Origin of the sequence: Pantoea sp. RIT-PI-b (assembly GCF_001187905.1) — a bacterium.
Classification (GTDB): domain Bacteria; phylum Pseudomonadota; class Gammaproteobacteria; order Enterobacterales; family Enterobacteriaceae; genus Pantoea; species Pantoea nemavictus.
In genome coordinates this window covers 1-55,480 of record NZ_LGIS01000035.1, presented here as the reverse complement: position 1 = coordinate 55,480, position 55,480 = coordinate 1, and the positions used below count along the sequence as shown (strand labels likewise).

Genomic DNA, 55,480 nt, shown 5'->3' with positions numbered 1-55,480 from the left:
GCTTCGCGGTGCCGGCGATGGAGCACACTTCGTGTGAAATACCTTCCATCATGCAGCCGTCGCCCATAAACACGTAGGTGTTATGGTCTACGATGTCATGGCCCGGACGGTTGAACTGCGCCGCCAGGGTGCGCTCGGCAATGGCGAAGCCAACGGCGTTAGCGATGCCCTGGCCCAGCGGGCCGGTGGTGGTTTCCACGCCTGCGGTGTAGCCGTATTCCGGGTGGCCTGGCGTTTTCGAGTGCAGCTGACGAAAATTTTTTAATTCACTGAGCGGCAAATCGTAGCCGCTAAGGTGCAGCAGGCTGTAAATCAGCATTGAGCCGTGACCGTTAGACAGCACAAAGCGGTCGCGGTTGGCCCAGTTTGGATTACGCGGATTGTGTTGCAAAAAGTCGAGCCACAGCACTTCGGCGATATCCGCCATGCCCATCGGGGCACCCGGATGTCCCGAATTGGCTTGTTGTACGCTATCCATACTTAACGCACGAATGGCGTTGGCTCTTTCCCGGCGTGTAGACATAAGGTTCTCCAGAGGGGCGAGGTCGGCGCTTATTTAGCGTGGGACACTTGCTCGTAATAACCGATTTTCTCAACTTTGGCGGTTGATCCGCCGCCTTCGAATTCCGATGCCAGCCAGGCATTCACAATGTTCTTCGCCAGTTCAGGCCCGATAACGCGCGCGCCCATGGTCATGATCTGCGCGTTGTTGCTCTTGCGGGCACGCTCGGCGGAGAAGGTATCGTGGCACTGCGCGGCACGCACGCCTTCCACCTTGTTAGCGACAATCGCCACACCGATGCCGGTACCGCACAGCAGGATGCCGCGCTCAAACTCATTTTTCTGTATGGCCGTGGCCAGCGCAAATGCCACGTCCGGGTACATTGGACGGTCATTTTGCGCGTCATTGGTGTAGTCCGTCACCGCATACTCTTTCTCTTCCAGCAGCTTTTTAATCACATTTTTCAATTCGATAGCCGCATCATCGGCGCCAATTGCGATTGTTTTCATCATGGTACTCCAGCAGGGTATGCATTGACGCCTGCTCATTTGTTCCGCAGGCGAGAAGATGTTCAGCTACAGCCTGCCATAAATACAATCATATGTTCAATGGCTGTTCATATGAATAACCGTGATTGCCGCCGATAAATCCCGCGTAAAACCCCGCCCGCGCGCTGCTGCCCGCGCTTATCAGGGTAAAACTCCGATAATTTAGTCAAAATCAAATCTCATGAGCGCGCTCACACTTTCACGTGTTGCAGTTGAGGTGTGCACATTTATCCGTGTACTGTTCATATGTTCGCATGACTATACCAATGTACAAGAAGACCCATCGAGGACTCGAACATGTGTCATTTACACCGTACCTCTCAGTACTCCTGCAGCCAGCGCCCCTTTGGCGTTTGGTCAACACCACCAAAAGAAATGATCACTCACGCACGTCGTGGAGGTGCGTTATGAAACAACCAACAATGACGGCGGTGGAGCAATCCACCATCAGAAAAATCTCCTGGCGTTTAGTGCCGTTCGTGGCGCTGATGTTCTTTATTAACTTCCTCGATCGCACCGCGATTTCGTTTGCCGGCCCCAACGGCATGACGCAAGACCTCGGCCTCACCGCACTGCAGTTCGGCCTGGCGTCGGGCATCTTCTTTATTGGTTATATCCTGCTGGAAGTGCCGAGCAACCTGGCGCTGCATAAGTTCGGCGCGCGCCGCTGGCTGGCGCGTATCATGATCAGCTGGGGCATTGTCTCGCTGCTGTTCACATGGGTGAGCAGTGTGGAAGGTCTGTATACGCTGCGTTTGCTGTTGGGTATCGCCGAAGCCGGCTTCTTCCCTGGCGCGATTCTCTATCTCAGCATGTGGGTGCCGGGGCGTCATCGCAGCAAAATCCTGTCGCTGTTCTATCTTGCCCAACCGCTGACGGTGGTGTTCGGTGCGCCATTAGCCGCCTCACTGATTCAGCAGCATGGTCTGTTTGGCATGGAAGGCTGGCGCGTGATGTTTATGGGCGTCTCAATTCCAGCGATTCTGATTGGTATCGCCGCGCTGTTCTGGCTGGTGGATTCACCGCGTCAGGCCAAGTGGCTAACCGCTGAAGAGAAAACCTGGCTCACCGCTGAGCTTGAAGCCGAGCATCAGCAGAAGCAGGGCCATCAGAAACACAGCTTACGCTCAGTGATGGGTAATGGCCGCGTCTGGATGCTGTGCCTGATTTACTTCGGCTTTATCTATGGCCTGTATGCACTGGCGTTCTTCTTGCCGACCATCATCGCCGGCTTCCAACAGCAGTTCGGCACCACCTTCAACGTGATGCAAAAAGGGCTGATTACCGGCGTGCCATACCTGATCGCCGCCGTGGTGATGTTCTTCTGGTCGAAAGATGCCACCCGTCGCGGCTGCAAAACCTGGCACATCGCGATTCCGGCACTGGCAGGCGGCATCAGCGTACCGCTGGCGCTGTATATGGATTCGCCGTTCACCACCATCATGGTGATTGCGATCACCGCCAGTTCGATCTTCGCCGCACTGCCGAACTTCTGGACCTTACCGACGCAATTCCTGACCGGCGCCTCTGCTGCCGCAGCCATTGCCTTAATCAATACCTTAGGAAACGTAGCGGGCTTCTCCGCGGGCTACATTACCGGCGCGCTGCATGACGCCACCAACAGCTACGCCTTGCCGATGTTCGTGGTGGGTGGATTCATGCTGCTGTCAGCCTTCCTCATGCTGTTACTTAACCGCCGTCGCTCGCCGTCTCAGCCGACCTCTTTAGCTCAGGAGCATTAATATGACTTACCTGTTTAACCAACCTTCAGCCTTTGCCGCTGAGCTCATCGAAGGTTTTGTCGCCGCCAACGCTGACAAAGTCCGTCAGGTTGCTGGCGGCGTGGTGCGCAGCACGCGCAGCGAGCCGAATACCGTCGCGGTGATTGTGGGCGGCGGCTCCGGCCACTATCCGGCCTTCGCCGGGTTGGTTGGACAAGGTCTGGCACACGGCGCGGCGATGGGCAATTTATTCGCTTCACCGTCGGCGCAGCAGATTTACAACGTGGCACGAGCGGCGCATAACGGCGCGGGCGTGCTGCTGATGTTCGGCAACTACGCCGGTGATGTGCTGCACTTCGGCCAGGCGTGCGAACGCCTGCGCGCGGAAGGTATCCCTTGTGAAGTGCTGGCGGTGACCGACGATATCTCCAGCGCAGGCAAAGATGAGCTGGAGAAACGTCGCGGTGTGGCGGGCGATCTGTGCGTATTTAAAGCCGCCTGCGCCGCCGCCGAAGCGGGCCACGATTTATCACAGGTTCTGCAACTGGCGCAGCACGCCAATCAACGCACCCGCACCTTTGGCGTGGCATTTTCCGGCTGCAGCCTGCCGGGCGCGTCGCATCCGTTGTTCGAAGTGGAAAAAGGGCGCATGGCGCTCGGTCTCGGCATTCACGGCGAGCCGGGGATTAAAGAGACAGACATGCCAAGCGCCGATGAGCTGGCAGAGATCTTTATTGAGCGTCTGCTGAATGAACTGCCGGACGACATCCAGCAGGCCGAAGGTCAGCGCGTGGCGGTGATCCTCAACGGTTTGGGCTCGGTAAAATATGAAGAGCTGTTTGTCGTCTATCGCCGCGTGGCGCAGCTGCTCGACGCAGCCAAACTGCAGGTGGTTGAGCCGGATGTCGGCGAGTTCGTCACCAGCTTTAATATGGCTGGAGCTTCGCTGACGCTGATGTGGCTGGACGATCAGCTGGAAACCCTGTGGCGCGCGCCAACCAATACGCCAGCCTATCGCAAAGGGAGCGTATTGGTTGCTGAGCCGCTGAGCGCCGCCGAGCTGGAAGAGAGCAGTGAAGAGGCGTTGCCAACCGCAACGGTTGAGTCCCAGGAGAGCGCAAAGCGCGTGCTGCAGTTACTCGAATCCGTGGCGGAAATGTTACAGCGTAACGCTGAGCGTCTCGGCGATATCGATGCGGTGGCCGGTGACGGCGATCACGGTATTGGCATGGAGCGCGGCGTATTGGGTGCGGTTGAGAAAGCGCGTGACGTCGCCGCGCGCGGTGCCGGTGCCGGTAGTTTGCTATGCCGTGCGGCAGATGCGTGGGCCGATAAAGCCGGCGGCACCTCCGGCGCTTTATGGGGCGTGGCGCTCACCGCGCTCGGTACCGCGCTCGGCGATCGTCAGACGCCAGACGCACAGCGTGTGGCAACCGGCGTGCGCGAAGCCAAAGAGGGCATTATGCATTTTGGCAAGGCGCGGGTTGGCGATAAAACCATGGTCGATGTGTTGGTGCCGTTCAGCGACAGCCTGAATGAAGCGGTCGCCGCAGGTGCTTCGTTAACCGACGCCTGGCTAGCCGCGGCAAAGGTGGCAGATAAGGCAGCGCAGGATACCGCGCAGCTGGTGCCGAAGATGGGACGCGCGCGTCCGCTGGCAGAGAAAAGCGTGGGTACGCCAGATGCCGGAGCGATTTCGCTGGCGTTAATCGTCAATACCGTTGGCGATCTGCTAAAAGAACACAGTGCCTCGGAACAAGGAGCTTGAAGCATGTCTCAGCCAAAAATCTGGCTCGGCGTCAGTTTAAAAATGTATTTCGGCTATCAGCAAACGTTGCAGTGGTGCCGTGATGTGGCTGCCGTAGCGGAACATCCGGCAGTGAAAAGCGGCGAAGTGGGTCTGTTTGTGTTGCCGGCTTATCCCGCCATTCCCGCCGTAGCGGAGATCTTTGCCAACACGCCGATTCGCTTTGGCGGCCAGGATGTGTGTCAGGCAGAGAACGGCGCCTGGACCGGTGAAGTCAGCGCCAGCATGCTGCAAGAGTTAGGTTGTTCGCTGGCCGAGATTGGTCACGCCGAGCGTCGTCGTCATTTTCATGAAGACAAAGTGCAGATCGCCGCCAAAGTGGCGATGTCGCTGCGCCACGGCATAACGCCGGTGCTGTGCATTGGTGAAGAGCAGCAGGCGGAACCGCAGCAGGCGATCGCGCTGTGTGAACAGCAGCTGGCTGAAGCGCTGACCGAGGCCGCACAGCAAGGATTAAAAGGTGAGGTGTTCTTTGCCTACGAACCGCAATGGGCGATTGGCGCGCCACAACCGGCGCCAGACAGCTACATCCGCGCGGTGTGCGCCGGATTGCAGCAGTTGGCCACGCCGGCGGGCATCACCCTGAAAGTCATTTACGGCGGCAGCGCCGGGCCGGGACTGATTCAGCGCCTTGGTAGCGACGTCAACGGCTTGTTCCTTGGCCGTTTCGCCCACGATCCTAACGCGTTGGCACACATCATTGAGGAAGCCAGCGAACTGGCTCAGGAGCGCCGTTAATGAGCCGGATCGGACTCAGCACTTACGCCTTTTTCTGGCGCATGTCATCGAAAGTGCCCAATCCGCTGACGCTGGAGCAGATGCTGCAGCAGACCGCCGATCTCGATGTGTTGGTGTTTCAAATCTGCGACTATCCGGCGATTGAGAGCTGGTCAGACGCACAGCTGCTGGCATTGCGGCAGCAGGCCGATGCGCTGGGCATCACGCTGGAACTGGGGACGCGCGGCCTCGGCACTGCGCATCTGCAGCGTTATCTGCATATAGCGCACATCCTTGATGCACAGGTCGTGCGCTCGATGTTTTATACCGCCGACCATCGCCCGTCGCTGGATGAAGCCGCTGAACTGATTGCCGCCGTGTTGCCGGATTTCGCCCGCCAGCAGGTGCGTCTCTGTCTGGAGACCTATGAGCAGGTAAACAGCGGCGCGATGATGTCGGTGATCAACCGGTTCCTGTCGCCGTGGCTGGCGGTGTGTCTCGATCCCGCCAACTGTGTCGCCGGACTGGAGTTACCTGAGCAGGTAATCGCCAACACCGCCGCGCGCGTCGGCAATCTGCACATCAAAGACTTTGCCTTTACGCGCCGTGATGGCTGGGTCGGCTTTACGTTTGCCGGCTGCCCGATGGGCGAAGGCTTGCTGGATTATGACCGGATGATCGCCAGCGTGCGCCCGGCGGATAAAGGCATTAACCAAATCGTCGAACACTGGTTGCCATGGCAGGACGATGCCGCGGTAACCTGCGAGCGAGAAGCCGAATGGACTCGCCGCACCGTTGAATTCTTACGTAGTAAACAAGATCAGGAGTAATAACATGAGCGTGCAACTGAAAACCATCACCGTGATTGGCGCGGGCGGCAAAATGGGTATGCGTATTTCTGCCAACTTCCAGAAAAGCGATTACCAGGTATTTTACTGTGAGAACTCGCCGAAGGCACAAGAGCAGGTGAGCGCCCAGGGCCGCGAACTCTCTGATGCCGCCTCCGTGGTGCCGTTGAGTGATGTGGTGATTCTGGCGGTGCCTGATATCGTGCTGGGCAAAGTCTCTGAAGGCGTGGTTCCACAGATGAAACCGGGCGCGATTCTGCTGACGCTGGACCCGGCAGCGGCGTACGCCAATCTGATCGCCCATCGTGATGGCATCGAATACGCGGTAGCGCATCCTTGCCATCCGTCAGTGTTCCTTGAGCGTTACACCAAAGAGGAGCATGCCGATGCGTTCGGCGGCATTGCAGCCGTTCAGCATGTCGCGGCTTCTTATGAAAGCGGTTCTGATGAGCAGAAAGCCGAGCTGAGTAAGGTGATCAGCGTGATGTACGGCCCGGTTGAGCAAGTACATTGGGTAACCGTAACGCAACTGGCGTATCTGGAGCCGACGCTGGTGGAGACCGTCGCCTGCATGGTCGGCGCATTTATGAAAGAAGCGCTGGATGAAACCGTAAAACACAGCGGCGTACCGGAAGAGGCGGCCAAAGCGATGCTGTACGGCCATATTCAGATCGCGCTGGCGGTGGCGTTCCGCGCCACCAACCCGTTCTCAGATGCCTGCATGATCGCCATGGAGTACGGTCGCGAGAAGATTGTGAAACCAGACTGGAAGCAAATCTTCGATCAGAAAGAGCTGGATATCGTGATTGCCCGTATGCTGAAAATCGATGCGATCAAGCGCTAAGCGTGACGCGTCCTACGACTCGCGGCGCTGCTGTCTGGCGAAGCGAGTCGTATCAATGATATAACTCCCTGCCAAAGTTTACTTGCAGCACGCACATTCTGTAGCGGCGCGATTTATCGCGCAATAAATTGCGCCGCTACAGAATGTGCGGTTGCACAATCGAAAATCTGAGCATTCAGATATCACAAAACAAGACAGGTTACGGATGGAAAAAAACACGCTTTCTCAGGACTCCGAGCTGCTGACGGAAATTGCCGTCGCCTATTATCAGGACGAAATCACCCAGGAGGAGATTGCGCGTAAGTTTGGGATTTCTCGTATCAAAGTCGGCCGATTACTGAAGCGCGCCCGTGAAGAGGGCATCGTCGAAATTAACGTGCGTTATCATCCGGTATTCAGTACGCGTCTTGAACAACAGCTACAAAATCGCTTTCCGCAGCTGCAGCGTGCGCTGATTGCGCTCGATCAGCCGGATCAGGATGAGCAGCGACGTCAGGTCGCCGCGCTGGTGTCGTCACATCTGGCGCAGTCGTTAAAAGACGACGCGATTGTCGCCGTGGGGCAAGGACGTAATGTCGCCGCTGTCGCCGATTATCCCGGCCAGGTCCCGACGCGCAACTGCCTGTTCATCAGCGGTATTGGCGGCACCCATCGTCCGGGCGATGCCATCAACGCAGATCACATCAGCCGCCGCATGGCGAAGAAGTTTGGCGGCATCAGCGAAACGCTGTATGCGCCCGCCTATGTTGAAAATCGGGCGCTGCGTGATGCCTTTATGCAAAACGGCACCATCAAAGAGACGCTGGACCGCGCACGCAAAGCGGATGTGGCGCTGGTGGGGATCGGCGACATGAACGAAAACAGCTACATGGTTAAACTCGGCTGGTTTACGCCGCACGAAATCATCGATGCCAGCGTCAATCAGGGCGTCACCGGCGATGTCGCTGGCTATGACTTCTTCAATTCGCAGGGGCAGCACGTCGATACGGTGATGAACGACCGTGTTATTGGCCTCAGCATTGAAGAGTTACGCAAAATTCCCTGCGTGATTGCGATTGCCGCCGAAAATACTAAAGCGATGGCGATCCTCGGCGCGCTGCGTACCGGCGCGATTGATATTATTGCGACAACCGCGCAGAACATCCGCACGATTTTGAGTTTGTCGCAGTAGCGGCAAATTTCTGTTCATTTGGGTTTAGGTGAGGCGCCATCGCGCTTTGCCTGCCAGCAAACAGGCTTATTCCGCAACGCACAGTGTCATAACCTAACGGTCTTGTTCACCTTATGTGCAGGATATATCCTGTATTTTTCCCTGTTGAGAATCCCTGCCTGATGAATAACGCCCGCTTACTGTCGGTTGAACATCTCTCGCTGCACACTCACGATCAGCGCCTGCTGGTGGACAACGTCTCTTTCCATCTCGATCGGCAGGAGATCCTGGCATTGGTCGGTGAGTCGGGTTCCGGTAAAACCTTAACCTCGCTGGCCCTGATGAACTTACTGCCTGCCGGCGTGGAGCAGAGTGCCGGTCGCGTGGTGTTCAATGGCGAGCCGCTCGACGCACGTAAAACCCAGGCACTGCGCGGTTGCCGCATCGCTACGGTGTTCCAGGAGCCGATGACCAGCATGAATCCTACGCTGCGCATCGGTGAGCAGATCGCCGAAGTGCTGGTGCGCCATCGCCAGTTCAGCTGGAAACAGGCGCAGCAGGAAGCGATTGCGCTGCTGGATCGCGTTGGTATCGTCAATCCGGCGCAGCGTGCGCGCCAGTATATTCATCAGCTGTCGGGCGGGATGCGGCAACGCGTGATGATTGCCAGCGCCATCAGCGGTCAGCCGCAATTGTTGATTGCTGATGAGCCGACCACCGCGCTGGATGTCACGATTCAGGCGCAGATTCTGGCGCTGCTGCAGGAGCTACAGCAGGAGATGGGCATGGGGATCCTGTTGATCACCCACGATCTCTCGGTGGTGGCGCGCTACGCCGATCGCGTATGCGTGATGCAGCAAGGGCAGCTGGTTGAGCAGGGCGCGGTACTCAGCACGCTGGGCGCACCGACCCATGCTTACACACGCAAATTGATTGCTGCCTCGGCGGTGCAAATTCCGGACGCCATCAAACCGCAGGAACAGCCGCCGCTGCTGGTATTACGCGATATCTGCAAAAGTTATCCGCTACCGCGCCGTCTGCCGTTGTGGCCGGCCAAACGCCAAACCGTGTTGCATCCGGCCAATCTGTCGATTGCGCAGGGAGAAATTGTCGGGCTGATTGGTGAATCCGGCTCTGGCAAAACCACGCTGGGCAGCGCGGCGATAGGCCTGATTGCGGCAGACGGCGGCGAGGTGCATTTCGAAGGTCGCCATCTGCAAGGCCGTCAGCTGCACACCTTACGGCGTCACACGCAGATCATATTTCAGGATCCCTACGCCAGCCTCAATCCTAAGATCACGGTCGGTGAGCAGATTGCCGAACCGCTGCGCGTCTGGCAGCTGCGCAAAGGCGCGGCGGTGGATGAGCGGGTAAAAGAGCTGCTGACGTTAGTGGGATTGAAAGCGGAACATGCCGGACGTTTACCGGGCGCATTCTCCGGCGGTCAGCGTCAGCGTATTGCGATTGCGCGCGCGCTGGCAATGGAGCCAAAGCTGCTGGTGGCCGATGAAGCAGTGGCCGCGCTGGATTTGTCGGTGCGTGGGCAGATTCTGGCGCTGTTTAATACGTTGCGCCACAAGCTGGGATTATCGGTGCTGTTTATCAGCCACGATCTCAGCGCGGTGCGACAGCTGTGCGATCGCGTGGTGGTGATGTATCACGGCAAGATTGTCGAGTCAGGCGCCACGGCCAGCGTGATTAACCATCCGCAGGACAACTATACCCGCCAACTGCTTGCCGCCGCGCCTGACATTCAGCAGGCGTTAGCGCAACGTTCAGCTGCCGTGTAACAACGGCAGTTCGTGGTGTTCGGCCCATTCGTGCCAGGAACCGACGTAGATCGAAACATGCGGATAGCCCGCCAGTTTCAATGCCGTCAACACCGTGGCGGCGCGGGCACCGCGATGGCAATAAACCTGCAGTTTGGCACTTTTACTCAGTCCTGCCGCCGCGGCACGTGCGGCAATGTCCGCTGCGGGTAAGAAATGGCCGTTAGCAATGACATCTTCCCAAAACAACAGGGCAGAGTGAGGAATGCGTCCGGCGCGCTGACAGCAGGCGTGGACAAAACTGCCATCAAATTCGCTGGGGCGACGGGCATCGACGTTGATCACCGTCACGCCATCGGCCGCTAACACCGCTTCCCGGCTACACACCATCTCGGCATTCCACGCCAGCACCTGGGCTGCGGGAGGATGGGCCACCGAACGACTCAAACCCAAGCCTGGACTAAGCTCGAATCCCGCAGCTGTCCACGCATCCACGCCGCCATCCAGAATTAGCGCATCGTCGCGCTGCAGCAGCCACGCAAACCACGCCCCGCGCGGCGATCGCATGCCCACCTGCTGTTCAAAAAATACCGGCGTGGCGCCAGGCCAGGCGGTAAACATCGGTTGCAGCGCGGTGGCGGCTTCGGCTGCCATCACTGCTAACCCTTGCGCGCTGCAATCCTCAATAAAATAGTCGTAGACGTTACAGTGCTGCGCATCGGGCAAGGTGGCGCGTTGCCAGTCGGCAAACTCGCGCACGTCGATCAGCAGAAACGCTTCGCCGCGCGCCTGGCGCTGCTGGAGGGTGTGCACATCAATGATCATGCAGAACTCCCGAGAACAGTGACTGCAGCGATCCCAGCTCATCGTGTTCGGCGGCCTGTAACACGCGGGCGGCGAGGGCGATATCAAATACGTTCAGGCCAAACGAGGAGAAATAGACGCTGTCATCCCTCTCCGGACGCCAGTTATCGAGTAGCAGCGCAGCGAGGTCAGCCGCCACCTCCTGCTCACGGAACTCACCAGCGCGGAACATCTGAAACAGACTTTTAGCGCTGCGCTGGGCGAAGTCGCCCCAGGCATCGACCACCACTTTGCTGCTGGCTCTGATCGCGGCAAAACTGACTTCGTGGTAGCCCACCTGCACAATAATCCTGCCGGGACGTACCGCCGCCGCATCGACAATCGGCTGCGCGGCGCTGGTACAGGTCAGCACCGCATCATAAGGCTGCGCTAAGGCGAGCGGCAGATCGGTTTCGATTTGCACTTCGCGAAATGTGCTGAGTTTATAAGGCGAGCGATTCCACACGCCAATTTGCTCCAGCTGCGGAAACAGCTGTTGCAACATGCGCAGATGGGCCTGCGCATGCAGACCGGCACCGAGCACCAGCACGCTTTTCACCGGACGCGGTGCCGCGAGCTGGAGCGCCAGCGCGCTCACCGCCGCCGTACGCGCGGCGGTTAACGCACCGCTGGCCAGCAGACCCCGCGGAATGCCGCTGTGCGCATCGTTGATTAACGTTAAGGCCAGCGCCGCAGGCAGTGCATCCGGTCGCTGTGGACGATGTGCTGTCCACTTTACGCCCGCAGCGTTGTAGCTGCCGCCGACGCGCGCCGGTAAGGCATAGGCTTTACCCAACGGCGTACCGAGGTCGATGTGATTTTCGGCGGGCATCTGCGCCTCGCCAAGGCGCATCAGGCGAACCACCGCTTTGACATCGTCCAGCGCCAGCGCAACATCGTCGCCACCCAGCTGTGCAACGGTGGCTTCATCCAGCACCCGCAACATGGCGTCCATTACTGCTCCAGCAGACGGTCGGCGAACGGATAGAGCGCCGGAGAACCGCCACAGTGCACAAAGGTGACGCGCGATCCTTGTGGGATGCGCCCAAGTTCCACCAGCGAGAACAGGCCGTGCATGGCTTTACCGGTATACACCGGGTCCAGCAATACGCCTTCCAGCTGAGCAAGTTTGTAGATAGCGTCGATACCGCCGTCCGACGGCACGCCATACGCCTGACCCACGTAGCCATCTTCAATCCAGATGTCGTCCGGCTGCCACCGTTGCGGCCACTGCAGCAGATCGGCACAATCCTGCGCCATGCCGGCAATACGTGGCTGGAACCAGTCGGCTTTGGCGCTGACGCTTACACCAATCACTTGGGTCTCGGGCCAATAGTTGCGCGTACCGACATGCAGTCCCGCCAGCGTGCCGCCGGAACCGGTAGGAGCGACGATGAAGTCGGGCGCAGGCGTCTGGCTCGGTGCCAGCTGCGCCGCCATCTCTTCCACTGCCCGCACATAACCCAACGCGCCAAGTGGCGTGGCGCCACCCAGCGGAATAATCATTGGGGTTTCACCCTGGGCGATCGCCGCATCAGCATGCGCCTGCATCGCACCTTCAATCTGCGTGAAGTAGCCGTCGGGGTCGAGGAACTGCACCTCGGCCCCAAACAGCTTGTCCAATAGCAGATTACCTTGCCAGTTGGCGGGCGGATTGCCCCGCAGCACCAGCACCGGACGCATGCCAAACTTGCGCGCCGCGGCGGCCACCATGCGGGCGTGGTTCGACTGATGCCCGCCGGTGGTGATCACCACATTGACGCCTGTTTTGCAGGCCTCCGCCATCAGGTACTCCAGCTTGCGGACTTTATTGCCGCCGCCGCCGAAGCCACTGTAGTCATCGCGTTTGATCGTCAGCGTAATCCCAAGTGCCTCACTGAGCCGCGGCAGCGGCTCGTGAGGCGTGGGGAAGAAGCCGAGCGGAACGCGTTCAAACTCTTCAACTGATTTCATTTTTATAGCCTTGTATTTTTATGTACTGCGGTGTTTCCCTGGTGTGGCGCGACCCGGCCAATGGCCGAATCATTGAATGCGGTGAGCCATAGGCTCATGGATTGCAGGAAGCGTTCCAGTCCTGCCAGCGTAACAAACTCATTGACGGCATGGGCGTTACCACCGTGGCCTAATCCGCCGATCAGAAAGGCGGGCGCGACGGCGGCGAAGGCATAGGCGGGCGCGCAGCCCGGTGCCCACGGCCAGATTTGCGGAGCGGCACCCAGCGTTTGATAGCTGGCGATCAGTGCATCGACGCCGCTGGCGTGGCGGCTAAAACGCATGCCGGGGTAGCGGTCGAACAGCTGCAGTTCGCTACCGGCTAAATCCGGCTGCGCCAGGCGCTGCTGAACGGTGGCGATCATCGCGTCCTGATCGAAGCCCGGCGGAATGCGAAAAGCTAATTCGGCGCTGGCGCGAAACGGAATCACACCGCGTCCGCCTGGCGGATCGCTGTGCAGTTCGGCCAGCGTTAATACCGCGCTGCCAAGTAGCGTTTGCAGGCAGCTCAGGGTGTCGCCTTCGATCATCAGGCGCTGGCTGCGACGAAAACGCAGTTCGTCATGGATGCTGAACCGCTCGGCTAAGCTCGCCAGCAGCGGATTCGCTTCATCATCGGGCGTGCTGCACGCCAGCACACCGCTGTGTTCGGCCGGTGCGATGGCATGCAATGCCTGCACCAGGCGCCACGCGGGATTGGCGATCCAGCCGGCATTGCTGGCATGAATCGCTGAAGACGGTCCGCCCCAGTCGCCGCCGGTTACGCTCAGACGCCCGGAAGCCAGTCCGGTAAAGCCGAGGTAAACCCGCGGTGCGCCGCCGCCGTATTCGCACAGTGACGGGAACAGCACCGCTTCGGCGGGGGCGATCGGGCAAGGCTGCTGCGCCAGATAACGCCGTAGCGCGCCGCTGCCTATCTCTTCTTCACCCTCAAGCAGGATTTCGATATTGAAATCGAGTTGCTGATTCTGCTGCAGCTCACGCAGCAGGATCAGCAGCGCGGCAACCGGACCTTTATTATTCTCGGCGCCGCGCCCGACAAACACCGCGCCGAGGTCATCCCAGTGACAAACGCCGCCGACAAACGGTGACACATCCCAACCGGCATCATCCGCAGGCATCACGTCGTACATGTTGTACAGCACCACGGTTTTGTCGCTGCCGTTATCGATGCGTACATGCACCAGCGGTGGAGCGTCGTCGTTTTGCGACGCCACCGGATAAACGATCGTGGCGTGCAACTGCTCCACCATCCACTGTTCCAGCCAGGCGGCTAACCCGCGCTGTGCGGCGAGCTGACTGGCCACGCTCGGCCAGCGCGTCAATTCACTCAGCAGATCTAAGGTGGCAGCAAGGCGACTCATAAACGAATCCTCGGGTTTAGCACCAGATAGAGCAGGTCGATCAGCAGGTTAATCGCCACAAACACCACCGCGGCGAGTAACACGATGGCCTGCACCAGCGGGAAGTCGCGGTTTTGAATCGCCTGAATCGCCAGACGACCAATGCCCGGCCACGCAAAAATAATTTCTGTCACCAACGCACCGCCGAGCAGCGAGGCGAAATACATGCCTTGCACGGTGATCACCGGAATCAGCGCGTTGCGTAAACCATGTCGCACCACGATGCGCCAGGCGCTGAGCCCTTTGGCGCGCGCGGTGCGGATATAATCCTGTTGCAATACGTCCAGCAGGCTGGCGCGCGTCAGGCGAGCCACGGCGCTCATGTAAAAGGCGCCAAGGCTCAGCGCGGGCATCACCAGCGCGGCGAAGGTGCCGTAACCGCTGGAGGGCAGCCACTGTAATTTCAGGCTAAACAGCAAAATCAGCAGCAATCCCAGCCAAAACACCGGGATCGCCTGGCCGGAAAAAGCCAGCAGGCGGCAGACCAAATCCCACAGGCTGTGCGGGCGCAAGGCGCTGATAATACCCAGCAGCAAACCCAGCAGTGAACTCCATGCCAGCGCACTCACCGCTAGTAGCGCAGTGGCAGGTAAGCGTTCGGCAATCAAAGCCAGCACCGGCTGGCTGTAACGCAGCGATTCACCAAAGTCGCCGTGCAGCACGCCGCCGAGATAGTGGCTGTACTGCCAAATCAGCGGACGATCAAAGCCCATGCTGTGGCGAAAGGTGTCAATCTCCTGCTGGCTGGAACCGGGCGGCATCATCAGCGCCGCCGGATCGCCCGTCATATGCAGGCTAAAGAAAATCAGCAGCGAAACGCCGAGCAGCACTAGCAACGATTGACCAAGGCGATTGAGCAGAATGTTCAGCATCTTAATCCAGCCTTGTGTGCGTACGGCGTAACAGCGCATCGCCGAGCAGGTTGCAGCCAATCACCAGCGCAGCAATCACCAGGCCGGGATAGAGCACCAGCCACTGCGACAACAGCATATACGAGCGGCCTTCGCCGATCAGATTACCCAGCGTCGGCGTCGGTGGCTGAATACCCATGCCAAGAAAGCCCACCGACGCTTCCAGCACAATCAGGCGCGGGATATCCAGCGTCAGCAACACCACCAGCGGCGTCAGCAGATTGGGCAGGATATGGCGCAGCAGCACGCGCAGCGGCGAGAAGCCCATGGCGCGCACCGCCTGGATGTACTCGAGCTCGCGAATTTCTAAGGTTTTGGCGCGCGCCACGCGGGCATAAATTGCCCAGCTGGTGCAGCCCATAATCACAATGATGTTGGTGAGCGATGCGCCCATCAGCGCAATCACCAACAGAATTAACAGAATAAACGGCACCGCCAGCTGGATGTCGATCAAGCGCATGATCAGCGCATCAACCCAACCGCCGGCATAGCCTGCAATCATCCCCAGCGCCACGCCAATCACCGCGCCAATCGCGGCGGCGACTAATACCACCAGCAGCGACAATCGGGTGCCAGAGAGAATACGCGATAACAGGTCACGGCCAAGCTGGTCGGTACCGAGCCAGTGAGTGGCTTGCGCGCCGGAACTGCCCGGCGGCATGAACATCTCATTCAGGTTATTGCTTAATGCATCGGGCAACGGCAGCCAGGGAGCGATCAGCGCCGCAACAATCACCACCATCAGCAAAAGAGAGCCAATCAGCGCATCGCCGTAAATCAGGCGGCGCGGACGGCGCTGCAGCACGGTGCCCGGCGAGATCATTTCAGCCTCAGGTCAAACAGCGGGATGCGGGCATCGACGCGGCCTTTGAAATTGAGCGAGGTGCTGTGCGCATACAAGGTATCTTCACGATACAGCGGCAGCAGCGGCTGTTGCTCCGCCACGCGTTGCTGAATCTGCTCTAACACTTTTTTGCGTTCAGCGGGATCGACAATCTGACGGCTGCGATCGAGCAACTTGTCGAGTTCGGCATCATGCACGGTGGAATAGGGCTCGCAGCTGCGCAGAATCGGGAACAGCGCGGCATCGGCATCCAGCGTCTGGGTTGAGCCCCACGCCAGCATGTACATCGGTGCCTGTTTCTGCGACGCCACCTGCTGGGTATAAACCGACCACTCCGGCACTTCCAGCTCGGCTTTCACGCCGATGGCACTTAAATCCTGCACGATGGCTTGCGCTACATCAGCGCTGGCAATGTAGCGGCGCGGTGCCTGAAAGCGCAAGGTGAAGCCGTTAGCGTAACCGGCGGCTGCCAGCAGCGATTTGGCTTTAGCCACATCCTGCGCGCTGGCTGGTACTGCCAGGTAACCAAAATCATTGGCGCCGGCCATGGTGCCGGTTGGCGTGCCGAAACCGTGCAGCAGCTGTTGGGTATACGCCTGGCGGTTCAACGCCAGCGACAATGCCTGACGCACGCGCACATCACTCAGCGGTTTCTCATCATCTTTAAGGCCGAGGTAAATGGTTAACCCGCCACCTTTCACCTGCTCCAGCTCAACGTTAGGGCGGTTTTTCAGCGCGGGCACTAAATCGGCCGGTACGCTTTCAATCAGCTGCACTTCGCCGGTCAGCAGCGCGGTGAGACGCGCAGTGGCTTCAGGAATCGGGCGCCAGGTGACGCGATCGATGGCCGGTTTGCCGCGCCAGTAGGTTTCATTGGCAACCATCACCACTTTTTCGTCCGGGATGAAGCTATCGAGCTTATAAGCGCCGCTACCAATCGGTTTGCGCGCGAACTCGCTGGCACCCACTTTTTTCACATACGCAGGCGGCACGATGTAGGCCGGATAGCGGCTCATGCGCGTCGGCAGCAGCGGATCCGGACCGTTGGTGTGGATCTGCAGCTGATAATCGTTGATCACCTCAACCGATTTGATGGTGCGGATATAAGAGATGGTAGGGGCGTGATTGGCAGGGTCTAAAATACGCTCAATGGAGAATTTTACGGCTTCGGCGTTGACCGGCTCGCCATCGGTAAATTTCACGCCCTGGCGCAGGGTAAATTGCCAGGTGGTGTCGTTGATTGCTTTCCACTCAGTGGCTAAGCCCGGCTGTAATGACATGTCATCAGCGCGGCGCACTAAGGTATCGAAAATATTGTCTACCAGCGTGGCAGATTCTTTGAGAAAGCCTGGATCCATCGCCGTGGCGGACGTAGGTTGGCCAATGGTCAGTTCAGCTGCCTGTACGGCTGGCATCAGAGCAAATAGCAACGCGGTGGTGGCAAACTTCACTGCAGGTAGTCTCATAACGTTTCCCAAAATTGCCAACGGCAAGGTAGTGAAAAGAGTGGATACTGCCAGAATCAAGACTGTGCTTATTTGTAATACATGATATATCCTATAATCTGTGATGTTGGCAATAAAACATTAAAAATAACTTACCATTTGCGGATTCCAGTAAAAGGCTCTTAACCTATGATCGAAATGGATAAAGCGCAGCGGATGAGTTTGACCGCGCAGGTGGAATCGTCGCTGCGTAGCGCGCTGATTGTCGGCAAGCTGAAACCTGGCGCACGGCTGGTGACGCGCGATCTGGCGGCCCAACTCGGCACCAGTATCACGCCGGTTCGTGAAGCGTTGTTGCGACTGGTTTCTGCCGGTGCGCTGGATGCCACGCCCGCCGCGGCCTTTCTGGTGCCAGAAATGTCACGCCAGCGTTATGATGAAATTACGCTAATCCGTAAGCAGCTTGAAGGTTTAGCGGTGAAGGCCGCCACGCCATTTGTGGGGAAAAAACAGATTACCGAGCTGAAAAAACTCTGTGCGCGCTTTATGCAGGCCAAGCAGAGCGGTGATGCGGAAGCGGCGTTAGAAGCCAATCGTGCGTTTCGGTTTACCTTGTACAGCTACGCGCAAATGCCGACGCTGGAGGCGCTCATCGAACAGCTGTGGGTGCAAATTGGGCCGTGCTTTAACTACCTCTATCCCCAGCCCACCGAAGTCGTGAACGGGCATCACAACTATGATCGTTTACTGGACGCGCTACAGGCAGGCGACGCTGTTACCAGCGAAAAGATCCTGCTGAAAGCGATTGATGATGGCGCCGAGATACTCAAGCAGCACTATTTTAACCCGTAAAAAATCCCAAGTGCGCGATGACTCGCGCCGCTACCAAGGCGTGCAAATCGTTGTAGCGGCGCAATTGATTGCGCATCTGTTTAACCGCGCAGTCACCGCAATGACATAAATCCTTCATTTCCTTCCGCTAGCTTACCGCCATTCTGATTTTTGGATTGCGCATGCATGAGCCACCTTTCGCTTCATCACATCACCAAAGCCTGGGGCGAGAAAATCGCCCTGGATGATATTAGTTTTGCGGCGGCAGAAGGCAGCTTTGTGGCGCTGCTGGGTCCATCGGGTTGCGGTAAGTCGACGCTGCTACGCACCATTGCTGGACTGGAAACCGCCGATGAGGGCGCGATCCACTTCAACCATACTGACATCACGCATCTGCCGCCGTCGCAGCGCAAGCTCTCCATGGTCTTTCAATCCTACGCGCTGTTTCCGCACCTCAACGTGCGCGAGAACCTGCTGTTTGGCTTGAAAGCGCGGGGGGAAGACAAGCAGACCTATGCTGCGCGTTTGGATGAGGTGAGCAAGCTGATGGAGTTGGATCAACTGCTGGCGCGCTTGCCGTCGCAGCTCTCCGGCGGACAGCAGCAACGCGTGGCGTTGGGCAGAGCGGTCATCGCCAATAACACGCTGTGCTTAATGGATGAGCCGCTATCGAATCTTGATGCCAAGCTGCGGCAAAGCATGCGCCGTGAAATCCGCGCGCTGCAGAAGAAACTCGGTTTAACCTTGCTGTACGTCACGCACGACCAGACCGAAGCGATGAGCATGGCCGATAGCATTATCCTGCTCAACGATGGCCGCATTGAACAGCACGGCACGCCGGACCAACTCTATAACCAACCCGCCACTATTTTCGCCGCGCAGTTTATCGGCGCGCCGCCCATGAATATTCTGCCGCTGCAACGCAACGGATCTCATCACTACCTGATGCATCTCAGCGCACCGGTGGTGGAGTACCGCGAAGCGACGCTGAGCCTTGGATTACGCGCTGAAGATATTCAGCTGATGGCGCCGGAACAGGCGGCACTGACTGCACGGGTGATCAGCGCTGAATATATGGGTGCCGATACCTTGCTGGTGTGCGTGCTGCCGGGCATTGAGCCGCCGTTGACGGTTAAAGTGCCGGGAATGCAGCGCTTCAGCGACGGCAGCGAAGTGGGATTGCAGTGGTCCGCCGCCCGACAATATCTGTTCCACAGCGAGAGCGGTAAGCGCTGCCTCCCCGCTGAACAACAGTTGTTTGCTGCACAGAAAAAATACGCCGTTTAACCATTGTCATTTGCTGAAGGGAAAATCATGTCTGCGATTCATTACTCACGCGTTGCCTCTGCTTTAATGCTCGCGGTTGCTGCTTCGGCCTTCGCCGCCGATCCGGTCAAGCTGCAAATGTATTATCCCATCGCGGTAGGCGGCAAAGTCAGCCACACCGTGGATGCGCTAGTGGCTGATTTCCAAAAACAGCACCCGGAGGTGACTATCCAGCCGGTGTATACCGGTGACTATGCCACCACCGTAACCAAAGCGCTGACCGCATTTCGCGGTGGCAACGCCCCGCAAATGGCGGTGATCGGTGATATCGAAGCCTATTCATTAATAGATGCCGGGGCGATTGTTGCCGCCAGCGATCTGGCGAGCGGCGACGAGGGTAAAAAGTGGATCGATGGTTTCTATCCAGCGTTTCTGCGCCACATTGACGGTAAGGTGTGGGGCGTGCCGTTCCAGCGCTCAACCGTGGTGATGTACTGGAACAAACAGGCGTTTGAGAAAGCCGGTTTGAACGCCGATACGCCGCCGGCTAACTGGCAGCAGGTGGTGGAGTTCAGTAAGAAACTGACGATTAAAGATGCTAACGGCGTCAGTCAATGGGGCATCGAAATTCCGTCTACGCCAAACGGCTACTGGAACTTCCAGGGCTTATCCGCCACGAACGGCGGCCGTCTGGATAACGGCAAAGGCACCGCCGTTAACTTCAACACGCCGGGCAACGTAGAAACTCTGCAGTGGCTGACCGATCTCGGCCAGAAAGAACAGGTATCGCCGAAAGGCGCGATTGCGTGGGGCACCACACCGCAGGACTTTATTAGCGGTAAAACCGCCATGATGGTGACCACCACCGGTAACCTGACCAACGTGCGTGATAATGCCAAATTCCCGTTTGGCGTGGCGATGCTGCCCGAGAAAACCCAACGCGGCAGCCCAACCGGCGGCGGTAACCTGTATGTATTCAAAAACGCCTCAGCGCAACAGCAGAAGGCGGCGATGGAATTTATTCGCTGGGTGACATCGCCTGAGCAAGCCGCGCGCTGGAGTATCGCCACCGGTTATGTGGCCACCTCGCCAGCTGCCTGGGACACCACGGTGATGAAAGATTACGTTAAACAGGTACCGCAGGCGCTGGTGGCGCGTGAGCAGTTGAAATATGCCCAGCCCGAGCTTTCAACCTATAACAGCGTGCAGATTCAGGATGCGTTGAATCACGCGGTTGAAGCGGCGGTCACCCAGGCGAAAACGCCGGCTGAAGCGCTGGAAGGCGCGCAGAAGCAGGCCGATCGTCTGCTCAAGTCCTACCAATAATCATGAGCACACTCCTCGCTGTCGCGCCGGTTCGTCGTCCCCGGTTATGGTCGATGCAGCTGTATGGTTATCTGCTGATTTTGCCAGCGCTGAGCTTTTTGCTGCTGTTTACGCACTATCCGGCAGTGGCGACGGTGTGGGAGAGTCTGTTTAGCGCGGCACGTAACGGACATCCCGCCCATTTTGTTGGGCTGGATAACTATGTCGCGCTGCTGGATGACGACATCTTCATTCAGTCGCTGTGGAACAACCTGCTGTATGCGGCGATCACCATTCCGCTGGCGGTGACGCTGGCGTTGCTAATGGCGCTGGCGGTCAATCGACAGATGCGCGCCAATGCGCTGGTGCGCAGCGCATTCTTTATTCCATCGCTGCTGCCGATGATCGCAATCGCCAATTTATGGCTGTTTTTCTATACGCCGCAGCTCGGTTTGCTGAATAAGCTGCTGGCGCTCTTTTCCCTGCCAGCGATTAACTGGCTCGGCGAACCGGAAAGTGCGCTCTATTGTCTGATGGCGGTGTCAGTGTGGCGCGAAGCGGGCTTTTTCATGATTTTCTATCTCGCCGCATTACAGCAGATCGATCCACGCCTGAGCGAAGCCGCGCAGATAGAGGGGGCGTCGCGCCGCTATTTCTTCCGCCGCGTGCAGTGGCCGCTGTTGATGCCCACCACGCTGTTTGTACTGATCAACGCGTCGATGAATGCTTTTCGCATTGTCGATCAGGTGATTGCGATGACCAACGGCGGACCGAATAACAGCAGCAGCCTGCTGCTGTTTTATATCTATCGCACCGCCTTTAGCTTCTGGGACATGCCGGCTGCTGCGGCGATGACGGTGGTGCTGCTGGTGATCCTCGCCGCCATTGCGCTGATCAAATTCAACCTGTTGGACAAGCGAGCCCATTACCAATGAAGCCAAAAATTTCTGTTGGCCGTCTGTGCCTGAACAGCGCAATTGGGCTGGCGGCGCTACTGTGGTTTTTGCCGATTCTGGTGGCGCTATGGGTGGCGATTCATCCGGCGTCGGATCAGGCTAGCTTCGCGCTGCTGTCGCCGCTGACGCTGCAAAACTTCGTCAATGCCTGGCACGCCGCGCCGTTTGGCCGCTATTTTCTCAACACTACACTGCTGGTGCTGATGATTGTGGTGGTGCAGCTGATTCTGGCGACCATGGCTGCCTATGCGCTGGTGCGTTTCCGGCTGAAATTCTCCGGCGTGATTTTTGCGCTGATTCTGCTGCAGCTGATGATCAGCCCCGATGTGCTGATTCTGAATAACTACAAAACCATCGGTGCGCTGGGTTTACGCGATACGCTGACCGGCATCGCGCTGCCGTATTTCTCCTCGGCGTTTGCCATCTTTCTGCTGCGGCAAACCTTCAAAAGTATTCCGCTGGTGCTGGAAGAGGCGGCGATTGTGGAAGGCGCCAGCCGATTCTATATTCTGCGCAAAATTTATATTCCGCTGGCGAAGCCGATTTACGTGGCCTTTGCACTGGTGTCGATCAGCTTCCACTGGAATGATTTCCTCTGGCCGCTGGTGATCACCGATTCGGTCAACGTGCGGCCGCTGACTGTCGGCCTGCAGCTGTTCTCCGCGCCGGAGCAGGGCGTGCAGTGGGCGTTGATTGGTGCCGCCACGTTGATGACCACCTTGCCGCTACTGGTGCTGTTCCTGATTTTTCAGCGTCAGTTTATTCAGTCGTTTATGCGTGCCGGTATTCGCTAAGGAGTGATTTTCGTGTCTTATCCGCATCCGCTGACCGCCTTGGAGCGTGAGTTGCTCGGCGATGTCGCCGAGTTATATGCGCTGCCTCATCTGCGTGCCGCGCCGCTGAATGGCACGCTGCGCTTTGGTTTGATTGCCGATCCGCAATATGCCGACATCGACGCCGATGTTGCGAAAAATCTCTACTATCGGCAGGCGTTGCACAAGCTGCCGCAGGCCATTGAGGCGCTGAATCAGCAGCCGCTGGATTTTGTCGTCACGCTCGGTGACCTTGTCGATCGCCACTGGCACAGCTATGCGGCGATACTGCCGCTTTACGATCGCCTCGAACATCCGCATGCAGTGGTGCTGGGCAATCACGATGCGCAGACCATCACGCAGCATCTCAATGAGGCCGCCGCGCTGCCCAAAAGCTATTACGCCTTTGGTCTGCCGGGCTGGCGCTTTATTGTTTACGACGGCAACGATGTCAGTCTGTATTGCAACACGCTGAACGGTGACGACCGTGCGCAGGCGGAGGCGATGCTGGTGGATCTCACCGCGCGACAACAGCCGCAGGCAAAACCGTGGAATGGCGCGGTAGGATCACAACAGCTGGCGTGGATTGAACAGCAGCTGCAGCAAGCCGCGCAGCAGGGAGAAAAGGTGGTGGTATTTGGTCACTATCCGCTGGCGCCACACAACAGCCACAACTTACTCAACGGTAGTGAGCTGGCAGAACTGCTTTCTAGTTACAACATACTTTGTAGTTTTTCCGGACATGACCATTGCGGCGGCTTTGCGCGCATCGGTCAAACAGGCTTTTATACCCAGAAAGGCATGCTAGACGGTGCAGAGGATGTGCCGTTTGCCGTGGTGGAGATTGAGGGTGAATCGGTACGCGTGAAAGGTTATGGCGGGGAAGTTAGCTGGTCGCCATGAATGGCGACCCCACAGCATGACAGCGATGGCGAACGAAAGTCGCTCAGCGCTTAACTTCTCGGCATTACGCCACATCATTATGATGCGAGCCGCTGCCGACGAATGGCGATCTCTTCGGCACGTTGCAGCAGCTGCTGCAAATCATCTTCATCGATATCCAGCAGCTCGCCACTTTCCAGCGCCTGATGCAGGTCGTCGCGCGTAATCGGCACATCAATCACGACGGGCGGTGCTTTGGCTTCCGTCGCCGCCAGCGGATGCGGGTAGCGGCGTCCGGCCAGATTATTAAACACCAAAGCCAGCAGTGCCAGACACACCGAATTCAACAGCACCGGCGTAAGAATAAAGTGGTAACCCAACTGCTGCACGCCGTTGCCGCCAAGAATAGCGGTAAGCGCCACCGCGCCGCTAGGCGGGTGCAGGCATCGTAGCTGAAACATCACGGCAATCGTCAAACAAGCCGCCACGCCGCATGCCAGCGCAGGATGGGGAATATACAGCGCGGTGGTTACACCGATGACGCCCGCTACCAGATTGCCACCGACAATCGACCACGGCTGTGCCAGCGGACTATTGGGCAGGCCGAACAGCAACACCGCAGAAGCGCCCATCGGCGCGACAAACCACAGATTCACTTCGCCCAGCAGCCAGTGGCTGGTAAGGCTGGTAATCATTAATCCCAATCCTGCGCCAATACTGGCGATGACCCGCTGCTTTTTGCCCACCGGTAAAGGATGTGGCCAAAGGCGGGCCAGAAACGTGCGCACGGATGCAATCCATGTCACCGATGGCTGATGTGTCATGCAGGGGGTCACTCTGTCATAAGAAAAAACGATGGAGGCGAATTGTCGCCGATCGATCCTATAGGAACAACCACATTGTTAGTGTGCTGTTATCTTAAGGTGAGAGAAATGCTGATGATTGTCGCGACGCTTAACCAACGCCTAAGGTTGCTGTATAGTCCGTTTTTTTTCGGAGGAACCATGCTGCCTAACTCATCTACCCGCCTGAATAAATACATCAGCGAGAGCGGTATCTGCTCACGCCGCGATGCCGATCGTTTTATCGAACAAGGCAACGTTTTCATTAACGGCAAACGCGCGGCCGTCGGTGCGCAGGTATTTGCTGGGGATGAAGTGAAAGTGAATGGGCAGCTGATTGAACCGCGTGACGAAGAAGATTTGGTGCTGATTGCGCTGAACAAACCGGTTGGCATCATCACTACCATGGAAGAGGGTGAGCGCGATAACATCGGCGATTTCGTCAATCACAGCAAGCGCGTGTTCCCGATTGGTCGTCTGGATAAAGATTCGCAGGGGCTGATCTTCCTCACCAATCACGGCGACCTGGTGAATAAGATCCTGCGTGCCGGCAATAACCACGAAAAAGAGTATGTGGTTACCGTTGATAAGCCGATCACCGATGAATTTATTGCCGGAATGGGCGCAGGCGTACCGATGCTCGGCACCGTGACGAAGAAGTGCAAAGTTAAGAAAGAGTCGACCTTTGTGTTTCGCATCATCCTGGTTCAGGGGCTGAATCGTCAGATTCGTCGCATGACCAAGCACTTCGGTTTTGAAGTGACCAAGCTTGAGCGCACGCGCATCATGAACGTCAGCCTGAAAGGCATTCCGCTCGGCGAATGGCGTGATTTGACCGATGACGAACTGATCGATCTGTTCAAACTGATTGAGGACTCATCATCCGAAGATCAAAAAACGCAGAAGACGCAGGCGAAGAAGAAACCGGCCGCAGCGGGGAAAAAACCGGCCGTCAGCGCGGCAAAATCCGGTGAGAAAGCGGGCGCGAAACCGGCTAATCGCCAGCGGTTCGCCCAGCCAGGACGTAAAAAGAAAGGGCGTTAATTCTTCATTCCCCGCGCACCCGGCGCGGGGAAACACAATTACTTGTCGTTGCCAAATCCCTGCTTTTTCAGCACGTCCAGCACGTGCGGGAAGTAGATCTTGTGATAATAGCCGCTGACGCTTTCGCTCCAGCTCTCACCATCATCGCGTCCGATGTTCTTCCAGTGCTGCACCATCTGCTGATTGTAAGCGTCGATATGTTGCTCCAGCCCGGCAGGCTGATACTGCTCTTCATGACGGAAAGTGGCTAACGGCAGACGCGGTTTCTGATGTGCAGGTTGATCCACATGGCCAATCACCACGCCAGCCACCGGGAAGGTGTATTGCGGCAGATCGAGCAGGCTAATTAACGCCTGCGGATCGCGACGAATGCCGCCAATCGGCACAATACCCAGACCTTCCGCACGCGCTGCCGCCATAATTGAACCCAGCGCAATACCAATATCGGTCGAGCCCGAGACAATGCTTTCGATACTCTGCTGCGCAATTTGTTCGCGATCGATGGCCTGCATCGCCAGACGAGATTTATGCATATCCAGCACCAGGGTAATAAATACCGGTGCTTTGGCAATCCACGGCTGACCGCCGGCAATTTGTGAAATCTGCGCGCGTTTCGCGGCATCACGTGTGACCACCAATGAGACTTGCTGCGAGTTCACCGAAGTAGGCGCGTGATAAGCGGCCGAAATGATGCGATCCAGCACCGCATCCTCAACGGATTGATCGGTGAAACTGCGGTCGCTTTTGTGGGTGGTGAAAATATCGATTAATGAACTCATTGATCCTCCAGATTGGGAGGCGAGAGCGTAACAGAAGTCGGGGTGAGTGGATTTAACCGTTGTTGCCGTGGCTAACTACTTATTTTGCATAAGCAAAGTGCGGACAGGATTAAAAATAGAGCCGGTGCATGCAGCACCGGCTAAGCGACTTGCGCAGCCACAACCGCCGAATGAATACTACGGTCGGGTCCGCTCAGCATCACGGTTTTACCTGAACGTAATCCACGCTGGAACTGGCTCATTCGCTCTTCGCTAATGCCGGCTCCGCACCACAGCAGGTGATGATTATGACGACTTTCCGAACCGTAGCGGATCGGTGGTGATGCCTGGTCCACATCAACACAGAATCCTTGTCCGGTCAGGCGAATCGCTTCCAGCCAAATCTCGGTTTCATCGCCTTTACTCACCACTTCCAGCAGCAGAGGCATATTTTGCTGCCGTGATGACGCGCGTTTCACGCAATCGCTGTGATGCAGGATGGCATCATGAAAGCGCGCCAGACGCCGGGATGCGCCGCGACGGGTATCATCGCGCAGCCAGCGGTTCAGCGGTTTCATCAACACCTCGATAAAATCGTCGCTGCTGTAATCGCCCGCCAGATTGCGCACGGTGCGCGCCAGTTCGCGGTCGGAGCCGATTTCCAGCTGGCGTAATACATCACCGCGACGTGCCATCCAGGCTGAGGAGGTGTATTCCAGTCCGCAATGGCGTCCCTGATAGATCTGCCACAGCGTGGCACCACCGGCGGTTAACGCCATCATGGCCAGAACTTCATCAACCTGATGACGGCTCCAGTCCTGATTGACGTGGTTTTCAGAAATTAATCCACCGCGTAACCAGCGACGCAAATTCGCGCGATTAGCACCAGTAATGGCGCATACGGTTTCAGTTGAATAAAAGTACATAACGAGCCCTCAGATTGAGGGTGAATTGCCGTGGGCATTAACCCAGGATGAGCAACTATCCTGAACCTTATCTGTATGGATTACCAGTAATCTTTAAGCAAATCTTAACAATATTCGAACAAGCGAAGCGTGAAACAGCGCCGGAAGCCATGCGGTACAAGGCTTCCGGCTGAGCTTATTTTTTATCCAGCCAAACCTGTGACAAATTGCCTTCGATTCCGTCAGCGGTAACGGAGTGATCGTGCACTTTGCGGTTATAAATGGTGATGAATTGTGGCGAGATCAAATTAATGTCCGGCAAATCCTGCTCGACGATTTTCTGGAACTGGCGGAACTCAGCCACGCGTTGCTGCGGATCATTTTCGGTTTGCGCCGCTTCCAGCAGGTGGTCCACTTCTGGATTGTGATAATCCGAGGCATTGGAGAACGGCACGCCTTTGCGGAAGTTTTTCGACCAGTAGATGCGCTGCACGCCAACGGTCGGATCATACAGATTGCTGTGACCGTTCACGGTAAACGAGAAGTCACGATCGGTATAAATGCGGCGTACAAAGCTGGAGAGGTCCTGCGCGCGCAGCGTCACTTTGATGCCAATCTTCGCCAGCGCCGAGCGGGTGTACTCCGCCGTTTTGCGCAAATCCTCCGCTATCGGATTGTAATCCAGCGTTACGCTAAAGCGCGTGCCATCGCTGCCTTTGGGGAAACCGGCGGCGTCGAGCAGCGCATTGGCTTTATTGATATCGAAGGCATACGGCGAAGGCGACGGATCGTTATATTCTTTGATGCCGGGCGCAATCGGTGACGCTGTCACCTGTCCCAGGCCGAAATAGGCAACCTGCAAAATCACATTGCGATTAAGCGCATGTGCCACCGCCTGACGCACGCGCAGATCTTTAAAATGCGCATCGTCGAGATTGAACTGAATCGAGCTGACGTTATAGGAGTAGCTGTTGCCTTTGGTTTCAAAACCGAGTTGTGGCAAGGCTTTCAAGCGCGCCACATCGTTCATTGCCACCGGCGTGCGATAACCTAAATCCGCTTCACCGGTTTCGAAGGCTACCGAGCGGGCAGCGGGATCGGGAATGAACTTCACCACCAGCTGATCGAGATACGGGCGATTTTTATCCCAATAGTTGGGATTACGCTTGTAGAGGATATAGCTGCCACGCACCCATTTATCGAAGATATAAGGACCGGTGCCGATCGGCGCGTTGTTATGCGGGTTGGTCAGCGCATCGGTGCCGTCATAGATATGTTTCGGAATAATCGGCGATTCCGCGGCGGCAAATGCCTTAATCAGATAGGGTGCTGGTTTCGACAGCACGATCACCGCCGTCAGCGCATCGGGCGTTTCGATGGCGGTGACGTTGGCAAAGGTGCTGGATGCACGCGGATGAACCTTCTTCAGCAGCTCAATCGAATAGGCGACATCGGCGGAGGTGAAATCCTGGCCGTCGTGCCATTTCACGCCGGGACGCAAGTGGAAGGTGTAGCGCGTGCCGTCAGGGCTGATCTCCCAACGGGTCGCCAGCTGCGGCTGCGGTTTGAGGTCAAAATCATAGCTCAGCAGGCCTTCGGTAACTTTGGCACTGACGCTGAGCGCCGGGGTGGCCACCGTGGTCAGCGCAATCAGCGCCGGCGGTTCGTAGTTGAGCACCAGATTTAAGGTACCACCCGATTGCGGATCGGCGGCGTGCGCCGTTGCGGTTAACGTCATTCCCAGCGTAAGCGCCAGCAGTGAGCGGCGAAAATTTAATAACATGGTGTTACTCCGTTTTAGGGTGATAGCCATACAGTTCCGCTGCGGCAGCCGGCGTGATGAGTTGATTCACCACGTCGTGCTGCAAGCGCTGCGCGTCACGTTGCGAGCTGTGACCTAAACCGCCGCCGCCTGGCGTTTCGACAATCAGATGGCTGCCCGGCGGGATCACCTGACGTCCTTTGCCCGACAGCGTTTCGCCGGTGGAGAGCGTGACGCGACCGGGCGCACCGGCCTGACCGCCTTCGGCACCCTGCGCCGGGAAGTGAATGCGATCCCAGGCCGCGCCGAGCTCCATTGGCAAATCCTGCCCGTGCGACAGCTCGATTATCTGGCCCAGACCGCCACGCTGCGCGCCCGCGCCGCCGGAATCCTGGCGATACTCTTTGCGCCAGAACACCACCGGACTGATCGATTCAAGGATCTCCAGCGAGACGTTGCGCACGCCGCTGGGGAAAGAGGTGGTTGAGAGGCCATCCAGCGCCGGACGCGCGCCGGTACCGCCGGTGGAGAAGCTGGTAATAGAAAAACGCGGCTGCTTCAGGCTGCTGTTGGCTTCGTACTGCGGCAAAATATGGCCGCCCGATAGCTGAATGTTCCACAGGCAGGAGGCACCTTCGGCGGGGACTTCACCGGGACGCGCCTGGCGCAAGCAATTAAACACCACATCCGGCAGCATCTGGCCGATGATATGCCGCGAGGTGACGGCTGCAGGATAGGGCGCATTGAGGATCGAGCCTTCCGGCGCATCAATGGTGATCACCCCGAGCGAGCCGGCATTGTTGGGAATATCCGCGCCAATCAGGCAGCGGATACCAAACGAGGTGTAGGCGTCGGTATAGGCTTTCACCACATTAATGCCGCGCGCAACAAACCCTGCGCTGCCGGCAAAGTCCACGTGGATGCCTTGTTCGCTCAGCGTGAGTTTGGCCTGCAGCTTCAGCGGCTCATCGTAGCCATCAACCCACAATTCACTGTGCCAGCTGCCAGCCGGCCAGCTACGCACCGCATCGAGCATCGCCTGGCGTGAACGCTGCAGAATGTATTCGCCGACTTCCAGCAAATCGGGCAGATCAAACTCATCCAGCACGCTCAGCAGGCGACGCGCGCCGACATCATTACAGGCCACCAGCGCGAGGAAATCGCCTTCCACCTGCGCCGGTTCACGCACGTTGGCTTTGACGATGTTGAGCACCGTTTGGTCGAGCTGCCCAGCGTGAATGAATTTGATGATCGGCAGGAATAATCCCTCATGCCAGATTTGCTGGCCGTCCGGGCCGGGGCCAAGACCGCCAATATCAATCACATGCAGCGTAGAGGCGAACAGCGCCACCGGGCGATCGCGGTAAAACACCGGCGTCACCATGGTGATGTCATAAAGATGGCCGGTGCCTTTCCACGGATCGTTGGTCAGCAGCACGTCGCCGGGCTGCAGCGTCGCAATGGGAAACACCTTGAGGAAATGTTTAACCGACTCTGCCATCGAGTTGACGTGACCCGGCGTTCCCGTTACCGCCTGCGCCACCATACGACCATCGGGCAGAAACACGCCGGCCGAGAGATCGCCCGCCTCACGGGTTGCAGTACCGAAAGCGGTGCGGATGAGCGCCTGCGCTTGCTCCTCCACCACTGAAATCAGGCGATTCCAGATCACCTGATGTTGAATCACGTTATTGCTCATGCTGGGCTCCCACGGAAGAAAGACGTTGCAGCAACAGATGTCCGGCGGCGGTGCGCTGCACGCTGAACTGTTCATCAACCCAGGTGGTGGTTTCTGCATCCACCACTAACAGTGGACCGTCGGTAACGTTGGTCAGCTCGACGCGCTGTTGGACCGGCACCTGAATACGCTGCTGCTGCAGGAAAGAGTAAAGTTCACGCTGCGGCGCGACATCCGGCAGCGTGCTAAGCGCGCTGTGTGGCGTCACCACTGAAACCGGCGTAGAGGCGGTGACGGTCCAGCTGATCGCTTCAACCGCCACGTGATCGAGGCTGCGGCCATACAGTTGCTGATAGGTAAGGGTAAAGCGCTGATGCAGGGCGGCAAGCTGTTGCGCATTCAGCGTGTCGCCTTCGAGGTCAATCGGCACCTCATGGCCCTGACCGGCATAGCGCAGGTAGACGCTGCGCTGCACGTTAATCGGCGCCTGGCGATCCGCCTGTTGCACCACCTGACGCGCCTGATCGCTTAGCGCATCCAGCAGCGCATTCACCGCATTAAAATCGAGATTATCCAACCGTTGATAGAAGCTGCGCACCGCCTGATAGGACACCGGCGCCCACAGGAAACCCAGCGCTGAGCCGACGCCGGCGGCGTGCGGAATGATCACCCGGTCGATACCGAGCTTGGTGGCCAGCCGTGCGGCGTGCAGCGGGGCGGCGCCACCAAAGGCGACGAGCGTATAGTTATCGACAGTTTTACCCGATTCACTGGCGTGGACGCGGGCGGCGTTGGCCATGTTTTCGGCGATGATTTCGGTCACTGCCAGCGCGGCATCATCGGGCTGCAGCTTTAGCGGTTCGCCGACCTGCGCGGCAAGAGCATGCTGCGCCAAATCGACATTGAGCTCTACTTTGCCACCGGCAAAACTGGCCGGATCCAGCAGGCCGAGCTGCGCGTTGGCATCGGTAATGGTCACCCACTCGCCGCCGAGGTTATAGCTCACCGGACCGGGCGCAGAGCCGGCGCTATCCGGACCGACCTGTAATCGTCCGAGATTATCGATGCGCGCAATCGATCCACCACCGGCACCAATCTCCACCAGATCAATTACCGGAATACGAATCGGCAGCCCGGAACCTTTTTGATGACGATGCACGCGGCCAAACTCGAAGCTGCGGGAAATCTGTGGCTGGAAGTTATCGATAAAACAGATTTTGGCGGTGGTGCCGCCCATATCAAACGACAGCACTTTTTTCAGATCCAGCTGCTGCGCAATATTGCTGGCGAGGATCGCGCCGCCCGCCGGGCCCGATTCAACCAGGCGCACCGGCTCGCTGATGCCGTTATCCAGCGTAGTGATACCGCCACCCGAGGTCATCAAAAAGGGCGGTACGCGCAAACCGTGTTGGCTGAGCTGTTGCTGCAGGCGGCGCAGGTAACCGGCAACCAGCGGCTGCACGTAGGCATTCGCCGAGACGGTGGAGAGACGCTCATACTCACGAATTTCGGGGCAAATATCGCTGGAGAGTGACAATGTCACCTCGGGCAACAGCTCATGCAGGATCTGCGCGGTGCGCTGCTCATGTTCTGGGTTAACAAAGCTTTGTAAATAGCCGATGGCGATACTCTCAATGCCCTGCGCGGCAATCTCTTTAGCCAGCGCGTGCACCTGCGCTTCGTTGAGGGGAATGCGCACTTGACCTTGCGCGTCGATGCGCTCTTCCACCGTGAAGCGCCAGTGACGCTCCACCAGCGGACGCGGCTTTTGCAGAAACACATCGTATTGGGCAAAACGGTCTTCCTGACCAATCTCCACCAGATCGCGAAAGCCTGCGGTGGTGATCAGCGCGGTGCGTGCGCCTTTGCGCTCAATCAGCGCGTTGGTGGCTAAGGTGGTACCCAGAATCAACGAGTCGATGTCTGAAAACTGCAGTTGTGCCTGCTGCAGTACATCGCTAATACCGGCAATCACCGCGCGCTCTGGCGCCTCGGCGCTGGTCAGCACTTTGGCCGAATATTGCGTTTCATTTCGCAGCATCACGATGTCTGTGAAGGTGCCGCCCACATCCACCGCCACGCGATTCCCCGGTTGTTTTTGTCTATCCGACATACCGCCGCCTTTATATTTGATAATAAGTTCAGGGCGTTATTTACCGGTATCAAAAAGGCGCTGACTACTGAGTATTTCGGGTTTACACATGCTTAAAACGGAAATAGCGCGATTAATCCTGGATAGCCTTAATTCGGCAAAGCTAAGCCAGATAAATTATTAAGTCGTCAAAACCGCGGCTGTTAGTTTTCCCTTTTCCGCATGACTCCGTTTCAAGGATGTTGGCTATGCCGCGAGAACGCCATTGGCTACTCTCCTTTTTCATCAAAACCACGCTGCAGCTGTTACCGACGCTCATCGGTATATTGCTGATCATGTTTATTATTCTGAAAGCGATTCCGGGCGATGCGGTGGATGTAATGGCCGGTGAGTCCGGCGGGGCCAGCGCGGCCAGCATGGCGCTGATGCGCGAGCAATATGGTCTCAATCTTCCGGCGTGGCAGCAGTTTATTCACTGGATCAGTCATATTGCGCAGGGCAATCTCGGCTTCTCTCCGCGTTTTAATACGCCAGTGACGACCTTAATTCTCTCGCGTTTACCCGCCACCTTATTATTAATGCTGGCAGCGCAGGCGCTGGCCCTGATAGGCGGCATTATTTGCGGTGTTATTATGGCGCTATTTGTTGGCCGCTGGCCCGATCGTGGGTTATCGCTGTTTTCTTTACTGCTCTATTCACTGCCGGGATTCTGGATTGGTCTGATGCTGCTGGTTTTATTTTCGGTGCATCTCGGCTGGTTACCCAGTAGCGGGAATATGACCATTGGCGCAAATTATCACGGCTGGGATAAGTTCAAGGATCTGCTCAGCCATGCGTTATTACCGGTATTTTCACTGGCGAGTTTTTTCCTCGCGATTTATGCGCGTTTAACCCGCGCGGCGATGCTGGAGATCGCCCATCAGGACTTCGTGCGCACCGCGCATGCTAAGGGTATCTCTCCGCTACGCGTAACGGTGGTGCACGTGCTGCGTTGCGCACTGATTCCTGTGGTGACGGTGAGCGGCATGCATATCGCCACCTTGCTGAGCGGCGCGGCGGTAGTGGAAACCGTGTTTTCCTGGCCGGGCCTGGGACGGCTGGCGCTGGATGCGGTGATGGCGCGCGACGTCAATATTCTGCTCGGCATTCTGCTGTTTTCTTCGCTGCTGGTTCTGCTGGCTAACTTTATTGTCGACCTGCTGCACGCCTGGCTCGATCCCCGCATCGTGAGAAATTAGATGACCACGTTTACTACGCTTCCTGTTCCCCCGCGCGGCAAGCATCGCGCGCTGCGTCAGCTGCTGCGTAATCCCGCCGGGCTGGCGGGCATCATTATTCTGCTGTTGGTGCTGGCAATGGCGCTGGCAGCGCCCTGGCTCTATCCCGGCGATCCGCTGGATATGATCGCCACACCGCTATTACTGCCGGGCGCCGATGCCGCCTGGCCTTTGGGTAGCGACGCGATGGGGCGCGATCTGGCCGCCGGCATTTTTCACGGCGCGCGCGTGTCGTTGCTGATTGGAGTGGGCGCAACCTTGCTGGGCCTGCTGGCGGGCACCTTAATCGGCAGCCTGAGCGGCTATTACGGTGGCGTGCTGGATAATATTTTGATGCGCATCACCACGCTGTTTCAAACCATGCCGGCGTTTCTGTTAGTGATTATTGTGCTGGCCGTCGCCACGCCGACAGTAACGCTTATCACCCTCAGCATTGGCCTGACAACCTGGCCAACGATTGCCCGCCTGGTGCGCGCGGAGTTTCGCAGCCTACGTGAATCGGACTTCGTACTGGCCGCGCGCTGTCAGGGATTTTCACCGCTCTACATCATCTGGCGCGAAATGTTGCCGAACGCGCTGCCGGCCATCATCGTCACGTCGTCGGTGATGGTGGCGTCCGCGATCTTAATGGAGGCTGCGCTGTCATTTCTCGGCTTAGGCGATCCTAACGTGGTGAGCTGGGGCTTTTTAATAGGCAGCGGTCGCGAAATGCTGCGCACCGCGTGGTATCTCACCGCCGAGCCGGGCGTGGCGCTGGTGATCACCTTGCTGGGGCTGAATCTGTTGGGCGATGCGCTCAATGATGCCTTTAACCCGCGACTGAGTGAGCAATGATGAAACCGATGCTTTCCGTAGAGAATTTGCAGATTCAGTTTGGCGCGCATCCGGCAGTCAACGACATCAGCTTTACGCTGGCGCAGGGTGAAATGCTGGCGCTGGTCGGTGAGTCGGGCAGCGGTAAGTCTGCGACGGCGCTGGCAATTATGGGCTTACTGGCGCCGCAGGCGCGCACCGCCGGACGGATTATTTTTGCTGGCGACGATGTGCTCAGCCTGCCGCCGCGTCAGCTGCGCGCGCTGCGTGGCAACCAGATCTCAATGATTTTTCAGGAGCCGATGACTTCGCTCAATCCGGTGTATAGCATCGGGGCGCAGATTGCGGAGTCGATGATGGCTCATCAGAAGCTGTCGCGACAGCAGGCGCGGGCGAGGGCGATCGAGCTGCTGGAGCTGGTCAATATTCCCGACCCGGAGCGCCGGGTGGATGATTTCCCGCATCAGCTCTCCGGTGGCCAGCGACAGCGCGTGATGATCGCCATGGCAGTGGCGTGTGAGCCGAAGCTGCTGATTGCCGATGAACCCACCACCGCGCTGGATGTCACGGTGCAGGCCAACATCATGGCGCTGATCGATCGCCTGCGCAAAACCTTGTCGCTGAGCGTGTTGATGATCTCCCACGATCTGGGTCTGGTCAGCCAGTGGGCCGATAACGTCGCGGTGATGCACAACGGCAGCATTGTCGAACATAACCAGACGCCAGCCCTGTTTGCGCAGCCGCAGCATGACTACACCAAAGGCTTGCTGGCGGCATCGCTGCTGGGTGAACAAGACGTGCATTATCGCCAGCGTATGCTGACCGAGATTCGTCATGATGCCGAAGGCCGTTTCAACCTGCACCAGCCCGCGACGCTGAACTTTGCCGCGCCTGATGGGCGTGAAACCGCCGCGCCGCTGCTGGCGCTGCGTCATCTGCAGGTCAGTTACGGTCACGGCAACCGGCGCGTGCCTGCTATTCGCGACATCAGCTTTGATTTACAGCAGGGAGAAACGTTGGGATTGGTGGGGGAATCGGGCTGCGGCAAATCGACGCTGTCGCGCACCCTATTGCGCCTGCTAACCCCCGACAGCGGTGAGATTCGCCTTCAGGGCAAGGATATCGCACAGCTGCCGGAATCCGCTCTGCGCGATTTACGCCGCAGCGTGCAGATGATCTTTCAGGATCCTTACGCCTCACTCAATCCGCGGCACACCATTTTCACCATTCTTGATTCGGTGTTGCGGCTGCACGATCCGGCACCGGCAGCCCAGCGCCTGACGCGTATTCATCAGATGCTGGACCGTGTCGGCTTACCACGACAGGCGCTAGCGCGTTATGCCCATGAATTTTCCGGCGGCCAGCGCCAGCGAATTGGCATCGCTCGGGCGCTTATTGTTAAGCCAAAGTTGGTCATTTGCGATGAAGCGGTATCGGCGCTGGATGTGTCGGTGCAGGCACAAATCCTCAATCTGCTGCTGGAGATGAAGCAGGAGTTTGGTTTGAGCTATCTGTTTATTTCGCACAATCTGGCCGTGGTGCGTTACATGGCGGATCGCGTGCTGGTAATGAATCAGGGCGATATTGTCGAAGCCGGGGAGGTAGAGCAAATCTGGCATCGTCCGGTGCATCCCTATACGCGGCAATTGCTTGCCGCTGTCACGCACGCCAGTACGCAGCAGGAGCATTCAGCCCGCACTCAGCCGCTTAAATTCGATGCCGCGTTAACCCTTTAGCCTGCTAATTAACGCGGCTGGCTGGCTATTATCAATTGCCAGCTAGTCTAAGGTGAAAATAGCATTATGGATAAAAAATGGCTGTGATAATTTTTATTTCACGCGCCAGCTAACAGGCGTCATACAACATTATATTATTATTTCCAGGGATATTAAGCATGAAAAAGCATCGTCTGGCAGGCCTGTTGCTGGCTTCTGTATCACTATTATCCGCAATGGCGCACGCCGAAGATCATCCGATTCCGTCTTTGGCGGGTAAACGCATTGGTATTACCGTTGCCGGCACCGATCACTATTGGGATCTCAAGGCTTATCAGGGACAAATCGACGAGGTGAAACGCCTTGGCGGTACGCCGATTGCGCTAGACGGCGGCCGTAAAGAGTCGCAGCAAATTGCCCAAATTCAGACGCTTATCGCACAGAAACCCGATGCAATCATTGAAACACTCGGCACCGCATCGGTGCTGGAGCCGTGGCTGAAAAAAATCCGCGAGGCGGGCATCCCGTTATTTACTGTCGACACCGCTAGCCCATCCAGTATTAACGTCACAACGTCAGATAACTTTTATATTGGCGAGCAGCTCGCGTTAAAGCTGGTCAATGATTTACGTGGCGAAGGCAATATTCTGGTATTTAACGGTTTCTATGGCGTGCCCGTGGTTGCAATGCGCTATGACCAGTTAAAAGCCGTACTGAAATGGTATCCAAAAATTAAAATAATTCAGCCAGAACTGCGCGATGTTATCCCGAATACCGTGCAAGACGCGTATGCGCAAATCAGTCAGTTACTGAATAAATATCCGAAAGGATCGGTTCAGGCGATTTGGGCCGCGTGGGATGTGCCACAAATTGGCGCTACCCAGGCGGTGGATGCCGCGGGGCGCAACGAGATCAAAACCTATGCAGTCGACGGCAGCCCGGATGTGGTGTCGCTGGTTAAAGATGCCAAATCCAGCGCGGCGGCAGTGGTGGCGCAGCAGCCGTATGTGATTGGGCAAACGGCGGTGCAGAACGTGGCGAAATATCTCGCGGGCGATCGTTCATTGCCGCCAGCGACCTATGTTCCGGCGATTCTGGTAACCAAAGATAATGCCGGCGAGGCGCAGAAAACCCTGGGCCAGACGGATGGCAAATAATACGCCGCTGCTGCAGCTGCACCACATCAGTAAAGCCTTTGATGGCGTACCTGCGCTGCAATCGGTGTCGCTCAGCGTGCATGCCGGTGAAGTGCATGGCCTGATTGGTCACAACGGGGCCGGTAAATCGACGCTGATTAAAGTATTAGGCGGCATTCATGCCGCCGATAGCGGCAGTATTGAGCTGGATGGTCAGCCGCTCACGCTGAGCACGCCAGCACAGGCGCAGCGACAGGGCATCGCCATCGTGCATCAGGAACGCTTGCTGCCCGGCTCGCTGACGGTGGCGGAAGCGTTGTGGCTTGGCAACGAACCGCGCGCCGCCGCAACCCCCTTTATCCTGCGTCGCCGCATGCGCCAGCAGGCTCAGCAGCAGCTGCAGCAGCACTTCGGTTTACAGCTCGATCCCAACGCATTGATCGCCACCTTAAGCGTGGCAGAGCAGCAGTTGGTGCAAATCTGCCGCGTGCTACAAAACGCGCCGCGCGTGGTGGTGCTGGATGAACCCACCGCCGCGCTGGCGCGCCACGAAGTGCATGCGCTGTTTCGGGTGATTGATCGTATGCGCCAGCAGGGTATCGCGCTGATTTATGTCTCGCACTATCTCGATGAGATCCAGCAGCTGTGCCAACGCGTCACGGTGCTGCGCGATGGCAAAGATGTGGCGCAGTTCAGCGCGGAACAGCTGTCGCCGTCAGCCTTGATTAGTGCCATGGTGGGCGATGCGCGCCACGAGCTTACGCCGCGTCAGCCACGTCCTGTGGGTGAGCTGCTATTGCAGGTTGATGCCTTGAGCGCCCCCGGGAGTTTCCACAACCTGTCATTCACGGGTCGTCAGGGTGAGATCATCGGTATTACCGGTTTGTTAGGTTCGGGCGGAAAAACCCTGATACGCGCGCTGTTTGGGCTGGAGAATACCGTGAGCGGTAAAATGATACTGGGCGAGGTAGCGGGCATCCCGGCTTCACCGCATGCGGCGGTGAAACGCGGTATCGCCTTTGTCCCGGAGGATCGGCGCGCCAACGGCATCGCGCTGGACATGAGTTTGCGTGACAATGTCACCTTAACCACAGTGCGACGTTTACTGCGCTGGGGCGGCGTGTCACGTCAGGCCGAAAGCGAGTTGGTGGCGAAGAATATTCAGCAATTGGCCATCCGCACACCAGGGCAACTGGCGGCGCTGCGCCAGCTCTCTGGCGGTAATCAACAAAAAGCGGTGCTGGCAAAATGGCTAAATACCGGCGCTCGTATGTATCTGCTGGATGAGCCGACGGTGGGCGTTGATATTGCGGCCAAGGCGGCGATTTACCACACGTTGCAGCAGTTGGCCGATGAGGGGGCGCTGATCCTGGTGTTCTCAACCGATTTACTCGAACTGCAAACCCTGGCCGATCGCATTATGGTGCTGGCGCGCGGCGAACATGTCGCCACGCTGGCGGCACAGCAGACCAGCCATCAGGAGATTCTCTCCTGGGCTTCCGGCACCGGCGCATTAACGGAGCGTGCATCATGAGTGAGGTCACCCAAGCTGTACCCGGCGAACAGCCACGGCGTACTCACGGCCAGCAGTGGCTGCAACACGTATCGCTGTTGATTATCGTGCTGGTTTTGGCGGTGTTTGCCTGGCTGTCGCCGATTTTTCTCACGGTAATGAATCTTGGTAACGTGCTACAGCAAACCGCGGTGGTGGGGACGCTGGCGCTCGGCTTAACGCTGGTACTAAGCGGTGGCGGTTTGCAAGGCATCACTGGCGGCATTGATTTATCGATTGCGGCTAATCTCGGCCTGAGTGCGGCGGTGTTTGCCAGCCAGCTCAGCGTCGGGCAGCCGCTCGCTATTGCACTGCTGTTGACGCTATTAACCGGCGCGGCGGTGGGATTATTTAATGCGCTGGCGATTGTCTGGCTGGGAATCTTGCCGCTGCTGGCGACGCTTACCAGCATGAATATCGCGATCGGACTGGAGATGGTGCTGACCAGCAATGCATCGGTGTCGGCCAGCAGCGACCTGCAAAATCTGCTGTTAAGTAACGGTCCGTTAGCGGTGTCGTGGCTGGGCTGGTCATTTTTACTGCTGGCGTTTGCGGCGATCGCCTTAAGTCGTCTTACCGCATTTGGCCTGCGGTTGCAGGCGGTAGGCAGCCATCCGCAGGCCGCCAATGCCGCGGGAATTGGCGTCAAACGCTATCAGGGCTTGAGCTACGTATTATGCGGCGTTAGCGCCGCCATCGCGGCGGTGGCTTCAGTGTCGCTGTTAAGCGGCAGTTCGCCCGGCGCGAACGACAATCTGCTGATGGTGATTGCCGCCGCGCTGTTGGGCGTGGTGTTTTCCCGTCGTCTGGTACCGACACTCGCTGGCGCGCTGATCAGTGCGCTGTTCCTGAGTCTGCTTGCCAACGGTTTCCAGCTCATCAACGTCTCAAGTTACTGGATAAACGGCGTCGAAGGCGTGTTGATCCTGTTAGTGGTGGCGTTAACGGCGCTGTTACGTCGTCGTCAGTCAAGGAGAACTCAAGGTGTCTGACTCTCTGTTATCCGCAGGCGCTCATCGTCCGCGTCAGGCCGGCTTATTGCGTGCGGTGGTGGTGCTGACCTTTGTGGCGCTGCTGCTGTTATTTATTGTCGCGGCGCCCGGTTTTGCCACTGTCTCCAATATTCGCAGCGTGTTGCTAAATAACGTTGCGCCGCTGGCGATTGTTGCGCTGGCGATGACGCTGGTTACCCGCATTGGCGCGATTGATCTTTCAGTTGGGACATCGATCGATATCGCCTGTCTGGTTTTAGTGACACTGGTGCTGCATCAGGTCAGTCTGCCCGTCGCGCTGATTGCGGCGCTGTTCGCCGCACTGCTGGTTGGCGTGTTTAACGCCTTTCTGGTTACCCAACTGGGCGTGGAGCCGTTTCTCGCCACGCTCGGCACGCTGTTTATCGGGCAAAGCGTGCAGCAACTGTCATCAAACGGCGGACAGCCGGTCTATTTGCTGAGCCAAAAACTGCCCGACGGCTTTTCGGCCATCGGTCACGGCGCGCTGCTCGGCATTCCTGTGCCGCTTTGGCTGCTGCTATGGGTGGCGCTCGCGCTCTATCAGCTGCTGCACCGCAGTGCCACCGGCCGGTCGTTACGGGTGATGGGCGAGCAGTACAGTGTGGCGCAGTATTCGGGGGTGCCAGTTAAACGGCTTACCGCCATGGCTTTTATTGCTGCAGCGCTGATTGCCGGTATCGTCGGCTTAATCCTCGCCTCAAACGTCAAAGCCTGGGTGCCGCTATCGGGCAATGCCTATCTGCTTAACGCCATTGGCGCCAGTTTTATTGGTGCCACCTTCGCGCCATCCCGCCGTCCCAACGTGCTGGGAACGCTACTTGGCGTGGTGCTGCTGAGTTTTATCGCCAACGGATTGCTGCTGATCGGCTGGAACTTCTACTGGCAGCAGGTTGCCACCGGCGGCTTAATTTTCATTGTGTTGGCGGTCGGGGCATTACGCGCTCGGCGTCATGCCTGAGAGGAGAAGGCAATGAGCGGCGCGCCGTTTTTGCTGTTTGGTTTTATGATGAACGTGCCGGGCCACCTCAGCGCTGGCCTGTGGCGACATCCGCAGGATCAGGCCCATCGATACACTGAGCTAGGTTACTGGACGGACATTGCCCAGCAGCTGGATCGCGCCGGATTTGATGCACTGTTTATTGCCGATGCCCTCGGCCAACTTGATGTTTGGCAACACAAACCGGACGCGGCGCTGCGTCTGGCGACGCAAATGCCGGTGAACGATCCGCTGTTGCTGGTTTCAGCCATGGCGGCAGTGACGCAGCATCTGGGCTTTGGTATCACCGTCTCCACCACCTATGAACAGCCATACCTGCTGGCGCGTAAGTTCACCACGCTCGATCATCTGAGCAACGGGCGTATCGCCTGGAATGTGGTGACCTCCATGCTCGATTCCGCGGCGCGCAATCTGGGACTGACGCAGCAGATTCCGCACGATGAACGCTACGATCGCGCGCAGGAGTTTCTCGATGTCACCGGCAAACTCTGGGAAGGATCATGGGAGGAGGATGCGGTACGGCGCGATAAACAAAACAGTGTTTATAGCGATCCGGCCAAAGTGCATGCCATTCAACATACTGGCCGCTGGTACCAGGTGCCGGATGCGCACCTGAGTGAACCGAGCCCGCAGCGCACGCCGGTGCTGTTTCAGGCCGGAACCTCAAGTCGTGGAGCGCAGTTCGCCGCTCGTAATGCGGAGGTGATCTTTCTCGGTGGCATCACGCCACAGGCGATCGCGCAGGATATCCAACGCATCCGCCAGTTAGCCGCGGCTGAAGGGCGTGAAGCGGCATCGCTGCGCTTTGTTACGGCCATTACGGTCATCACCGCGGAGAGTGATGAGGCCGCGCAGGCGAAGTATCGTGATTATCAGCACTACATCAGCGAAGAGGCGGCGTTAGCGCTGTTCTCCGCCTGGACCGGCATCGACTGGTCGTTAGAAGATTTGGACACCCCGCTGGCGTTTCGTGAAACCGATGCCTGCCGTTCCGCCTTAGCCAGTTTGACGCGCATTGACGATCAGAAGCGCTGGACGCTACGTGATGCAGCGCGCTACATCGGCATTGGCGGTTTACATCCGCTGCTGATTGGCGGCCCGGCAAGCATCGCCGATCAGCTGGAGCAGTTTGCCGTGGAGTCGGGTGTGGATGGATTTAATCTTGCCTGGGCGATCAGTCCCGGTAGCTTTGAGGATTTTATCCAGCATGTGATGCCGGTGCTGCGCAGCCGGGGACGGGTGCGTGTTACGCCACCTCAGGCGGTAACGCTGCGCGAGCGCCTGTTTGGCCAGCCGCGACTCACGGCTGACCATCCAGCGGCGCGCTTTCGCCGCCGTTAGCTCCAGGCATGACGCGGCGGTGGGGGGCCATTAAGGTAATAATTGCCGACGTGGTAATGCTTCCGGAACGGGCGCTTCGGCCTGCTGGGAATTGACTTTCGGGAGCGGGGTTTGACTGAGCGACATGAGAACTCCCAATAATGGCGATATAGGTAAAATACCTTCTCATGCGCCCAGCAACCGCCATATCTCAATTGCCGCTATGCAAAGAGAAAAATGGCGTTTACACAACGCGTTACTGTGCGACTTTCACCACGGTTTTACCGAAGTTTTTGCCTTGCAACATGTCGAAAAATGCCTGCGGCGCATTTTCTAATCCGTCGATCATATGTTCGCGATAGTGGATTTTTTGCTGCTCCACCAGCGGTGTCATCGCCTTGAGGAATTCCGGATAACGATCGCCGTAATCCTGGAAGATGATAAAGCCCTGCATGCGAATACGACGCTTAAGAATGCCGCCCATAATTTGCGGCGTGCGATCCGGGCCCGGCGGCAATTCGCGACTGCTGTAGCCAGAAACCAGGCCGCACACCGGCACGCGCGCGGCGGTATTCAGCAGCGGGAATACCGCATCAAACACTTTGCCGCCGACATTCTCGAAGTAGATATCGATACCGTCCGGGCAGGCCGCCGCCAGCTGTTGTGCAAAATCGTCACGATGATGATCGATGCAGGCAGAAAAACCGAGCTTCTCAATGGCGTAGCGACACTTCTCTTCACCACCCGCGACGCCCACGACATGACAGCCCTTGAGTTTACCCAACTGACCAACGGTTGCTCCCACCGGGCCGGTGGCCGCCGCGACCACCAGGGTTTCGCCTTCTTTCGGCTGGCCGATATCCATCAATCCCATATAGGCGGTGAAGCCCGGCATGCCGAGAATACCCAGCGCCCAGGAGGGATGGGGCAGATCGCCCAGTTTCGCGACGCCAGTGCCGTCTGACACCGCATAGCTTTGCCAGCCGCTTTGCGCGAGAACCCGATCGCCTTGCTTAAAATCGGCATGTTTGGATGCAGCAACTTCGCTTACCGTGCCGCCTACCATGGGCTGATCAAGCTCAGCCGGTGCGGCGTAGGATTTGCTGTCATCCATGCGCCCACGCATGTACGGATCAAGCGATAAGTACAGCGTGCGCAGCAGGATCTCGCCATCCTTCAGTTCAGGAATCGGCTGCTCAACCAGGCGAAAATTCTCTTTTACCGGTTCGCCTTCAGGGCGTGAGGCTAAAAGCCAAGCCTGGTTACGTTGATTGGATTGCGACATTTTTACCTCTATTAGCGTTTTCACGTGAGGCAAGTGTAGTTGAGGAATAGGGAGGTTTGTGCGCTGGCTCAACATCTGTTTTTAAAGCCGATGTTGAGCCAGCGCACAAAGCGCGACAAAACTTTACGTTGGAAATTAACATAACCCTATGAATTTTAACAATCGTAGGGCATTTGCCTAAGCGGTCTCGGGCAATATCCCATACCCGTGCGTTAACTCTGCTGCGTATACCTATACGGTGTTTTAATCCCTACAGGTGACGCATGACACAACAACAATATCCATTATCCCCCGATCATCAGGCGCTTATCGCCTCCGCCATCGGCAAGTTTTTCCGCCGCATCATTCCGATGCTGGCGCTGATGCTGATCGTTAACCAGATCGACCGCGCCAATATCGGTTTTGTGAAAGCTGAACTGCAAACCGATGCGGGCATCAGTGCTGCGGCTTTCGGCTTAGGTGCCGGGCTGTTCTTCATCGGCTATGCGCTATTTGAAGTGCCGAGCAATATGATGCTGAAGAAGCTCGGCGCACGCGTGTGGCTGACGCGCATCATGATTACATGGGGCATGGTGGTGGTGGTGACCGGTTTCGTTAGCACGCCGCTGCATTTCTATCTGCTGCGTTTTTTGCTGGGCGTGGCGGAAGCCGGCTTCTTTCCCGGCGTGCTGTTCTATTTTCGTCAATGGGTGCCCAACGCCTGGCGAGGCCGCGCCACGGCGATGGTGCTGAGCGCCACGGCCAGCGCCTTTCTGTTTTCCGGTCCGCTTACCGGCGCGATCCTGATGATGCATGATGTCGGCGGGATCGCCGGTTGGAAATGGGTGATGTTTATGGAAGGCGGCGGATCGATAGTGATCGGCTTGCTGGCTGCCTTTGTGCTGGTATCAAAACCGCAAGGGGCAAAATGGCTCAGCGAGGCGGAAAAACAGGCGCTGGCGCAGCAGTTGGCGCTTGAGGATGATGCCCGCGAAGAGCATGCCGTTAGCCACGGTCGCTGGGGATTGATCGCCGACCGCAGTTTGCTCACCTACTGCCTGATCTTCTTCACTATGACCATGACCGGTTACACCCTGGTGTTCTGGTTGCCGCAAATCATTCAACGCATTCAAGGCTTCAACAGTTTCGAAACCGGGCTGCTGACCGCCATTCCCTGGTTGTTCGCCATCGTTGCGCTGTTTCTGCTGGGTAAAGCCACCGATCGCTATCGCGATAAGCTTGATAGGGGGCTCGGCATCGCCATGCTGATTGCCGCATGCGGCACCTTTATGGCTACGCTTGGCACGCCGTGGTTTGGTTTTGTGGCGATGATTGTGGCTTGCATTGGTTCCAAGGTGAGCGCGGCCTTCTTCTGGCCGATGCCGCAAAGTGAATTGCCCGCGTCGATTGCCGCACCCGGCATTGCGCTCATCAATTCGATTGGCAACCTCGGCGGCTTCTTTGCGCCCACGGTATTCGGCTACCTGGAAATGCACACCGGCAGCACCACCGGCGGCCTCTACGCACTGACCAGCGTGTCAGTGATTACCGGCCTGTGGCTGCTACTGCGTCGCAAACCCGTTCCCCCCGCATTCGGTCACACGGAGAGAAACCATGTTAGACAGTCCAGTCATTAAATCGATGCGCATCGTGCCGGTTGCCGGTTACGACAGCATGCTACTGAACATCGGCGGCGCCCATAATTGCTACTTCACGCGCATTATCGTGATATTGACCGATTCTGCCGGGCATACCGGCGTGGGCGAAACGCCGTGTCATGCCTCGACCTTGCAACTGCTGGAGCAGTTCCGTCCGCTGATTGAGGGCAGTTCGCTGCTGCGCCTCAATGCCATGCTGAGCCAGCTATTCAGCAGTGAAGCGCGTCTGCAACAAACCTCGCATACCAACGATATCCATATCCCGCAGATGAATCCGGAGAAGTTCTATAATGCTGCCGCAGCGATAGAAGCGGCGCTGCTCGATCTGCAAGGCAAACTGTTTAATCTGCCGGTGGCGGATCTGCTCGCCAGCGGCAAACAGCGCGATCGCATTCCGGTGCTGGGGTATTTGTTCTACATCGCCGATCGCAAGCGCACCACGATGAATTATCGCTCGGGAGACGATGAGCAAGAGGGCTGGTTCCGCCTGCGTCATCAAGCGGCGATGGATAGCGCAGCGCTGGTGCGTTTAGCCGAAGCCGCGGTTGAGCAATACGGCTTCCGCGACTTCAAACTAAAAGGCGGCGTGCAGGCCGGTGAAGTGGAAGTTGAAACGGTAGAAGCGCTGCTGGCACGCTTTCCCGATGCGCGCGTGACGGTGGATCCCAATGCCAGCTGGTCATTAGAGGAAGCGATCCGCTTTGGCAAACAGCTGGCGGGTAAAGTGCCGTATCTGGAAGATCCTTGCGGCGCGGAACAGGGCTATTCCGGGCGGGAAACGCTGGCTGAGTTTCGCCGCGCCACCGGCGTGCCGGTCGCCACCAACATGATCGCCAACGACTGGCGCCAGCTGCATCACGCGCTACAGCTTAATGCTATTGATATTCCGCTGGCCGATCCGCACTTCTGGACGATGCGTAACGCCAACGTAGTGGCGCAGCTGTGCAACGAATGGGGGCTGACTACCGGCTGTCACTCCAATAATCACTTTGATATTTCGCTGGCGATGGTGGCGCATCTGGGTGCCGCCGCGCCGGGCGATCGTCAGACGGCTTTCGATACGCACTGGATATGGCAGGATGGCCAGCAGCTGACGCGTCAACCGCCGCAAATCCGCGAGGGTTATCTGGAATTACCGCCTGGGCCAGGCTTGGGTATTGAGCTGGATATGGAGCGCCTTGAACAGGCGCATGCGCTTTATCAGGCGCTGCCGGACAAGAATCGTAACGATGCGCTGGGTATGCAGTTTTTGATTGATAACTGGCGCTACGACGCTAAACGTCCGTCATTGGTACGCTAAAGGAGCAGGATGAAGACCTTATTACCTACGGTGGCGCTAATAGCGTCAATGATGGCGAGTGCGCCTTTACTGGCACAAACCTTTGTTTATGTTTCGGAAGCGGATGACGGCACCATCGCCCGTTACGCGCTCAATGAGCAAACCGGTGCGCTGCAATTGCTGGGTCGTACCCATGCCGGCGGCAAAGTGATGCCGATGGCGTTGAGTGCCGATCATCGACATCTTTATGCGGCGATCCGCAGCAAGCCTTTGCAACTGGTGAGCTGGAACATCGACAGTAAAACCGGCGATCTGAGCCAAACCAGCGCCGTCACCGCCGCAGCCAGTTATCCTTATATCAGCACGGATAAACAGGGCCGCTTTTTGCTCGGCGCCTCTTACGACGGTGACGTGGTGCATGTTTATAAGCTTAACAGCGATGGCAAGATGATTGCGCCGCCGGTTGGCAGCTTCAAAACCGGCCATGCGGCACATTCAGTGATTGTGGATGCGAGCGGCAATTCTGCTTATGTCGGCAATCTCGGCACCGATCGCGTGCTGCAGCTAACGCTAAGCGCGCAGGGTGAATTAACTGCGTTGGGTAACGGTTACGTCAAAACGGCTGCGGAAAATGGCCCGCGCCATTCAGTGCTTTCACCTGACAATCGCTATCTCTACAACATCGGCGAGATGGGCGGCATTATCACGCAATTCCGCCGCGAAGCCAGCGGAGAGCTGGTAAAAGTGGCGGAAACGCCGAATGCCGTCGCCGCGCAATATAAACTCGAACATGGCCGTGAGCGTCCGCCAGGTTATAGCGACACCACGCCACGCATCTGGTCGGCCGATATTGGCCTGACGCCGGACGGACGTTTTCTCTATGTTAGCGAGCGAACCAGTAGCACCATTACCGGCTATAGGGTCAATGGCGCCGATGGCAAACTGACGATGATTGCTAGCTGGCAAGTGGAGAAGCAGCCGCGCAGCATGGCCATCACCGCTGATGGACGCTGGTTAATTGCCAGCGGCGAGAAGAGTAAGGTCATCGGTAGCTATGAAATTGATGCAGAAAGTGGGGCGCTGAAGCGAGTGAGCGAAGCACCTGCCGGACGCGATGCGAATTGGGTGACGATAGTCAGTTACAAATAGCCGTTCATGCGAACCTGGTCGGCATTGATGGCGACCAGGTTCGCATCATTAACCCATCAAAGCTGCTGATAATGCTCGTCAGAGACAGGTTCCAGCCACTCGTTTGAGGCGCCTTCGGCCGGCACCGCGATGGCAATGTGGGCGAACCAGCTGTCCGCTGCGGCGCCATGCCAGTGCTTCAATCCCGCAGGAATGTTAACCACGTCGCCAGCCACCAACTGACGCGCCGGTTGGTTCCAGGCCTGATACCAACCACGTCCGCCGGTCACCAGCAAGATCTGGCCACCCCCATGATGGATATGCCAGTTGTTACGGCAACCCGGTTCAAACACCACATTACCGATCGTGACGCCTTCGGTTGTCAGCATGTTTAGATAGCTGGTACCGGTAAAATACTGTGCCAATGCGTCGTTTTTTGGCCCTTTCGGGAAAATACCATTGCCGTCAAATTGCTCGTTCATCTTTTTCTCCATAAATGCAGCGTGGATAAAGTGTAGCGGCGGGGCGATGGAATGATAATGCGCTCACAGCAGAATACACTTGTGAGCGCAATTCATTAATGCAGTTGCGGTGACAACGTCACTGATTGGGGTAAACAGATTGCATCAGTCGGCCGCGACGATCGAACTTGCTGGCGATGAGCCACAGCAGTGCAGTAACAAACCAGCCAATAATCCATGACACATCATTCCCCGCGAAGATCCAGGTTAATGATCCGTGATGCAGCGGGTTATCAATAAACGGCAGCTGTACCAGCACGCCGCAGAAGTAGACAATAATGCCCGCCCAGTTCCAGCGGCCGTAGCGACCGTGCGGCTGAGAAAGCGCCGGGACATCGACCTTTCCTTTGGTGATCAAATAGAAATCCGTCAGGCTAATCGCGCTCCACGGTACGAAAAAGGCCAGCAAAAACAGCAGGAAATGGGTAAATGATTTAAGAAATGCCGGTTCGCTAATCAACGCAATGACGCAAGAGATCGTCACCATTAGTACCACAAACAGGATACGACCCGCGCGGCTGAGCGAGGTTTTCTGCCGAAATCCTGAGACGATGGTGGTGAGCGACATAAAGCTGCCGTAGGCGTTCAGGGTAGTAAAGGTGATCTTGCCGAAGCAGATCGCGAAATAGATCACCATCGCCATGGTCGCGCTGCTGCCTAAACTGACGATATAGCCGACTTCATTCCCTGAAAAAGCCTTACCCGCAATGGCTGCGACGATCACGCCCAAGGTCATTGAAGCCTGAGTGCCTAAAACCGTGCCGAAGAACACGCTGCTGAACAGTTGCTTCGCTGAGACATCTTCGGGTAGATAGCGGGAATAGTCAGAGACGTACGGGCAAAATGCAATCTGCCATGAGGAGGAGAGCGATACGGCCAGTAAGAAATTGGCGACAGTGAAATGCTGGTTTTGCCATACCGCTGATAAGTCATGACTGGAGAGTAGCGTGATGAACAGATAAACAAAGGCGAGGACGCCAATCACGCTGGCCACTTTACCGAGCTTATGAATGACGCGATACCCCAGTACCGCAATCACCACAATGATGGCACTGAACAGAATCATGCCAGCCGCATTGCTGGTATTGATCAGTTTAGCCAGCGCCTGGCCGGCCAGCACCGTGCCGCTGGCAGAAAATCCGACGTACATAATACAAACCAGCACTAACGGAATCACCGCACCATAAACGCCAAACTGCATGCGGCTGGTGATCATTTGCGGTAATCCCAGGCGCGGCCCCTGGATGGCGTGCAGTGATATGATCGCTGCACCAACAACCTGCCCAACCAGTAAACCAATAATCGACCACACCACATCGCCGCCCAACACCACGGTCAGCGCGCCCGTCACAATGGCGGTGATTTGCAAGTTACCGCCAAACCACAGGGTGAACTGGCTGAACGGATGTCCGTGACGTTCGCCTGGTGGAATGTAATCAATGGACCGCGTTTCTGACAGGCGCTGTTTATCCGCGCCCGCGTAATCTGCTGCAGGTGATTCGGCTGACATAGTTTCCTCGCTGAAGCGTCTAAGAGTGGCGAATTATTGTTAGTAGGATGTGAGATCTCTTGGTGATACATGTATATACATGTATCGATACTGGCATGCAGAATGGAAACTTACAATATGCTCAGCCATTGGAAAATGTGATGACGCGGGCAAGGTTATGAAGTTTTGCGTGGTATTACGCGCAGGGAAAGTGCGTAAGTTTAATGACGCTGCTACGTGAATTCTGGAAAAAGCGCAGGGGGATTATTACTGAGATTTCACGCAGCGTTGGCGGGATTGTCGCCTGAAATTACTTGTCGCGACCCATCGTCCAGGGATTGGGCTCGGCATCATCGCTTTTATTAGCGGCGAAATCGGCCAGTGAATCCAGGTACAGCGCTTCCACTTCAGCGCGTGCCCACGGCGTGCGGCGCAAAAATTTCAGGCTTGATTTAACGCTGGGATCGCTTTTAAAGCAGTTGATATTAATCAGCTTAGCCAGTGCAGCCCAGCCATAATGAGCGACCAGCGCATTGATTTGCATCTCAAGCGTTACGCCGTGCAACGGGTCTTTAGAGCGATGATCGTTCATAGAAATTCCTTAAAAATGGTAGCGGGGAAGGTTACAAGAAAGCCAGGCTAGCGGCAATGGGGCGATCTTCATTGCCGGTAATTCCACCTCAATGCTGTACACTTGTGGCTGCGAATTCACTAATGGACGATACGCTATGAACGACAAGAAAATGATTTCCATCGATCAATTCAATCTCAATGAACGCGTGGCGGTAGAAGAGGTGATGCGCGGATTGGTAGAGAAGTATCGCCAGCGCACCGGCAAAGAGCCGGACGCCAAAAAAGAGAAAGAGTTCACGGCAGAAGCCCGGCAACAGGTTATGACCACGAAACTGGCAAAAGAGAAAGCCATCGCGGAAAAAGCCAAAAAAACGCCGACCCGCCGCAAGAAACCGGAATCGTTGAAAGAGAGCGAAGTCAGCGATTTCAACTGGAAAGCGTCAGTGATTAAAGGTCGCCGTTAATCCGCTGCTGTTGCTGGCTCAACTCAGCAATCCGGCACCCACGTTTACCGATAACCCCAATATCGCCAGATTGAAGATAAACGAGATGACCGATTGCAACAGCGTAATTTTGCGCATTTCCGTGGTGCCGGTGGCAACATCCGCTGTTTGCGACGCGACGGCGATGGTGAAGGCGAAGTAGATAAAATCCCAGTAGTCGGGATCGTCAGGCTTTTCCGGGAAGATCATCGGCGTGACGTCTTTGCTGCGATGCAGATAGTGATGATGGGCATAGTGCATTGCAAAGGAACTGGGCAGTAATGCCCATGACACAATCAGCGTCATCGCCGTCAGCAGTAAATGCAGCGCGCGCGGCGTTCCCGTGAGAGTGTGCAGGGATGAAAGCTCACTCAGAATCGCGACGATACTGATCATACAAGCAAAAATCACCATGCCTAACACCAAAGCGGCGCTTTGGTCCTGTATTTTGGCAATGCGCTGAATATCTTTCCCCTCGGTGCGCAACATGCGAAACCAGATAAAAAACAGATATAACCACGCCAAAGCATTCCAGCCAATTAACATGCGCTGCATCACGCCTAACTGCGCCGGAAGTGCGTAATAACAAATGACGCCAGCAATAATAGAAATCAGTAGCCGCAAACGGGCGAACAGGTGAGTGGTTAATGAAGCGCTCATGCAGGTCATCGTTCTGAAATGGTTGATGATGTTAACTGTAGCTGAAGGCGCACCTTAGGGAGTGGCGGGCGAGATTTAAATGAATGACGGCGCTCCAGCGCTATATGCCAACCTAGCCTTACCACAAACCAATTCCCAATGAATAGTTTAAATAAATTTTCTAAAGGGTACCTTTAATACCTTAATAATAATATTTTCAAACCAAAAGTTTGCTATGGTTTGAAAAATAATCTATAAAAGCATTATGACTACCCTAAAACCATCAAAATTAAACCATCTGTTGAGCACCATTCCTGCTGGAGTGGTGCTTACCTCCGCGTGGCTGATAGAGCAGGGATACAGCCTGGAGTTGCAGAAGCAGTACCGTAAAAGCCAGTGGTTTCAGTCAATTGGAACGGGCGCGGTGATACGCAAGGGTGACAGAGTTGACTACCTTGGCGGACTCTATGCTCTACAGTCACAGCTGGGAATGGCAATCCATCCTGCTGCCAAAACGGCACTTGCTCTCCAGGGCAAATCACATTATCTAGGCCTGAATGAAAATCGCGTGATGCTTTTCGGTCCGCCTGGGGAGAAGCTGCCCAAATGGTATGAGAGTTATGACTGGAGTATGCAAATAGACTGCAAGTCGTCGGGTTTTCTACCTCCGAACCTCGGACTGATTGAGATGGAGCATAAGTCATTCAAAGTAAGGGTATCGAGCCCGGCTCGAGCCATTATGGAATGCCTTTATCTGGCACCCGATCACCAGCCGTTGATGGAAGTCTTCGAGCTGATGGAGGGCTTAAATAATTTGCGGCCACTCACCGTGCAAAAGCTGCTTGAAAGCTGCACGTCGATAAAAGTAAAAAGGCTCTTCCTCTATATGGCAGAAAAAGCCGGTCATGACTGGTTCAGCTTTCTGAAAACCGAAAATATTAACCTGGGAACTGGTAAAAGAGTCATCGTTCCAGGCGGTAGTTTGAGTAATAAATATCAGATAACCATTCCAAAGGAACTGGAGTCAGGCCAATGAAGGATACCTACAGAAAACAAGTCCAGCTGCTGCTGGATGTGCTGCCGGAAGTCGCTAAAGAAGCGTGCTTTGCGATGCATGGCGGCACCGCGATCAATTTGTTCTACCGTGACATGCCAAGGCTTTCGGTTGATATCGACCTTACCTATGTACCTATTGTCGAACGTGCTGAAAGTCTGGCAGGTATAAATCAGGCATTGCAACGCGTACAGAGAAGCATTCAGGTACTGAGAGGCAGCATACAAGTTCAGCACCGGGCAGATGTCTGCAAATTGCAGGTGACAGAAAATGATGTGCTGATCAAACTTGAGGTCAACATGGTTGGCAGGGGGCTGATCGCCGAGCCAATGAAAATGCCATTGTGCGAACTGGCACAGGAGACATTTGACGCTTTCTGTTCGATTCGGGTGGTATCAAAATCTCAGCTTTACGGCGGTAAGCTCTGTGCGGCACTCGATAGACAGCATCCGCGCGATTTATTTGACGTAAAACTGATGCTTGAAAGCGAAGGCTTTAATGATGAGATAAAACGCGGTCTTATTTATGGCTTGGCCAGCAGCACGCGACCAATGCATGAAATGTTGGATCCTCATTTGCAGGATCAACGCAGTGCCTTTGAAAACCAGTTTATAGGCATGAGTAATATTCCATTTAGCTATGTAGATTATGAACATACGAGAGACGAGCTCATCAGGATAATACGCAAGAGTCTGACACCTGAAGACAAATCATTTCTTCTGCGTTTCAATCGTCTGGAACCTGACTGGACGATTTATAACTTCCAGGGTTTCCCATCAGTGAAATGGAAACTGTTTAACCTGGAAAGTTTCCAGAAGAAAAAACCGGCAGAATGGCAGGCTCATATCGATAAACTGGAAGTGGCATTCAGGCTATAAATAGCGTGTTTACTGCAGCAGGCTGTAACTGGCGCAAGTCGCAACGGATTCAGTTTTACAAAACAATATTTTTCTCTTAACCTGACCAACGCATGTTGATTTTGCGAGACAGAACAACACCATTGCTAACGCGCTCATGCCTGGGAAACAGTGACAATACAGAGATCTTGATGAATAGAAGTTACGATGAACTGATGAAAGACAGAATGATTGGCGAGGCTCTTCTGGCGCTTTTAGAAGATGGCATTGCGATATCGCCTGTGGCACTCATTGCAAAACTCGAGTTTATGGCGGAAACAGAAGAAGAAAGTTACAAGAAGGCGGCCTGTCAATACGCGTTGACGGAGATAAGAAGCCATAGCGTCAGGACAAACAAGTTGAGTATTGAGCGGGATTTCGGTGATGCTACGTTTAGTCATCAAAACTATGCTCGGGATGATAAAAAGCACTGATTTAAGGCTCTGCTTTAACTCATATGCCAACGCTTTTGTTAATTGTAATACCAATTCAGTGAACAGCAGGAATAGGGCAAAGGGCACACCTCGTGAGGTATCGACGCATTGCTCAACGCCTTTTATTAGCTCATCTTTTCCGCGATTTTGCCCATGGCGTCAACATAACCACTTTTGAGCTGAATCGGCGCTTGTTCTTCATGTTGTTTCAAAAGCGCGGTGATCAGGTCAATTTGCAAAGGTTGATCGGATTTAAGCAAGCATGAGACTGCATGACCTATTACCGCATGAATGTCATCCATATTTTCTGATTTATCAAATGACATAAAAACTCCTGAGTTCATTAGCTGATAAAATTACAGCCTGTTCCAAAATAGTTAGGTGAATGACTGACTTCCCTATGCTCAAAGCCCGTCAAGGGAGTGCCCTAATAAGTTTTTTACGCAACTCGGCAACTCTCACGGTCAAATCCGCCAGTTCCTCATAAGGTGTATCCATCACTGACACCATGTCGGCGGGAACGCCGGCAGCCTCAATTTTCAATTGTTGACCCTGCGCGGTAACAGAAATCAGTACTCTGCGCTCATCGCGTCCCACATCTCGCGTTCTGCAGATTACGCCGCTCTGCTCAAGTCGTTTTAACAACTGGCTGAGTGTTCCTGAATCGAGCTGAACGCGTGCGCCTAGATCTGAAACCGTGACATTATCTTTTTCCCACAGTGCGAGCATCACCAGATATTGGGGATATGTCAGGCCAAGGGGCTTTAGTCTTGATTGATAAAGTTTAGTCATCGCAAGGGATGCGGAATAAAGTGCAAAGCACAGAAACTGATCGACGGTAACCGGTGCTTCATTTTCTGGTCCTGTACAGCACACTTCATCGTTTAACTCTTTCATATCACCACTAATTCTCGACCGGGGCAGCTCCCGTAGAAACCACGAAGATCCCCAGCACTCTGATTACGTATCACTCTTTTTACGACAGGCACAAAGGAAAACAGACGATAAAAGCCTTCCCGTTGGCGCCAAGTATATTGACATAAATTAGATTGAAGTCAATTTAAATTGGAAGGGGCTTTTGGCGTGGATTAGATTTATTAATCAGGTAGTTACCATGGTTTGCTTTAGTTCATGTTGCCTGACTGAGAGGATGTCCGGCTGAAAAATCCGGATGGCGTTGAGCGTGCCGCGTTCAGAGCCTGGTGGCGGCATAATGTCTCAAACGGAACGGTGTAAAACCGTGACGCGGCTGGAGCGTTTTTGCGGCAAGTGTGGGGACGCAGCCAATGTAATTTTCGCGTAGCAGCGTCAGTATCTGGCAGTGCAATGCATCAGCAATCCGGTGCGTGCCAGGTTTACCGCGACGCGCATTCGTCAGCCCGGCAGCGCCGGACTCGCGATAGCGGTTCATCAGCCGCTGAATCTGACGTTCAGTAAGCTGTAACTGTGAAGCAACATCACAACGACGCAGGCGTTTTTCGATAACAGCCTGAATCACGGAAAGACGGTGAATCACGGGAAGACGGTGAAGTTCTTTGTTCGACATGGTCACCAGCATCTGAGGATCTCAACATAACCAGTCCAACAAAATATCCGCATCTCCAAAAGTGACATTATCAAATAGCACCTACAATCTATGTTGAAGCTAAGCAGAGATGACCGGGTTCAGGCAAACCTGAGATGTCCGATTGTTGTCAGAGTAACTTTTAATAAAAGAGCTAACCCTCTGCTTTGAGGGCTAATTAGAATTAAAGTTTAGCTTT

The 55,480-nt window shown here is 56.3% G+C and carries 50 protein-coding genes and 2 pseudogenes; 29 read left to right on the top strand and 23 right to left on the bottom strand.

Going from position 1 to position 55,480, the window contains the following annotated elements; all coding sequences use genetic code 11:
• Together AC790_RS23995 and AC790_RS23990 are read right to left on the bottom strand one after the other, a co-directional pair.
• Window positions 1–523 (bottom strand): annotated as a pseudogene (locus tag AC790_RS23995) (transketolase); the annotation flags it as partial.
• A gap of 29 nt (window positions 524–552) precedes the next feature.
• Window positions 553–1,011: an RpiB/LacA/LacB family sugar-phosphate isomerase gene (locus AC790_RS23990; RefSeq protein ID WP_049853530.1), complete on the bottom strand. Its 459-nt coding sequence runs from the start codon at window positions 1,009–1,011 to the stop codon at window positions 553–555.
• A gap of 446 nt (window positions 1,012–1,457) precedes the next feature.
• On the opposite strand from AC790_RS23990, the gene AC790_RS23985 reads away from it, so the two are divergent.
• The 7 genes from AC790_RS23985 (at window position 1,458) to AC790_RS23955 (ending at window position 9,927) form a co-directional block, all read left to right on the top strand.
• Entirely contained in the window at window positions 1,458–2,792 is a 1,335-nt protein-coding gene (locus AC790_RS23985; RefSeq protein WP_049853529.1) for an MFS transporter, read from the top strand.
• 1 nt (window position 2,793) lies between these two features.
• Window positions 2,794–4,539: a dihydroxyacetone kinase family protein gene (locus AC790_RS23980; protein ID WP_049853528.1), complete on the top strand. Its 1,746-nt coding sequence runs from the start codon at window positions 2,794–2,796 to the stop codon at window positions 4,537–4,539.
• A 3-nt stretch (window positions 4,540–4,542) separates the two neighbouring features.
• A complete protein-coding gene (locus AC790_RS23975) occupies window positions 4,543–5,316 on the top strand; it encodes a triose-phosphate isomerase family protein (RefSeq protein WP_049853527.1) in 774 nt (257 codons plus the stop codon).
• Entirely contained in the window at window positions 5,316–6,125 is an 810-nt protein-coding gene (locus AC790_RS23970) for a sugar phosphate isomerase/epimerase (RefSeq protein WP_049853526.1), read from the top strand. Before AC790_RS23975 ends, AC790_RS23970 begins: the two co-directional genes overlap by 1 nt.
• Window positions 6,126–6,129: 4 nt before the next feature.
• On the top strand, window positions 6,130–6,987 hold the full coding sequence (locus tag AC790_RS23965; protein ID WP_007888325.1) for a phosphogluconate dehydrogenase C-terminal domain-containing protein: 858 nt from the start codon (window positions 6,130–6,132) through the stop codon (window positions 6,985–6,987).
• A 205-nt stretch (window positions 6,988–7,192) separates the two neighbouring features.
• A complete protein-coding gene (locus AC790_RS23960; RefSeq protein WP_007888326.1) occupies window positions 7,193–8,158 on the top strand; it encodes a sugar-binding transcriptional regulator in 966 nt (321 codons plus the stop codon).
• Window positions 8,159–8,319: 161 nt separating this feature from the next.
• A complete protein-coding gene (locus AC790_RS23955; RefSeq protein WP_049853525.1) occupies window positions 8,320–9,927 on the top strand; it encodes an ABC transporter ATP-binding protein in 1,608 nt (535 codons plus the stop codon).
• Here AC790_RS23955 and AC790_RS23950 read toward each other — a convergent pair.
• Genes AC790_RS23950 through AC790_RS23920 form a run of 7 tightly spaced genes read right to left on the bottom strand, consistent with a single transcriptional unit; the run spans window position 9,913 to window position 17,365 of the window.
• Window positions 9,913–10,731, bottom strand: coding sequence for a rhodanese-like domain-containing protein (locus tag AC790_RS23950; RefSeq protein ID WP_049853524.1), 819 nt, complete (start codon window positions 10,729–10,731; stop codon window positions 9,913–9,915). The two genes, AC790_RS23955 and AC790_RS23950, sit on opposite strands and share 15 nt — an antisense overlap.
• Window positions 10,721–11,704: an ornithine cyclodeaminase gene (locus tag AC790_RS23945; RefSeq protein WP_049853523.1), complete on the bottom strand. Its 984-nt coding sequence runs from the start codon at window positions 11,702–11,704 to the stop codon at window positions 10,721–10,723. Before AC790_RS23945 ends, AC790_RS23950 begins: the two co-directional genes overlap by 11 nt.
• On the bottom strand, window positions 11,704–12,702 hold the full coding sequence (locus tag AC790_RS23940; protein ID WP_049853522.1) for a 1-aminocyclopropane-1-carboxylate deaminase/D-cysteine desulfhydrase: 999 nt from the start codon (window positions 12,700–12,702) through the stop codon (window positions 11,704–11,706). Before AC790_RS23940 ends, AC790_RS23945 begins: the two co-directional genes overlap by 1 nt.
• A gap of 2 nt (window positions 12,703–12,704) precedes the next feature.
• Complete coding sequence (locus tag AC790_RS23935) at window positions 12,705–14,105, bottom strand: M20 family metallopeptidase (protein WP_049853521.1); 1,401 nt, start codon at window positions 14,103–14,105, stop codon at window positions 12,705–12,707.
• Complete coding sequence (locus tag AC790_RS23930) at window positions 14,102–15,016, bottom strand: ABC transporter permease (RefSeq protein ID WP_007888333.1); 915 nt, start codon at window positions 15,014–15,016, stop codon at window positions 14,102–14,104. The genes AC790_RS23935 and AC790_RS23930 overlap by 4 nt, the downstream gene beginning before the upstream one ends.
• Window position 15,017: 1 nt before the next feature.
• Window positions 15,018–15,878, bottom strand: coding sequence for an ABC transporter permease (locus AC790_RS23925; protein ID WP_049853520.1), 861 nt, complete (start codon window positions 15,876–15,878; stop codon window positions 15,018–15,020).
• A complete protein-coding gene (locus AC790_RS23920; protein ID WP_049853519.1) occupies window positions 15,875–17,365 on the bottom strand; it encodes an ABC transporter substrate-binding protein in 1,491 nt (496 codons plus the stop codon). The genes AC790_RS23925 and AC790_RS23920 overlap by 4 nt, the downstream gene beginning before the upstream one ends.
• A gap of 168 nt (window positions 17,366–17,533) precedes the next feature.
• Here AC790_RS23920 and AC790_RS23915 point away from each other — a divergent pair, with 168 nt between their 5' ends.
• The 6 genes from AC790_RS23915 (at window position 17,534) to AC790_RS23890 (ending at window position 23,417) form a co-directional block, all read left to right on the top strand.
• Window positions 17,534–18,196 (top strand): GntR family transcriptional regulator, encoded by a 663-nt coding sequence (locus AC790_RS23915; RefSeq protein ID WP_007888336.1) that lies wholly within the window; start codon window positions 17,534–17,536, stop codon window positions 18,194–18,196.
• 165 nt (window positions 18,197–18,361) lie between these two features.
• Window positions 18,362–19,462 carry an ABC transporter ATP-binding protein gene (locus tag AC790_RS23910; protein WP_049853518.1) on the top strand — a complete coding sequence of 367 codons (1,101 nt, stop codon included), beginning with the start codon at window positions 18,362–18,364 and terminating at the stop codon, window positions 19,460–19,462.
• A gap of 27 nt (window positions 19,463–19,489) precedes the next feature.
• Window positions 19,490–20,767, top strand: a complete 1,278-nt coding sequence (locus tag AC790_RS23905; protein ID WP_049853517.1) for an ABC transporter substrate-binding protein — start codon at window positions 19,490–19,492, stop codon at window positions 20,765–20,767.
• A gap of 2 nt (window positions 20,768–20,769) precedes the next feature.
• Window positions 20,770–21,681: a carbohydrate ABC transporter permease gene (locus AC790_RS23900; protein ID WP_049853516.1), complete on the top strand. Its 912-nt coding sequence runs from the start codon at window positions 20,770–20,772 to the stop codon at window positions 21,679–21,681.
• Window positions 21,678–22,496: a carbohydrate ABC transporter permease gene (locus AC790_RS23895; RefSeq protein WP_049853515.1), complete on the top strand. Its 819-nt coding sequence runs from the start codon at window positions 21,678–21,680 to the stop codon at window positions 22,494–22,496. The genes AC790_RS23900 and AC790_RS23895 overlap by 4 nt, the downstream gene beginning before the upstream one ends.
• 12 nt (window positions 22,497–22,508) lie before the next feature.
• Window positions 22,509–23,417, top strand: coding sequence for a metallophosphoesterase (locus tag AC790_RS23890; RefSeq protein WP_152929158.1), 909 nt, complete (start codon window positions 22,509–22,511; stop codon window positions 23,415–23,417).
• A gap of 77 nt (window positions 23,418–23,494) precedes the next feature.
• Here AC790_RS23890 and AC790_RS23885 read toward each other — a convergent pair whose 3' ends face one another.
• Window positions 23,495–24,220, bottom strand: a complete 726-nt coding sequence (locus AC790_RS23885) for an HPP family protein (protein WP_049853514.1) — start codon at window positions 24,218–24,220, stop codon at window positions 23,495–23,497.
• Between the two features lie 180 nt (window positions 24,221–24,400).
• On the opposite strand from AC790_RS23885, the gene rluF reads away from it, so the two are divergent.
• A complete protein-coding gene (rluF, locus tag AC790_RS23880) occupies window positions 24,401–25,282 on the top strand; it encodes a 23S rRNA pseudouridine(2604) synthase RluF (protein WP_049853513.1) in 882 nt (293 codons plus the stop codon).
• 38 nt (window positions 25,283–25,320) lie between these two features.
• Here the strand turns inward: rluF and AC790_RS23875 are convergent, their stop codons facing one another.
• The 5 genes from AC790_RS23875 to AC790_RS23855 all read right to left on the bottom strand — a co-directional run bounded on the left by AC790_RS23875 (window position 25,321) and on the right by AC790_RS23855 (window position 32,498).
• Window positions 25,321–26,061: a nitroreductase family protein gene (locus tag AC790_RS23875; protein ID WP_049853512.1), complete on the bottom strand. Its 741-nt coding sequence runs from the start codon at window positions 26,059–26,061 to the stop codon at window positions 25,321–25,323.
• A 140-nt stretch (window positions 26,062–26,201) separates the two neighbouring features.
• Window positions 26,202–26,966 (bottom strand): hypothetical protein, encoded by a 765-nt coding sequence (locus tag AC790_RS23870; protein ID WP_049853511.1) that lies wholly within the window; start codon window positions 26,964–26,966, stop codon window positions 26,202–26,204.
• Between the two features lie 175 nt (window positions 26,967–27,141).
• Window positions 27,142–28,728 carry an ABC transporter substrate-binding protein gene (locus AC790_RS23865; RefSeq protein WP_049853510.1) on the bottom strand — a complete coding sequence of 529 codons (1,587 nt, stop codon included), beginning with the start codon at window positions 28,726–28,728 and terminating at the stop codon, window positions 27,142–27,144.
• Between the two features lie 4 nt (window positions 28,729–28,732).
• A complete protein-coding gene (locus AC790_RS23860) occupies window positions 28,733–30,406 on the bottom strand; it encodes a hydantoinase B/oxoprolinase family protein (protein WP_049853509.1) in 1,674 nt (557 codons plus the stop codon).
• Window positions 30,396–32,498, bottom strand: coding sequence for a hydantoinase/oxoprolinase family protein (locus tag AC790_RS23855; RefSeq protein WP_049853508.1), 2,103 nt, complete (start codon window positions 32,496–32,498; stop codon window positions 30,396–30,398). Before AC790_RS23855 ends, AC790_RS23860 begins: the two co-directional genes overlap by 11 nt.
• 227 nt (window positions 32,499–32,725) lie before the next feature.
• Here AC790_RS23855 and AC790_RS23850 point away from each other — a divergent pair, with 227 nt between their 5' ends.
• The 8 genes from AC790_RS23850 (at window position 32,726) to AC790_RS23815 (ending at window position 42,321) form a co-directional block, all read left to right on the top strand.
• Window positions 32,726–33,715 (top strand): ABC transporter permease, encoded by a 990-nt coding sequence (locus AC790_RS23850; protein ID WP_152929157.1) that lies wholly within the window; start codon window positions 32,726–32,728, stop codon window positions 33,713–33,715.
• Window positions 33,716–34,588, top strand: coding sequence for an ABC transporter permease (locus tag AC790_RS23845; RefSeq protein WP_049853506.1), 873 nt, complete (start codon window positions 33,716–33,718; stop codon window positions 34,586–34,588). It abuts the gene before it with no gap.
• Window positions 34,588–36,303: an ABC transporter ATP-binding protein gene (locus AC790_RS23840; protein WP_049853532.1), complete on the top strand. Its 1,716-nt coding sequence runs from the start codon at window positions 34,588–34,590 to the stop codon at window positions 36,301–36,303. The genes AC790_RS23845 and AC790_RS23840 overlap by 1 nt, the downstream gene beginning before the upstream one ends.
• 158 nt (window positions 36,304–36,461) lie before the next feature.
• Window positions 36,462–37,439, top strand: coding sequence for a sugar ABC transporter substrate-binding protein (locus AC790_RS23835; RefSeq protein ID WP_049853505.1), 978 nt, complete (start codon window positions 36,462–36,464; stop codon window positions 37,437–37,439).
• The gene (locus AC790_RS23830; protein ID WP_049853504.1) at window positions 37,429–38,952 is read left to right on the top strand and encodes a sugar ABC transporter ATP-binding protein; all 1,524 of its coding nucleotides are present in this window, start codon (window positions 37,429–37,431) and stop codon (window positions 38,950–38,952) included. The genes AC790_RS23835 and AC790_RS23830 overlap by 11 nt, the downstream gene beginning before the upstream one ends.
• Window positions 38,949–39,962 (top strand): ABC transporter permease, encoded by a 1,014-nt coding sequence (locus tag AC790_RS23825; RefSeq protein WP_049853503.1) that lies wholly within the window; start codon window positions 38,949–38,951, stop codon window positions 39,960–39,962. Before AC790_RS23830 ends, AC790_RS23825 begins: the two co-directional genes overlap by 4 nt.
• Window positions 39,955–40,941 (top strand): ABC transporter permease, encoded by a 987-nt coding sequence (locus AC790_RS23820; protein ID WP_082204315.1) that lies wholly within the window; start codon window positions 39,955–39,957, stop codon window positions 40,939–40,941. The genes AC790_RS23825 and AC790_RS23820 overlap by 8 nt, the downstream gene beginning before the upstream one ends.
• Window positions 40,942–40,953: 12 nt before the next feature.
• Window positions 40,954–42,321 (top strand): LLM class flavin-dependent oxidoreductase, encoded by a 1,368-nt coding sequence (locus tag AC790_RS23815; protein ID WP_049853502.1) that lies wholly within the window; start codon window positions 40,954–40,956, stop codon window positions 42,319–42,321.
• Between the two features lie 235 nt (window positions 42,322–42,556).
• Here AC790_RS23815 and AC790_RS23810 read toward each other — a convergent pair whose 3' ends face one another.
• Window positions 42,557–43,585 (bottom strand): NADP-dependent oxidoreductase, encoded by a 1,029-nt coding sequence (locus AC790_RS23810; RefSeq protein ID WP_049853501.1) that lies wholly within the window; start codon window positions 43,583–43,585, stop codon window positions 42,557–42,559.
• A 263-nt stretch (window positions 43,586–43,848) separates the two neighbouring features.
• Here AC790_RS23810 and AC790_RS23805 point away from each other — a divergent pair, with 263 nt between their 5' ends.
• The 3 genes from AC790_RS23805 to AC790_RS23795 are packed head-to-tail and all read left to right on the top strand — an operon-like array spanning window position 43,849 to window position 47,650.
• On the top strand, window positions 43,849–45,201 hold the full coding sequence (locus tag AC790_RS23805) for an MFS transporter (protein WP_049853500.1): 1,353 nt from the start codon (window positions 43,849–43,851) through the stop codon (window positions 45,199–45,201).
• Window positions 45,179–46,522: an enolase C-terminal domain-like protein gene (locus AC790_RS23800; RefSeq protein ID WP_049853499.1), complete on the top strand. Its 1,344-nt coding sequence runs from the start codon at window positions 45,179–45,181 to the stop codon at window positions 46,520–46,522. Before AC790_RS23805 ends, AC790_RS23800 begins: the two co-directional genes overlap by 23 nt.
• Window positions 46,523–46,531: 9 nt before the next feature.
• Window positions 46,532–47,650: a beta-propeller fold lactonase family protein gene (locus AC790_RS23795; RefSeq protein WP_049853498.1), complete on the top strand. Its 1,119-nt coding sequence runs from the start codon at window positions 46,532–46,534 to the stop codon at window positions 47,648–47,650.
• 56 nt (window positions 47,651–47,706) lie between these two features.
• Here the strand turns inward: AC790_RS23795 and AC790_RS23790 are convergent, their stop codons facing one another.
• From AC790_RS23790 to AC790_RS23780, 3 genes are all read right to left on the bottom strand, one after another.
• Window positions 47,707–48,111 (bottom strand): cupin domain-containing protein, encoded by a 405-nt coding sequence (locus tag AC790_RS23790; RefSeq protein ID WP_049853497.1) that lies wholly within the window; start codon window positions 48,109–48,111, stop codon window positions 47,707–47,709.
• Window positions 48,112–48,229: 118 nt separating this feature from the next.
• Window positions 48,230–49,660, bottom strand: a complete 1,431-nt coding sequence (locus AC790_RS23785) for a cytosine permease (protein ID WP_049853496.1) — start codon at window positions 49,658–49,660, stop codon at window positions 48,230–48,232.
• A 289-nt stretch (window positions 49,661–49,949) separates the two neighbouring features.
• On the bottom strand, window positions 49,950–50,231 hold the full coding sequence (locus AC790_RS23780) for a VF530 family DNA-binding protein (RefSeq protein WP_049853495.1): 282 nt from the start codon (window positions 50,229–50,231) through the stop codon (window positions 49,950–49,952).
• A 136-nt stretch (window positions 50,232–50,367) separates the two neighbouring features.
• On the opposite strand from AC790_RS23780, the gene AC790_RS23775 reads away from it, so the two are divergent.
• Window positions 50,368–50,676 carry a hypothetical protein gene (locus AC790_RS23775; RefSeq protein WP_007888365.1) on the top strand — a complete coding sequence of 103 codons (309 nt, stop codon included), beginning with the start codon at window positions 50,368–50,370 and terminating at the stop codon, window positions 50,674–50,676.
• An 18-nt stretch (window positions 50,677–50,694) separates the two neighbouring features.
• Here the strand turns inward: AC790_RS23775 and AC790_RS23770 are convergent, their stop codons facing one another.
• A complete protein-coding gene (locus tag AC790_RS23770; RefSeq protein WP_049853494.1) occupies window positions 50,695–51,354 on the bottom strand; it encodes a DUF1345 domain-containing protein in 660 nt (219 codons plus the stop codon).
• A gap of 244 nt (window positions 51,355–51,598) precedes the next feature.
• On the opposite strand from AC790_RS23770, the gene AC790_RS23765 reads away from it, so the two are divergent.
• The 3 genes from AC790_RS23765 to AC790_RS23755 all read left to right on the top strand — a co-directional run bounded on the left by AC790_RS23765 (window position 51,599) and on the right by AC790_RS23755 (window position 53,717).
• Window positions 51,599–52,369: a type IV toxin-antitoxin system AbiEi family antitoxin gene (locus AC790_RS23765; protein ID WP_049853493.1), complete on the top strand. Its 771-nt coding sequence runs from the start codon at window positions 51,599–51,601 to the stop codon at window positions 52,367–52,369.
• Window positions 52,366–53,265, top strand: coding sequence for a nucleotidyl transferase AbiEii/AbiGii toxin family protein (locus AC790_RS23760; protein ID WP_049853492.1), 900 nt, complete (start codon window positions 52,366–52,368; stop codon window positions 53,263–53,265). The genes AC790_RS23765 and AC790_RS23760 overlap by 4 nt, the downstream gene beginning before the upstream one ends.
• A gap of 170 nt (window positions 53,266–53,435) precedes the next feature.
• Window positions 53,436–53,717 (top strand): hypothetical protein, encoded by a 282-nt coding sequence (locus AC790_RS23755; protein ID WP_049853491.1) that lies wholly within the window; start codon window positions 53,436–53,438, stop codon window positions 53,715–53,717.
• 125 nt (window positions 53,718–53,842) lie between these two features.
• Here AC790_RS23755 and AC790_RS23750 read toward each other — a convergent pair whose 3' ends face one another.
• The 3 genes and pseudogenes from AC790_RS23750 to AC790_RS23740 all read right to left on the bottom strand — a co-directional run.
• Window positions 53,843–54,043: a hypothetical protein gene (locus tag AC790_RS23750; RefSeq protein WP_049853490.1), complete on the bottom strand. Its 201-nt coding sequence runs from the start codon at window positions 54,041–54,043 to the stop codon at window positions 53,843–53,845.
• A gap of 88 nt (window positions 54,044–54,131) precedes the next feature.
• Complete coding sequence (locus AC790_RS23745; protein ID WP_049853489.1) at window positions 54,132–54,614, bottom strand: MarR family winged helix-turn-helix transcriptional regulator; 483 nt, start codon at window positions 54,612–54,614, stop codon at window positions 54,132–54,134.
• A gap of 343 nt (window positions 54,615–54,957) precedes the next feature.
• A pseudogene (locus AC790_RS23740) lies at window positions 54,958–55,263 on the bottom strand (helix-turn-helix domain-containing protein); the annotation flags it as partial.
• Window positions 55,264–55,480 lie beyond the last annotated feature (217 nt).

Bases quoted from the DNA above. Each gene is read 5' to 3' on its own strand.
- AC790_RS23990 (WP_049853530.1), bottom strand. From the start codon at position 1,011: ATGAAAACAATCGCAATTGGCGCCGATGATGCGGCTATCGAATTGAAA.
- AC790_RS23985 (WP_049853529.1), top strand. From the start codon at position 1,458: ATGAAACAACCAACAATGACGGCGGTGGAGCAATCCACCATCAGAAAA.
- AC790_RS23980 (WP_049853528.1), top strand. From the start codon at position 2,794: ATGACTTACCTGTTTAACCAACCTTCAGCCTTTGCCGCTGAGCTCATC.
- AC790_RS23975 (WP_049853527.1), top strand. From the start codon at position 4,543: ATGTCTCAGCCAAAAATCTGGCTCGGCGTCAGTTTAAAAATGTATTTC.
- AC790_RS23970 (WP_049853526.1), top strand. From the start codon at position 5,316: ATGAGCCGGATCGGACTCAGCACTTACGCCTTTTTCTGGCGCATGTCA.
- AC790_RS23965 (WP_007888325.1), top strand. From the start codon at position 6,130: ATGAGCGTGCAACTGAAAACCATCACCGTGATTGGCGCGGGCGGCAAA.
- AC790_RS23960 (WP_007888326.1), top strand. From the start codon at position 7,193: ATGGAAAAAAACACGCTTTCTCAGGACTCCGAGCTGCTGACGGAAATT.
- AC790_RS23955 (WP_049853525.1), top strand. From the start codon at position 8,320: ATGAATAACGCCCGCTTACTGTCGGTTGAACATCTCTCGCTGCACACT.
- AC790_RS23950 (WP_049853524.1), bottom strand. From the start codon at position 10,731: ATGATCATTGATGTGCACACCCTCCAGCAGCGCCAGGCGCGCGGCGAA.
- AC790_RS23945 (WP_049853523.1), bottom strand. From the start codon at position 11,704: ATGGACGCCATGTTGCGGGTGCTGGATGAAGCCACCGTTGCACAGCTG.
- AC790_RS23940 (WP_049853522.1), bottom strand. From the start codon at position 12,702: ATGAAATCAGTTGAAGAGTTTGAACGCGTTCCGCTCGGCTTCTTCCCC.
- AC790_RS23935 (WP_049853521.1), bottom strand. From the start codon at position 14,105: ATGAGTCGCCTTGCTGCCACCTTAGATCTGCTGAGTGAATTGACGCGC.
- AC790_RS23930 (WP_007888333.1), bottom strand. From the start codon at position 15,016: ATGCTGAACATTCTGCTCAATCGCCTTGGTCAATCGTTGCTAGTGCTG.
- AC790_RS23925 (WP_049853520.1), bottom strand. From the start codon at position 15,878: ATGATCTCGCCGGGCACCGTGCTGCAGCGCCGTCCGCGCCGCCTGATT.
- AC790_RS23920 (WP_049853519.1), bottom strand. From the start codon at position 17,365: ATGAGACTACCTGCAGTGAAGTTTGCCACCACCGCGTTGCTATTTGCT.
- AC790_RS23915 (WP_007888336.1), top strand. From the start codon at position 17,534: ATGATCGAAATGGATAAAGCGCAGCGGATGAGTTTGACCGCGCAGGTG.
- AC790_RS23910 (WP_049853518.1), top strand. From the start codon at position 18,362: ATGAGCCACCTTTCGCTTCATCACATCACCAAAGCCTGGGGCGAGAAA.
- AC790_RS23905 (WP_049853517.1), top strand. From the start codon at position 19,490: ATGTCTGCGATTCATTACTCACGCGTTGCCTCTGCTTTAATGCTCGCG.
- AC790_RS23900 (WP_049853516.1), top strand. From the start codon at position 20,770: ATGAGCACACTCCTCGCTGTCGCGCCGGTTCGTCGTCCCCGGTTATGG.
- AC790_RS23895 (WP_049853515.1), top strand. From the start codon at position 21,678: ATGAAGCCAAAAATTTCTGTTGGCCGTCTGTGCCTGAACAGCGCAATT.
- AC790_RS23885 (WP_049853514.1), bottom strand. From the start codon at position 24,220: ATGACACATCAGCCATCGGTGACATGGATTGCATCCGTGCGCACGTTT.
- rluF (WP_049853513.1), top strand. From the start codon at position 24,401: ATGCTGCCTAACTCATCTACCCGCCTGAATAAATACATCAGCGAGAGC.
- AC790_RS23875 (WP_049853512.1), bottom strand. From the start codon at position 26,061: ATGAGTTCATTAATCGATATTTTCACCACCCACAAAAGCGACCGCAGT.
- AC790_RS23870 (WP_049853511.1), bottom strand. From the start codon at position 26,966: ATGTACTTTTATTCAACTGAAACCGTATGCGCCATTACTGGTGCTAAT.
- AC790_RS23865 (WP_049853510.1), bottom strand. From the start codon at position 28,728: ATGTTATTAAATTTTCGCCGCTCACTGCTGGCGCTTACGCTGGGAATG.
- AC790_RS23860 (WP_049853509.1), bottom strand. From the start codon at position 30,406: ATGAGCAATAACGTGATTCAACATCAGGTGATCTGGAATCGCCTGATT.
- AC790_RS23855 (WP_049853508.1), bottom strand. From the start codon at position 32,498: ATGTCGGATAGACAAAAACAACCGGGGAATCGCGTGGCGGTGGATGTG.
- AC790_RS23850 (WP_152929157.1), top strand. From the start codon at position 32,726: ATGCCGCGAGAACGCCATTGGCTACTCTCCTTTTTCATCAAAACCACG.
- AC790_RS23845 (WP_049853506.1), top strand. From the start codon at position 33,716: ATGACCACGTTTACTACGCTTCCTGTTCCCCCGCGCGGCAAGCATCGC.
- AC790_RS23840 (WP_049853532.1), top strand. From the start codon at position 34,588: ATGAAACCGATGCTTTCCGTAGAGAATTTGCAGATTCAGTTTGGCGCG.
- AC790_RS23835 (WP_049853505.1), top strand. From the start codon at position 36,462: ATGAAAAAGCATCGTCTGGCAGGCCTGTTGCTGGCTTCTGTATCACTA.
- AC790_RS23830 (WP_049853504.1), top strand. From the start codon at position 37,429: ATGGCAAATAATACGCCGCTGCTGCAGCTGCACCACATCAGTAAAGCC.
- AC790_RS23825 (WP_049853503.1), top strand. From the start codon at position 38,949: ATGAGTGAGGTCACCCAAGCTGTACCCGGCGAACAGCCACGGCGTACT.
- AC790_RS23815 (WP_049853502.1), top strand. From the start codon at position 40,954: ATGAGCGGCGCGCCGTTTTTGCTGTTTGGTTTTATGATGAACGTGCCG.
- AC790_RS23810 (WP_049853501.1), bottom strand. From the start codon at position 43,585: ATGTCGCAATCCAATCAACGTAACCAGGCTTGGCTTTTAGCCTCACGC.
- AC790_RS23805 (WP_049853500.1), top strand. From the start codon at position 43,849: ATGACACAACAACAATATCCATTATCCCCCGATCATCAGGCGCTTATC.
- AC790_RS23800 (WP_049853499.1), top strand. From the start codon at position 45,179: ATGTTAGACAGTCCAGTCATTAAATCGATGCGCATCGTGCCGGTTGCC.
- AC790_RS23795 (WP_049853498.1), top strand. From the start codon at position 46,532: ATGAAGACCTTATTACCTACGGTGGCGCTAATAGCGTCAATGATGGCG.
- AC790_RS23790 (WP_049853497.1), bottom strand. From the start codon at position 48,111: ATGAACGAGCAATTTGACGGCAATGGTATTTTCCCGAAAGGGCCAAAA.
- AC790_RS23785 (WP_049853496.1), bottom strand. From the start codon at position 49,660: ATGTCAGCCGAATCACCTGCAGCAGATTACGCGGGCGCGGATAAACAG.
- AC790_RS23780 (WP_049853495.1), bottom strand. From the start codon at position 50,231: ATGAACGATCATCGCTCTAAAGACCCGTTGCACGGCGTAACGCTTGAG.
- AC790_RS23775 (WP_007888365.1), top strand. From the start codon at position 50,368: ATGAACGACAAGAAAATGATTTCCATCGATCAATTCAATCTCAATGAA.
- AC790_RS23770 (WP_049853494.1), bottom strand. From the start codon at position 51,354: ATGAGCGCTTCATTAACCACTCACCTGTTCGCCCGTTTGCGGCTACTG.
- AC790_RS23765 (WP_049853493.1), top strand. From the start codon at position 51,599: ATGACTACCCTAAAACCATCAAAATTAAACCATCTGTTGAGCACCATT.
- AC790_RS23760 (WP_049853492.1), top strand. From the start codon at position 52,366: ATGAAGGATACCTACAGAAAACAAGTCCAGCTGCTGCTGGATGTGCTG.
- AC790_RS23755 (WP_049853491.1), top strand. From the start codon at position 53,436: ATGAATAGAAGTTACGATGAACTGATGAAAGACAGAATGATTGGCGAG.
- AC790_RS23750 (WP_049853490.1), bottom strand. From the start codon at position 54,043: ATGTCATTTGATAAATCAGAAAATATGGATGACATTCATGCGGTAATA.
- AC790_RS23745 (WP_049853489.1), bottom strand. From the start codon at position 54,614: ATGAAAGAGTTAAACGATGAAGTGTGCTGTACAGGACCAGAAAATGAA.